Origin of the sequence: Tyzzerella sp. An114 (assembly GCF_002161055.1) — a bacterium.
In the GTDB taxonomy this organism is placed as follows: domain Bacteria; phylum Bacillota; class Clostridia; order Lachnospirales; family Anaerotignaceae; genus Fimicola; species Fimicola cottocaccae.
Genome location: NZ_NFLT01000004.1, coordinates 173015 through 230685, shown reverse-complemented (window position 1 = coordinate 230685; position 57671 = coordinate 173015). Strand labels below are relative to the sequence as shown.

General features: G+C 32.7%; 50 protein-coding genes, 1 tRNA gene, 1 pseudogene and 1 other annotated feature (2 of these 53 running past the window's edge). Of the genes and pseudogenes, 19 read left to right on the top strand and 33 right to left on the bottom strand.

Going from position 1 to position 57671, the window contains the following annotated elements; all coding sequences use genetic code 11:
• Positions 1 to 2041: the 5' portion of a hydratase gene (locus B5E58_RS05640; RefSeq protein ID WP_088108710.1), read on the bottom strand. The gene continues 248 nt to the left of window position 1, outside the view; the window shows 2041 of its 2289 coding nt (coding positions 1-2041); the start codon lies at positions 2039 to 2041; its stop codon lies beyond the left edge, outside the window.
• Positions 2042 to 2242: 201 nt separating this feature from the next.
• On the opposite strand from B5E58_RS05640, the gene B5E58_RS05635 reads away from it, so the two are divergent.
• From B5E58_RS05635 to B5E58_RS05620, 4 genes are read left to right on the top strand one after another with little or no spacing between them, the layout of a single operon-like run.
• Complete coding sequence (locus B5E58_RS05635; protein WP_088108709.1) at positions 2243 to 3115, top strand: radical SAM protein; 873 nt, start codon at positions 2243 to 2245, stop codon at positions 3113 to 3115.
• Between the two features lie 24 nt (positions 3116 to 3139).
• The gene (locus B5E58_RS05630) at positions 3140 to 3925 is read left to right on the top strand and encodes a hypothetical protein (RefSeq protein WP_088108708.1); all 786 of its coding nucleotides are present in this window, start codon (positions 3140 to 3142) and stop codon (positions 3923 to 3925) included.
• A 51-nt stretch (positions 3926 to 3976) separates the two neighbouring features.
• On the top strand, positions 3977 to 4936 hold the full coding sequence (gene spoIID / locus B5E58_RS05625; protein WP_088108707.1) for a stage II sporulation protein D: 960 nt from the start codon (positions 3977 to 3979) through the stop codon (positions 4934 to 4936).
• 53 nt (positions 4937 to 4989) lie between these two features.
• Entirely contained in the window at positions 4990 to 5745 is a 756-nt protein-coding gene (locus B5E58_RS05620; protein ID WP_088108706.1) for a M23 family metallopeptidase, read from the top strand.
• Between the two features lie 54 nt (positions 5746 to 5799).
• Here B5E58_RS05620 and B5E58_RS05615 read toward each other — a convergent pair whose 3' ends face one another.
• The 4 genes from B5E58_RS05615 to rpoN form a co-directional block, all read right to left on the bottom strand.
• Entirely contained in the window at positions 5800 to 6693 is an 894-nt protein-coding gene (locus B5E58_RS05615) for a DMT family transporter (protein ID WP_088108705.1), read from the bottom strand.
• 115 nt (positions 6694 to 6808) lie between these two features.
• Entirely contained in the window at positions 6809 to 9451 is a 2643-nt protein-coding gene (gene alaS, locus B5E58_RS05610) for an alanine--tRNA ligase (protein ID WP_088108704.1), read from the bottom strand.
• A 63-nt stretch (positions 9452 to 9514) separates the two neighbouring features.
• Positions 9515 to 9753 (bottom strand) — a binding site (T-box leader).
• A gap of 83 nt (positions 9754 to 9836) precedes the next feature.
• A complete protein-coding gene (pdxR, locus tag B5E58_RS05605) occupies positions 9837 to 11249 on the bottom strand; it encodes a MocR-like pyridoxine biosynthesis transcription factor PdxR (protein ID WP_088108703.1) in 1413 nt (470 codons plus the stop codon).
• A 113-nt stretch (positions 11250 to 11362) separates the two neighbouring features.
• Entirely contained in the window at positions 11363 to 12733 is a 1371-nt protein-coding gene (gene rpoN, locus B5E58_RS05600) for an RNA polymerase factor sigma-54 (RefSeq protein WP_158097676.1), read from the bottom strand.
• Positions 12734 to 13213: 480 nt separating this feature from the next.
• On the opposite strand from rpoN, the gene rsxC reads away from it, so the two are divergent.
• From rsxC to B5E58_RS05560, 8 genes and pseudogenes are all read left to right on the top strand, one after another.
• Entirely contained in the window at positions 13214 to 14587 is a 1374-nt protein-coding gene (gene rsxC / locus B5E58_RS05595) for an electron transport complex subunit RsxC (protein WP_088108701.1), read from the top strand.
• A 15-nt stretch (positions 14588 to 14602) separates the two neighbouring features.
• Complete coding sequence (locus B5E58_RS05590) at positions 14603 to 15550, top strand: RnfABCDGE type electron transport complex subunit D (RefSeq protein ID WP_088108700.1); 948 nt, start codon at positions 14603 to 14605, stop codon at positions 15548 to 15550.
• The gene (locus B5E58_RS05585) at positions 15547 to 16107 is read left to right on the top strand and encodes an RnfABCDGE type electron transport complex subunit G (protein ID WP_088108699.1); all 561 of its coding nucleotides are present in this window, start codon (positions 15547 to 15549) and stop codon (positions 16105 to 16107) included. The genes B5E58_RS05590 and B5E58_RS05585 overlap by 4 nt, the downstream gene beginning before the upstream one ends.
• Positions 16107 to 16697 (top strand): annotated as a pseudogene (rsxE, locus tag B5E58_RS05580) (electron transport complex subunit RsxE); the annotation flags it as partial. The gene B5E58_RS05585 and the pseudogene rsxE, both read left to right, overlap by 1 nt.
• 28 nt (positions 16698 to 16725) lie before the next feature.
• The gene (gene rsxA, locus B5E58_RS05575) at positions 16726 to 17304 is read left to right on the top strand and encodes an electron transport complex subunit RsxA (protein ID WP_088108697.1); all 579 of its coding nucleotides are present in this window, start codon (positions 16726 to 16728) and stop codon (positions 17302 to 17304) included.
• A 21-nt stretch (positions 17305 to 17325) separates the two neighbouring features.
• Complete coding sequence (locus B5E58_RS05570) at positions 17326 to 18201, top strand: RnfABCDGE type electron transport complex subunit B (protein ID WP_206608553.1); 876 nt, start codon at positions 17326 to 17328, stop codon at positions 18199 to 18201.
• A 114-nt stretch (positions 18202 to 18315) separates the two neighbouring features.
• Positions 18316 to 18573, top strand: coding sequence for a DUF4321 domain-containing protein (locus B5E58_RS05565; RefSeq protein WP_242956608.1), 258 nt, complete (start codon positions 18316 to 18318; stop codon positions 18571 to 18573).
• 15 nt (positions 18574 to 18588) lie between these two features.
• Positions 18589 to 19206, top strand: a complete 618-nt coding sequence (locus B5E58_RS05560) for a Maf family protein (protein WP_088108695.1) — start codon at positions 18589 to 18591, stop codon at positions 19204 to 19206.
• 38 nt (positions 19207 to 19244) lie between these two features.
• On the opposite strand, the gene B5E58_RS05555 is transcribed toward B5E58_RS05560, so the two are convergent.
• The 10 genes from B5E58_RS05555 to B5E58_RS05510 form a co-directional block, all read right to left on the bottom strand.
• Positions 19245 to 20072 (bottom strand): PRD domain-containing protein, encoded by an 828-nt coding sequence (locus B5E58_RS05555; RefSeq protein ID WP_088108694.1) that lies wholly within the window; start codon positions 20070 to 20072, stop codon positions 19245 to 19247.
• A 103-nt stretch (positions 20073 to 20175) separates the two neighbouring features.
• On the bottom strand, positions 20176 to 22335 hold the full coding sequence (locus tag B5E58_RS05550) for a PTS transporter subunit IIABC (protein WP_088108693.1): 2160 nt from the start codon (positions 22333 to 22335) through the stop codon (positions 20176 to 20178).
• Positions 22336 to 22629: 294 nt separating this feature from the next.
• Positions 22630 to 24351, bottom strand: a complete 1722-nt coding sequence (locus B5E58_RS05545) for an oleate hydratase (RefSeq protein ID WP_088108692.1) — start codon at positions 24349 to 24351, stop codon at positions 22630 to 22632.
• Between the two features lie 148 nt (positions 24352 to 24499).
• Positions 24500 to 25549 carry a galactose ABC transporter substrate-binding protein gene (locus tag B5E58_RS05540; RefSeq protein WP_242956607.1) on the bottom strand — a complete coding sequence of 350 codons (1050 nt, stop codon included), beginning with the start codon at positions 25547 to 25549 and terminating at the stop codon, positions 24500 to 24502.
• A gap of 11 nt (positions 25550 to 25560) precedes the next feature.
• Positions 25561 to 26526, bottom strand: coding sequence for a substrate-binding domain-containing protein (locus tag B5E58_RS05535; RefSeq protein WP_088108690.1), 966 nt, complete (start codon positions 26524 to 26526; stop codon positions 25561 to 25563).
• Positions 26526 to 28334 carry a histidine kinase gene (locus B5E58_RS05530; RefSeq protein ID WP_164493544.1) on the bottom strand — a complete coding sequence of 603 codons (1809 nt, stop codon included), beginning with the start codon at positions 28332 to 28334 and terminating at the stop codon, positions 26526 to 26528. Before B5E58_RS05530 ends, B5E58_RS05535 begins: the two co-directional genes overlap by 1 nt.
• Positions 28335 to 28348: 14 nt before the next feature.
• Positions 28349 to 29965 (bottom strand): response regulator, encoded by a 1617-nt coding sequence (locus B5E58_RS05525; RefSeq protein ID WP_088108689.1) that lies wholly within the window; start codon positions 29963 to 29965, stop codon positions 28349 to 28351.
• Between the two features lie 107 nt (positions 29966 to 30072).
• The gene (gene mglC / locus B5E58_RS05520; protein ID WP_088108688.1) at positions 30073 to 31314 is read right to left on the bottom strand and encodes a galactose/methyl galactoside ABC transporter permease MglC; all 1242 of its coding nucleotides are present in this window, start codon (positions 31312 to 31314) and stop codon (positions 30073 to 30075) included.
• 21 nt (positions 31315 to 31335) lie between these two features.
• On the bottom strand, positions 31336 to 32838 hold the full coding sequence (locus tag B5E58_RS05515) for a sugar ABC transporter ATP-binding protein (RefSeq protein ID WP_088108687.1): 1503 nt from the start codon (positions 32836 to 32838) through the stop codon (positions 31336 to 31338).
• 108 nt (positions 32839 to 32946) lie between these two features.
• Positions 32947 to 34020 carry a galactose ABC transporter substrate-binding protein gene (locus B5E58_RS05510; protein ID WP_088108686.1) on the bottom strand — a complete coding sequence of 358 codons (1074 nt, stop codon included), beginning with the start codon at positions 34018 to 34020 and terminating at the stop codon, positions 32947 to 32949.
• A gap of 371 nt (positions 34021 to 34391) precedes the next feature.
• Here B5E58_RS05510 and B5E58_RS05505 point away from each other — a divergent pair, with 371 nt between their 5' ends.
• Together B5E58_RS05505 and B5E58_RS05500 are read left to right on the top strand one after the other, a co-directional pair.
• The gene (locus B5E58_RS05505; RefSeq protein WP_088108685.1) at positions 34392 to 35669 is read left to right on the top strand and encodes a galactokinase; all 1278 of its coding nucleotides are present in this window, start codon (positions 34392 to 34394) and stop codon (positions 35667 to 35669) included.
• A 27-nt stretch (positions 35670 to 35696) separates the two neighbouring features.
• Entirely contained in the window at positions 35697 to 36740 is a 1044-nt protein-coding gene (locus tag B5E58_RS05500) for an aldose epimerase family protein (RefSeq protein WP_088108684.1), read from the top strand.
• A gap of 32 nt (positions 36741 to 36772) precedes the next feature.
• On the opposite strand, the gene B5E58_RS05495 is transcribed toward B5E58_RS05500, so the two are convergent.
• On the bottom strand, positions 36773 to 37588 hold the full coding sequence (locus tag B5E58_RS05495; protein ID WP_143597238.1) for a YihY/virulence factor BrkB family protein: 816 nt from the start codon (positions 37586 to 37588) through the stop codon (positions 36773 to 36775).
• A 325-nt stretch (positions 37589 to 37913) separates the two neighbouring features.
• On the opposite strand from B5E58_RS05495, the gene B5E58_RS05490 reads away from it, so the two are divergent.
• Positions 37914 to 39263: an alanine/glycine:cation symporter family protein gene (locus tag B5E58_RS05490; RefSeq protein WP_088108682.1), complete on the top strand. Its 1350-nt coding sequence runs from the start codon at positions 37914 to 37916 to the stop codon at positions 39261 to 39263.
• A gap of 68 nt (positions 39264 to 39331) precedes the next feature.
• Complete coding sequence (locus tag B5E58_RS05485) at positions 39332 to 39817, top strand: DNA-deoxyinosine glycosylase (protein WP_088108681.1); 486 nt, start codon at positions 39332 to 39334, stop codon at positions 39815 to 39817.
• On the opposite strand, the gene cysK is transcribed toward B5E58_RS05485, so the two are convergent.
• From cysK to B5E58_RS05460, 5 genes are all read right to left on the bottom strand, one after another.
• Positions 39818 to 40747, bottom strand: a complete 930-nt coding sequence (cysK, locus tag B5E58_RS05480) for a cysteine synthase A (protein WP_088108680.1) — start codon at positions 40745 to 40747, stop codon at positions 39818 to 39820.
• Positions 40748 to 40812: 65 nt separating this feature from the next.
• Positions 40813 to 42546 (bottom strand): phospho-sugar mutase, encoded by a 1734-nt coding sequence (locus tag B5E58_RS05475; protein WP_088108679.1) that lies wholly within the window; start codon positions 42544 to 42546, stop codon positions 40813 to 40815.
• A gap of 77 nt (positions 42547 to 42623) precedes the next feature.
• On the bottom strand, positions 42624 to 44207 hold the full coding sequence (locus B5E58_RS05470) for a PEGA domain-containing protein (protein ID WP_158097675.1): 1584 nt from the start codon (positions 44205 to 44207) through the stop codon (positions 42624 to 42626).
• A gap of 147 nt (positions 44208 to 44354) precedes the next feature.
• On the bottom strand, positions 44355 to 45329 hold the full coding sequence (locus tag B5E58_RS05465) for a hypothetical protein (protein WP_088108677.1): 975 nt from the start codon (positions 45327 to 45329) through the stop codon (positions 44355 to 44357).
• An 82-nt stretch (positions 45330 to 45411) separates the two neighbouring features.
• The gene (locus tag B5E58_RS05460; protein ID WP_158097674.1) at positions 45412 to 46617 is read right to left on the bottom strand and encodes a CCA tRNA nucleotidyltransferase; all 1206 of its coding nucleotides are present in this window, start codon (positions 46615 to 46617) and stop codon (positions 45412 to 45414) included.
• 160 nt (positions 46618 to 46777) lie between these two features.
• On the opposite strand from B5E58_RS05460, the gene B5E58_RS05455 reads away from it, so the two are divergent.
• Together B5E58_RS05455 and B5E58_RS05450 are read left to right on the top strand one after the other, a co-directional pair.
• A tRNA-Lys gene (locus B5E58_RS05455) sits at positions 46778 to 46850 on the top strand.
• Positions 46851 to 46938: 88 nt separating this feature from the next.
• Positions 46939 to 47799 (top strand): DMT family transporter, encoded by an 861-nt coding sequence (locus tag B5E58_RS05450; protein WP_088108675.1) that lies wholly within the window; start codon positions 46939 to 46941, stop codon positions 47797 to 47799.
• A 20-nt stretch (positions 47800 to 47819) separates the two neighbouring features.
• Here B5E58_RS05450 and thiI read toward each other — a convergent pair whose 3' ends face one another.
• From thiI to B5E58_RS05395, 11 genes are all read right to left on the bottom strand, one after another.
• Positions 47820 to 48995 (bottom strand): tRNA uracil 4-sulfurtransferase ThiI, encoded by a 1176-nt coding sequence (gene thiI / locus B5E58_RS05445; RefSeq protein WP_088108674.1) that lies wholly within the window; start codon positions 48993 to 48995, stop codon positions 47820 to 47822.
• Between the two features lie 5 nt (positions 48996 to 49000).
• Complete coding sequence (locus B5E58_RS05440) at positions 49001 to 50161, bottom strand: cysteine desulfurase family protein (protein ID WP_088108673.1); 1161 nt, start codon at positions 50159 to 50161, stop codon at positions 49001 to 49003.
• Positions 50162 to 50174: 13 nt separating this feature from the next.
• Positions 50175 to 50906, bottom strand: coding sequence for a 16S rRNA (uracil(1498)-N(3))-methyltransferase (locus B5E58_RS05435; RefSeq protein WP_088108672.1), 732 nt, complete (start codon positions 50904 to 50906; stop codon positions 50175 to 50177).
• Positions 50907 to 50921: 15 nt separating this feature from the next.
• Complete coding sequence (prmA, locus tag B5E58_RS05430) at positions 50922 to 51902, bottom strand: 50S ribosomal protein L11 methyltransferase (RefSeq protein ID WP_088108671.1); 981 nt, start codon at positions 51900 to 51902, stop codon at positions 50922 to 50924.
• Between the two features lie 19 nt (positions 51903 to 51921).
• The gene (locus B5E58_RS05425) at positions 51922 to 52200 is read right to left on the bottom strand and encodes a hypothetical protein (RefSeq protein ID WP_088108670.1); all 279 of its coding nucleotides are present in this window, start codon (positions 52198 to 52200) and stop codon (positions 51922 to 51924) included.
• Positions 52201 to 52320: 120 nt separating this feature from the next.
• Complete coding sequence (rpsR, locus tag B5E58_RS05420; RefSeq protein ID WP_088108669.1) at positions 52321 to 52551, bottom strand: 30S ribosomal protein S18; 231 nt, start codon at positions 52549 to 52551, stop codon at positions 52321 to 52323.
• Positions 52552 to 52587: 36 nt separating this feature from the next.
• Positions 52588 to 53055 carry a single-stranded DNA-binding protein gene (locus B5E58_RS05415; protein WP_088108668.1) on the bottom strand — a complete coding sequence of 156 codons (468 nt, stop codon included), beginning with the start codon at positions 53053 to 53055 and terminating at the stop codon, positions 52588 to 52590.
• A 17-nt stretch (positions 53056 to 53072) separates the two neighbouring features.
• The gene (gene rpsF / locus B5E58_RS05410; protein WP_088108667.1) at positions 53073 to 53360 is read right to left on the bottom strand and encodes a 30S ribosomal protein S6; all 288 of its coding nucleotides are present in this window, start codon (positions 53358 to 53360) and stop codon (positions 53073 to 53075) included.
• Between the two features lie 110 nt (positions 53361 to 53470).
• On the bottom strand, positions 53471 to 54874 hold the full coding sequence (locus B5E58_RS05405; protein WP_088108666.1) for a hypothetical protein: 1404 nt from the start codon (positions 54872 to 54874) through the stop codon (positions 53471 to 53473).
• Positions 54867 to 55397: a sigma-70 family RNA polymerase sigma factor gene (locus B5E58_RS05400; protein ID WP_242956606.1), complete on the bottom strand. Its 531-nt coding sequence runs from the start codon at positions 55395 to 55397 to the stop codon at positions 54867 to 54869. Before B5E58_RS05400 ends, B5E58_RS05405 begins: the two co-directional genes overlap by 8 nt.
• Positions 55398 to 55477: 80 nt before the next feature.
• Complete coding sequence (locus B5E58_RS05395; protein ID WP_088108665.1) at positions 55478 to 55969, bottom strand: dihydrofolate reductase; 492 nt, start codon at positions 55967 to 55969, stop codon at positions 55478 to 55480.
• Positions 55970 to 56077: 108 nt separating this feature from the next.
• On the opposite strand from B5E58_RS05395, the gene B5E58_RS05390 reads away from it, so the two are divergent.
• Positions 56078 to 56731 carry an HAD family hydrolase gene (locus tag B5E58_RS05390; RefSeq protein WP_088108664.1) on the top strand — a complete coding sequence of 218 codons (654 nt, stop codon included), beginning with the start codon at positions 56078 to 56080 and terminating at the stop codon, positions 56729 to 56731.
• 31 nt (positions 56732 to 56762) lie between these two features.
• Here the strand turns inward: B5E58_RS05390 and B5E58_RS05385 are convergent, their stop codons facing one another.
• Positions 56763 to 57671, bottom strand: partial view of a DUF4179 domain-containing protein gene (locus B5E58_RS05385; protein WP_088108663.1) — the 3' portion only. Its footprint extends 213 nt past the window's final position; only the last 909 of its 1122 coding nucleotides appear in the window; the start codon falls outside the window, past its right edge; its stop codon occupies positions 56763 to 56765.

The following is a 57671-nucleotide window of genomic DNA, read 5'->3' as shown; positions in this document are numbered from 1 at the left end:
TCTTTGTAGCATACTCACCAGCAATATTAGCCCAACCACCTAAAACTTTCTGACAGCTTGCAGCCTGTTCTCTAGCAGAACCGTCACCAGGTTTTACAGCGTATATTGTACTTCCGATACCTGTTTTGTTCATATCAGCACTTGGGAATTTTTCATTTATCTTAGCAAAAACATCTTTTATTTCACCGTAAGCCTCAGCAGGATTTTCACCTTTTTCTCTCGCTTTTTCAGCTTTTTGAACCTCTTTAGCACGACCAACATAAGCAGGGTCTTTTCTTGAGAGTGTAAACTCTGCAAGTCCTAAAGGATTTGAACGGTATGAAGATGTCTCACCTGAAGGAATAAGCTCGTCTGTTGTTGTTACAGGGTCTGTAATTACAGATACAACTTTTAATACAATATCATCTGTAAGCTCACTCATAGCAGGCCAATCTGTAATATTAGGACCAAATTTAATATCAACAGAAGGTTCAGGTTTTCCAAAACCATTATAGCATCTGTTTTTGTAAACATCACCATTGAAATGATATTCAGGTTTTGTATATTCAATATCAAGGTCAGTTGCAGGTGTAAGTTTACCTTTATTTACAGCAGTTGCAGCTATTGAACGAGCGTCCATAAGAGCAACAGAAGCAATCTGATTATTTGTAATCTTAGAACCTTCTCTGTTAGGGAAGTTTCTTGTTGAGTGTCTGATACTTAAGCAGTTATTTGCTGGAACATCTCCCGCACCAAAGCAAGGACCACAGAATGCAGAACGAACAGTTGCACCAGAAACCATAATATCAGCAATAGAGCCATTTTCAACAAGACTTACAAATACAGGCTGGCTAGAAGGATATACACTGAGAGCAAACTCATCATCACCTATTGAGTGACCTTTTAATATATCTCTTGCATCACATATATTTTCATATGTACCACCAGCACAACCAGCAATAACACCCTGTTCAACATAGAGATGACCATCTCTAACTTTATCTTTAAGTTTGAATGTTACTTTGCTACTGTCAAGCTGTTCTGCTCCTCTCTTTTCACACTCGTCAAGAATGTCCATAAGATTTGCGTTAAGGTCTTCTATTGTATAAACATTGCTTGGGTGGAAAGGCATAGCAATCATAGGTTTAACCTTTGAAAGGTCTACATATATAAATCCGTCATAGTATGTACAAACACCTGGTTTCTGTTCTTTATATTCTTCAGGTCTACCATGAGTCATATACCAACCTTTAACCTTTTCATCTGTAACCCATACAGAAGAAAGACAAGTTGTCTCTGTTGTCATAACGTCAATACCATTTCTATAATCAACGCTTAAGTTTGCGATACCATCACCAACAAACTCCATAACTTTATTTTTAACATAACCATTTTCAAAAACAGCTCCAATAATAGCAAGAGCAACGTCCTGAGGTCCTACTCCTGGAACTGGTTTTCCTGTAAGGTATACACCTACAACCTGTGGTCTGTCTATATCATAAGTTTTATTTAAAAGCTGTTTTACAAGTTCAGGTCCACCTTCACCAACTGCCATTGTACCTAAAGCACCATAACGAGTATGGCTATCACTACCAAGTATCATTTTACCAACGCCACTCATCATTTCTCTCATGTACTGATGAATAACAGCCTGATGTGCTGGAACATATATACCACCATATTTTTTAGCACAAGAAAGACCAAAAAGGTGGTCGTCTTCATTTATTGTTCCACCAACAGCACAAAGTGAGTTGTGGCAGTTTGTAAGTACATAAGGCATAGGGAATTTTTCAAGTCCACTTGCTCTAGCTGTCTGGATAATACCTACATATGTGATGTCATGGGAAGCCATTCTATCAAATTTAATTTTAAGTTTATCCATATTGCCGGAAGTATTGTGATTTTCTAAAATACCATAAGCCATTGTATTTTTTGATGCCTCATCCTTTGAAGGTACATTTTCACCAATAAGTGATTTTAACTTTTCTAAAGCATATCCATCATCTTCAACAATATCTGTTCCATTTACAAGATACACACCATTTTTATATAACTGAACCATTTATTTACCTCCTCATTTGTTATATATTCATGATTTTTTATTATATAGTCGCAGGATAGATTTGTAAATACCCTGTGGACTTTTGTATTTCTAAGGATAATTTTACAAAATTATTATATTATCAATATTTTATTGATAAAAACCGTATTTTGATTATATAATATTTTAGTAAAAAATAAAATTAAGGAAGGTAGATATATAATGAGATACGAAGGAACAGTTTACAGACCGCCAAGTGAAGCGGGAAGCCTTATAATACAGCTTACAATAGGTTGTGCAAGAAATACTTGTACATTCTGTGCTATGTATAAAGATAAAAATTTCAGAATACGTCCTCTTGAAGATGTTGTTGAAGACCTTCAAATGGCAAGAGAATATTACAGCAGAATAAAAGTAAAAAGAGTATTTTTAGCAGACGGTGACGCTCTTATTGTTAAAACAGCAGACCTTCTCTATATTTTAGGAAAAGTAAAAGAGCTTTTCCCAGAATGTGAGAGAATTTCAATGTATGGTGCACCAAAAGACATTTTAGGAAAAACTCCTGAAGAACTTAAAACTTTAAAAGAAGCCGGTCTTGATATGGTTTACATGGGAATAGAGTCTGGTGATGATGAAGTTTTAAAATTTGTTAAAAAAGGTGCAACACAGGCTGAAATGATAGAAGCTGGAAAGAAAATAAAAGATGCTGGAATGATACTTTCAGTTACTTTAATATCAGGTCTTGGCGGAAGAAAATATCTCAAAGAACACGCAATAAACAGTGCTAAGGTAATAACAGAAATAAAACCTGAATATGTAGGATTTTTGACACTTCTTGTTGAGGAAGGAACACCTATGTACGACCAGCTCAAAAATGGTGAAATCGAACTTTTAAAACCACAGGAAGTTTTAGAAGAAATGAAACTTTTTGTAAGTAATGTAGACTCTGAGGGAACTGTTTTCAGAGCAAACCATGCTTCAAACTATATACCTTTAGGTGGCACATTCAATCGTGACAAAGAAAGTCTTCTTGCTCAGATTACAGAAGCTGAAAAGAGAAACACATTCAAATCTGATTATTTCAGAGCATTGTAATACAAATTCCCTAGAGGTGGGGTAATGAATTATTTAGGTTTATTAACACTTCTAACAGTTTACTTTATAATAGATTGTTTTATAGTAAACAAGAGAAGTCTTTGGATTGTGCCTATATTATGGACAATCCCCATATTTGGTATGGTTTTTAACTATGAAGAAGGTATGGAAATAAACGGACTTTTAGTTTTGATATGTTATTTTATGATATTTATATCAATAAAAAGTCTTTGGGGCATAAAAATGTGGAATACTAAAGACAGAAAATTTCACTATATAACATTCATATTTCTATATATGATTGTTTTTGCCCTTACATACTATGTATTTTATGAAGCATCATCATCAAAGTTTATACCTTCGTTTAGTTTCATAAAATCTGCATCTTTGAAACATTTTGCTGACACGTCCCTTTGGGCTTTAGTTTCAATAATTTTTACGTTCCCAATCTATAACTTTATAGACAAAACATTCGGCAAAAAAAGCGACCTTATTATTATATGTTGCAAGTCTTACAGCTCAAATATATTTTATGGTACACTTTTTTCAAGATATTATATTGAGGGTATTCACAACGGAAGACAACACCCCTTTGAAATTTCAAAGCGTATGTTTTTTATACTCAGAAAAGAAAAAACTCTTGAGCTTAAAATAAAAAAAGGCATACTTGGTGGAATATATGTCTTTGAAAATCCCTGTCCTAATCTTGAGAGAAAAGCCAGACGACGTGACAGAAAAATAGCAAGATTTTCATTATTATTCTTTATAATGACAGTTGTTGCAGGAATATACTTTTTCATACTGTACTAAAATAAAAATGTCTCTCATATATTTATAAAAAATATAGGGGAGGCTTTTTTAATGCGTAAAATTATTATAATTATGGTTATAAATACAATTATAACAGTTTTTATTATACCTTTTTTTACGGTTATGCACTTTTCAAAAGACAGTTCAACAAAAAATTCTAAAAATGAAAATCCAATAAAAATTGAAGTGTACAACCCTGAAACAGAAACAGCAGAAGAAACTCCCTTTGAGGAATATATAAAAGGTGTTGTTGGAGCAGAAATGCCAGCACTTTTTGACATAGAAGCATTAAAAGCACAGGCTGTATGTGCAAGAACTTATGCATTGAGAGAGATAACAGCTATGGGACAAAACACAGATGTTATGCCAAAACCTTCCGATATAGGACAGGCTTACAAAACAAAGGAAGAACTAAAATCACAGTGGGGAGAAAATTTTGATGAGTATTATTCTAAAATAGAAAAGGCTGTAAATGACACAGCTGGAGAAATAATGGTTTACAATGATGAGCCTATTTTAGCTGTTTTTCACTCTACAAGTGCAGGATACACAGAAAACTCAGAAAACATATGGCAAAATCCTTTGCCTTATCTTAAAAGTGTTGAAAGTAGCGGGGATATTTACGCTCCACAATATGAATATGAAAAAGAAATATCCTATAATGATATTAAAAATCTTTTTAAATCAAAATATCCCGATATAGTTTTCACCGATGAACCTTTAATATCTCAAATAAAAATAAACTCAGTAAGCTCTGCAGGATATATAACATCAGCCACAGCGGGAAATGTGACAATGTCAGGACTTGACATAAGAGGTGTTTTAGGACTTCGCTCAGCTTCCTTTACAATGAAAGATACAGGAAACTCAATAATATTTACAACAAAGGGATATGGTCATGGTGCAGGTATGAGCCAATATGGAGCAGAAGCCATGGCAGAGGAAGGCTCTACATATAAAGAAATACTTGAACATTATTATAGCGGAATAGATTTTAAAAATATGAATTAAAATAGTATAAATACACTCCCTTTAAGGCAATACTATAAGCGGAGGTGTTTATAATGAAAAAAAGCAGATTATATGGAGGAATAGTGTCATTCTGCCTTGTTGTTCTTGCAGCAGCAGGAATTTCAACAATAGGCTTTAAAAAAGATGCAGAAAATCAAAATAATACAGGTGAGATTGTAAGGGATGAACCTCATAAAGAGGTAGTTGTAAACAATACACCACCTTTTTACACAACCAATGTTGAGAACGTTGAAAATGTTGGTGATATTGAAGACACTGTTGAAAACAATGAAGTTTCAACAGAAAATCAATCCACAGAAACTGAGGTAACAGAACCTGAAAAAGAAGTTTTTCTTGAGTCAGAAGATTACACAGAAACAAGTGTTGTAAACACAGAAGACCCTCTTTTCAAATATCCTGCTGCCGGTGAAATAGTAATGGATTACAGTATAGACAAAGCAATATTTGATATAACATTAGAACAATATCGCACAAATGATAGTATATCCATAGGAGCGGCAAAGGGAAGCGATGTGACAGCTTCTGCTGACGGAACTGTATCAAAAATATACACAGATATTGAAAACGGTACAACTGTTGTAATTGACCACAAAAACGGCTGGCAAACTACATACAGCCAGCTTGAAAAAGATACGGCTGTATCTGAAGGTGACACTGTAACATCTGGACAAAAAATAGGAGTTGTAGCTACTCCTTCATCATACAGTGTACTTTTAGGAGACCATATTGATTTTAGTGTTGCCCAAAACGGAGAAAGCGTTGACCCTAAACTTGTTTTAGCAGAATAATAAAAGTCCCTTATTTTATAGGAAAAATTCTATTAAAATAAGGGATTTTTTATATTATTTTTTTGAAAGTATAAAAACAGTTGTCATTATAAAAACAAAACCTATAAAATCTATAAACATAAAACTACTTTTAAGCCATAACACAGAAAAAAGTGCGGCAGAAACAGGCTCAACACTGGCAATCATACTTCCCTTTACAGGTCCTATAAGACTTATACCATGAAGATAAAGAGAAAAAGCTATTATTGTTCCAACAACAGTTATAAGTGAAACCATTATAAAACCAACAAAATCCAAAGATACATCTATACTCCAAACTTTAGATATTAAACCTAAAAACACACCACCTATAAGCATACCATATCCTATTATTTTTATTGTGCCATATTTAGGTATTATTCTTGAAGGTAAGAGAGTATATAAAAACATTGTAACAGCAGAAGCTATTCCCCAAAAAAGACCTTCTTTAGATATTACAAGAGAATTTATATTGCCATGGGTAGCAAGTATAAAAGTACCTGATACAGCCATTACTATTGCAAGTATCTCTCTTTTTGTGGGAAGTCTCAAAGACATAATACATACATAAATCATTATAAATACAGGACCTGTATACTGTAATACTGTGGCTGTACCTGCATTTGTATAGCTTATAGCTGTAAGATATGTGTATTGACATAACATAAGACCTATAATGCTAAAAAGTAAAAGTTGTATAGAGTCCCTTTTATTTTTCCATATATTAAAAAACTCTTTTTTTTCTTTAATAATCATAAGAGTACACATTATAATGCCTGAAAAAACCATTCTCATAACAGTAAGCCATTTTGAATTTAAACCGTAATTCTGAAAAAGAAACTGTCCACAAGCACCAGAAAAACCCCAACAAACAGCACCACTTATGGTACATATAACACCCTTTATAGTCTTATTTCCATTGTTGCCCATATATTAAAATCCCCCTAATAATATAAAGTATGTTTTTAATAATATATCAAATAAATACATTATTCAACAAAAAAAGGTACACTTTAAAAGTGTACCTTTTTTATATAGAAACAAATTATTTAATCTGTTCTTTTATTACTTCCTCAGCTTTAACAAGAGCTTCACCAATCTTAGAAGCATCTTTACCGCCAGCCTGAGCCATGTTTGGACGACCACCGCCGCCGCCGCCACATACAGCAGCTGCTGCTTTTATGATGTTTCCGGCATGAACACCTTTTTTAACAACGTCATCAGTAGCCATAACAACAAGACTTACTTTTCCGTCTTTACCACTTCCAAGTACAATTACACCGCTTCCAAGTTTTTCTTTAAGCTGGTCACCCATTGTACGGAGAGCGTTTCCATCAGCTTCTTTAACTTTTGCAAGAACAGCATTTACTCCATTTATTTCTTTCTTTCCATTAAGAATTTCAGAAACAGCACCACCTGCCATTTTTGTTTTGAGTTTTTCAAGCTCTTTTGAAAGCTCTTTCTGCTCAGCAACAAGAGTTTCAATACGTTTTACCATATTATCTGGTGTAGCTTTAACTATTCCGCAAACAGTTTTAAGCTGTTCTTCCTGAACCTGGAAATGTTTAAGAGCTTCTGTTCCTGTTAAAGCTTCAATTCTTCTTACACCGGCAGCAACACCGTTTTCAGAAATTATCTTAAATGTTCCAACCTGTGCTGTATTTTTAAGGTGAGCACCACCACAAAGTTCAACGCTATATCCACCCATATTTACAACACGAACAACATTTCCGTATTTTTCACCAAAAAGTGCCATAGCACCCATTTTTCTTGCATCTTCAATATTTTCCTGTGTTATTGTAATATCAAGGTTTTCAAATATTTTCTCATTTACAAGTCTTTCAACTTCTTTAATCTCATCTGGTGTCATAGCTGAGAAATGTGTGAAGTCAAAACGAAGTCTTTCAGCATCAACATAAGAACCTGCCTGTTCAACATGAGTACCTAAAACAGTTCTTAATGCTTTCTGTAAAAGGTGAGTTGCAGAGTGATTTCTTGATGTAGCTAATCTCTTAGCATAGTCAATTGTAGCTTTAGCTGTATCACCAACAGAAATACTACCGTCTTCAACTTTACCTATATGAGCAATTTTTCCACCTACAACTTTTATACAGTCTGTAACTTTAACAGTTCCTGTTTCTGTTGTGATAACACCATGGTCTCCAACCTGTCCACCGCTTTCAGCATAGAAAGGTGTTCTGTCGATAAATACAGATACTTCATCTCCAGCAACAGCACTATCACTTACTTCATTGTTTGCAATTATAGCAATAATTTTTGCGTCAGAAACTTCTTTAACATCATATCCAGCAAACTCTGTCACCATATCAACATCAAGTTTGTGATATACTGTTTCATCAGCACCCATATAAGTGCTCTTTCCTCTTGCCTCTCTTGCTCTTTCTTTCTGTATTTTCATTTCCTGATTGAAGGCTTCTTCATCTATTTCAAAGCCTTCTTCCTCAAGAATTTCTTTTGTAAGGTCAATAGGGAAACCGTATGTGTCATAAAGTCTGAATGATTTTTCACCACTCATAACTTTTTCACCTTTAGATTTCATTTCTTCAATGTCATCTTTAAGTATTTCCATACCTTTATCTATTGTTTTATAGAAAGCACTTTCCTCAACATTGAGTATTTTATAGATATAATCTTTCTTTTCAACAAGCTGTGGATACGCTTCCCCTGAATTAGCTATAACAACTTCACATATATCTGTCATAAACATTCTGTTTATTCCAAGAAGTCTACCATGACGAGCAGCACGTCTTAAAAGTCTTCTTAAAACATATCCTCTACCTTCATTTGAAGGAAGAACACCGTCAGCAGTCATAAATGTTACGGAACGGATATGGTCTGTTATAACACGAACGCTAACGTCTGTTTTATGGTCTTTTCCATACTCAACGCCTGCAATCTTACAAACTTTATCACGGATAGCTTTTACAGTGTCAACGTCAAATATTGAGTCTACATTCTGCATAATTGTAGCCATACGCTCAAGTCCCATACCAGTATCAATATTTTTCTGTTCAAGTTCAGAATATGTTCCGTCTTCTTCAGCATTAAACTGTGTGAATACAAGGTTCCAGAATTCCATATATCTGTCACAGTCACAACCTACTGTACAGCCTTCTTTGCCACAGCCGTATTCTTCCCCTCTGTCGTAGTAAATTTCTGAACATGGACCACAAGGGCCTGTTCCATGTTCCCAGAAGTTATCTTCTTTACCCATGTAGAATATTCTATCTTTAGGAACTCCAACAACTTCATGCCATATTTTAGCAGCTTCATCGTCATCTTTATAAACTGTAACATAGAGTTTATCTTCAGGGATTTCCATAACTTTTGTTACAAACTCCCAGCTCCATGGAATGATTTCTTTTTTAAAGTAGTCTCCGAAAGAGAAGTCTCCAAGCATTTCAAAGAATGTACCGTGACGAGCTGTCTTACCAACATTCTCAATGTCACCTGTACGAATACATTTCTGACAAGTTGTAACTCTTCTTCTTGGAGGAACTTCCTGACCTGTAAAGTATGGTTTTAAAGGAGCCATACCAGAATTGATAAGAAGAAGACTGTTGTCATTGTGAGGTACTAAAGAAGCACTCTCAAGTCTTAAATGGTCCTTGCTCTCAAAGAATGCAAGGAATTTTTCTCTTATTTCATTTAAACCCATTTCTCTCATAATTAAAAAAATCCTTTCTCTTTATTTTTCAAGTAAATAAAAAAGCTCCGTTCCTGAAAAAATATCAGGGACGAAGCATTATCCGCGGTACCACCCTATTTGTGTTTTTAAAAAACACCGGCTTAATTTTTCTTTAACGCAGAAAGTACGTTTTCGCCTTACACTAAAGGTTTTTAGCGAAACGGTTTGAGATAAATCTCAAAAAGACTGCTTCTGCAAATGCCTTTCCAAAAATCTTTCAGCCTAGGATTTTCTCTCTTTAGGACGCTTTTTTGCATACTCCTTCTTTTTATAACCTTTATATTTATTCTGTTTATGATTATATTAGAGCAAACCTCATTTTGTCAACAATATTTTTACATTATTGAAAAATGTAAAAACAATTTCAAAATTTTTCAATAACCTTTCCTATTATATGTATTCCCTTTTCAATGTCATCATCTGACACATTTACAAAACAAAGTCTTATATGACTACCCTTTCCACTATTAATAAACTGGCTTTCCGGAGATACAGCCACACCATTTTTTAAAAGCTCACTACATATCACATCAATATCAATATTTATTTTTATATCTATCCATAAACTTATACCACCTTGTGATTTTAAAACATAAAATTTGTTTTTATCAAGGTATTTATTACAAGCATAAACAGCTTTTTTATATTTCATTTCACCATATTTCCTTATAGTTTCAATATGACCTTTCCAATCATATTCATCAATATAAACAGACAATGCCTTTTGTATAAAACCTGATGTAGATATATCAGAAGTATATTTTGCCTTTATAACAGAGTCCATAATTCGTGGTGGAATTACCATAAATCCAGTTCTAACTCCCGGCATAAGTATTTTTGAAAAACTTTTTATATATATAACTCTATTTTTGTAATCGAGAGCTTTCAAAGGAACAATGTTAAAATCAGTATAATTAAAATCATACATATTATCGTCTTCTATTATATAAAGGTCATATTTTTCTGCAAGTTCAATAAGTTTTCTTTTTTTCTCTGTGGAATATGAAATCCCTGAAGGTGTTTGAAAATATGCCATAGTATATATTAATTTAGGCTTATACATTCTCACAGTATTTTCTAAAATATCAATATTCATTCCATCTTTTTCAATAGGTATTTCAATAATATTTCCACCTCTTGATATAAAAGAAGCTGCCGCACCATAAAAAGCTGGTTTTTCAACAATAACACTATCTCCATATCTCATAATAGCCTTTGCAACTATATCTATACCCTGTTGAGCTCCTGAAACAATCTGTATATTATCTTTTCCACATCTTATTCCTAAATTTTCACAAAATTTTGAAAGAGATTTCCTAAGAGGTTCATATCCCTGTCCACCTTCCTCTCTGAAAGCTACTCCTTTTTCCTTTTCAAGTAAATCATTAAATATTTTTTTAAAGTCTTCCACAGGGAAAAGTTCTTCTGGCAGTGAAGATTTTGTAAAATTAATAATATTTTTAATATTTTCAAAATTATTATTTGATATATTCATTTTTTCCACAGGTTTTGGAATTTCATTAACAGGTATAGGTGAAACATAAGTACCACTTCCCGTTATTGAATACACAGTTTTACAGTTTTCAAGATATTTATAAGCTGTAACAACAGTTACTGTATTTACTTTTAATTTTTCAGCCATTTTTCTTATGGCGGGAAGTCTTGTATCGGGAGGAATGACACCTTCCTCTATAAGTTTTCTAAGACCGTCTCCCAACTGTTTATACATAGGTTTTTCAGAATTTCTGTCTATTATAATTGAATAAAAATCATTCATGCAATCACCTCTATTACTTAATACAATTATACTTTAAAACACTATATTTTATAAATAAAAAAGGTGTCGTAAAACGACACCTATATTTATAAAAATATATAAATAAAATAATATCAATATTGCTTTCTTCCGGAAGCTCCAGCTATTCCCATACTCTCTCTGTATTTTGCAACAGTTCTTCTTGATATTGCAACACCCTCATCGTTGAGCATTTCGGTTATAACTCTATCACTCAAAGGAGATTTTTTATCTTCACCCTCTATTATTTTTGTAATTCTTGATTTTATAGCATCGGCAGTTGTCATATCATCTTTACTGTTACTATTTTTTGAAGCTATACCATTACAAAAAAATCTACTTAAAGGATAAACACCATGACTACATTGAACATATTTGTCTTTTATAGCACGACTTACAGTAGACTCATGAACTTCTATTTTTTCAGCCACATCTATAAGTCTCATAGGTTTAAGTTCCCCTGAGTTTTTACTAAAAAATTCTTTTTGTGTATCAACAATTACTTCCATAGTTTTCATAAGGGTTTCATGTCTCTTTGAAACACATTTTATAATCCATTCTGCTTGTTTAACTTTTTTACAAACATATTCTTTTGCCTCATCTGGAACATTTGTTAATAATATATCTTTATATTGTCTCCCTATTCTTATATTAGGAAAATATGTATCATCAATTATTATATTAAAATCTCCATCACTTGTTTCTTCAACAATGACATCAGGCACTATATAATTAAGATTTCTATCACTCATAAAGCTGTTTCCCGGCTTTGGATTTAAACTTTTTATAACAGAAACAGCACTTATAACATCTTCCACAGAAACTTTAAGATTTTTTGCTATTATAGGTATTTTATTTTTACCTAAATTTTCAAGCTCTTTTTCAACAATAGCTTCTGCAATAGGATTTCTGTTTTCTCTTGCTTTAAGCTGTATAAGGAGACATTCGGAAAGATTTGAAGCCCCAACACCTAAAGGCTCAAAACTTTGTATAATTGAAAAAGCATCTGTTATACACTTTTTATCAATATTAAAAGGTTTAAATATGCTATATAAATCATCAGCACTTTCCCTTACATATCCATTATTGTCCATATTTTGTATGATATACTTTGCAAGAACATATACTTCCCTTTGAAGATTGAGAACATTTAATTGTGATAAAAGATACTCCTCAAGGCTTTCTCCCGGTATTTCTTTATAATTCCAATCCTCTCTGTCTTTTTCATCATCATTATAATAAACATTGTTCTGAAAATCAGAGGACTCCAACCATTCAAGTTTCTCTTTTACATTTTCAAACTTATCATCGTTTTTCTGTTCATCACACTCCACAACAGGATTTTCAACAGAAAGTTCTTTTAAGTACTCTACAAGCTCAGCATTGCTCATCTGAAGAATTTGGGCTGAAAGAACCATATTCTGAGACAAAGCTAATTTCTGAGAAAGTTCAAGTTTTAAATCCATAAACACCTCACCCCTCATGCTTTTTCTACTGTATTTTTTAATTATATATAAAATTGCACCAAAAAACAACATAACTTGTCATATCTCTGTACAAAGTAAACATCTATCAAAAAACCAAACAATTCCAAAATTTTGTATGCAAAATATTTATTTTCCTTTATTTTTCAAGGAAATTTAAGTATATGCATTTACAAATCACTCTAAAGATAGTATATTGTTATTTAGAGAATAAAATTTTTAACAGTAAAATATTCAATAAAAATTTAATTGATTTTGTCAATAAATTTATATGTATTATTTATCAAAAATATTTGAAATTTTTGTTTTTTAAATAAATTTGTTGAGAATTAACTATTTTTGTATTAAAATAATAGCTGTTGATTATTTCACGCAGTTATTTTTTTATATTTTATGTCTTGTACAGACAACACCACCACCAATTTATATTGTCTGTACAAAAAATGAACAGAGGGGGATAATATGCAAGCTTTAACGTTTAAACGTGGAGTCCATCCACCAGATGGAAAAGCCCTTTCAGCAGAACAGCCAATAAAGGTTATTATGCCGAAAGTAGGTTCAGAACTGTTTTTCCCTATGTCACAGCACATAGGCGCACCTTGTGAACCACTTGTACAGGTTGGAGACTATGTAAAAGTAGGTCAGAAAATCGGTGAGTCACAAGCATTTATGTCTTCTCCAATATTCTCAAGTATTTCTGGTACTGTAAAAGATATCAGACCTATGCTTGTTCCTGGAGGAGCCACAGTAAAATCCATCGTTATTGAAAATGATGGAAAAATGGAGGAAATAGAAGGTCTCAACCAGCCAAAGGATTATACTAAAATGACAAATGAAGAAATCCTTGCAACAATAAAAGAAGCTGGAGTTGTAGGTCTCGGTGGTGCAGGCTTCCCTACACACATCAAACTTAACCCTCCAAAAGACCAGCCTATTGACCATATCATAGTTAATGCAGCTGAGTGTGAACCTTACCTTACAACAGACTATCGTCTTATGCTTGAAGAAAGTGACAAGATTGTTAGAGGTTTACAGGTAATGCTCAAACTTCACCCTAATGCAAAAGGTGTTATAGGTATTGAAAACAACAAACCAAAAGCAATCGAAGCTATGAAGAAGGCTTGTGAAGGTATTTCAAACATCACAGTACAGCCTCTTGTAACAAAATTCCCACAGGGTTCTGAAAAACATCTTATATATGCTGTAACAGGCAGAGAAGTTCTTTCAGGTGCACTTCCAGCTTCAGCAGGCTGTATTATTGACAACGTTGACACAGTTATAGCTGTTGAGAGAGCTCTTTTCAGAGGTAGACCTCTTATGAGACGTGTTGTTACTCTTACAGGCGGTGCTGTTAAAAACCCTGGAAACTACAAAATACGTATCGGTATGACATTTACTGATATAGTTGAAGCAGCAGGCGGATTTAAAGAAAATGACCCACCTGTAAAAATCATAGCTGGAGGCCCTATGATGGGACCTGCAATGTTTACAACAGATGTTGCAACAGTAAAAACATCTTCAGCTCTTCTCTGCTTCACAGAGAAAGAAGCTTTTATTCCTGAAGAAAGAAACTGTATAAGATGCGGAAAATGTGTAGAACACTGTCCAATGGGACTTGAACCTCTTGTACTTAACCAGTGTGCTATATTAGGCGACGGTGACGGTTTCGTTAAAAATCACGGACTTGACTGTATCGAATGCGGAAGCTGTTCTTATGAGTGTCCTGCAAAACGCCAGTTAGCTCAGTCAATCAGAGCAACAAAGAAGATTGAAATGGGTAAAAAGGCCGCTGCAGCCGCTGCTGCAAGAGCCAAAGCCGCAGCAGAGAAAAAATAAAGGGGGATAACCATAATGAGTAACTTTGTAGTATCAGCTACCCCTCACGTCCGTTCAAAGGATTCCATACAGGGAATTATGCGTGATGTAATAATCGCACTTGTTCCTGCAACTGTGATGGGTATTGTATACTTTGGATTAAGAGCACTTGTACTTGTGGCTATATCTATTGCTTCAGCAGTGTTCTTTGAATTTTTATATCAGAAACTTACAAAACAGAGAGTTACAATAGACGACCTTAGTGCTGTTGTAACAGGTCTTTTACTTGCACTCAATATGCCGGCATCAGCTCCTTTCTGGATGCCAATTGTAGGTAGTGCATTTGCTATTATAATAGCAAAACAGCTTTTTGGTGGTCTTGGACAGAACTTCATTAACCCTGCCCTTGCAGCCAGAGCATTTTTACTTGCTTCATATCCAACAGCAATGACAACATGGACACTTGACGGTGTAACAACTGCTACACCTCTTGCTCTCTTAAAATCTGGAGATATAGTTAGTCCTACTATGAACGATTATATGGCAGCTCTTACAGGTCATATAGGCGGTTGTATCGGTGAGACTTGTGCAATAGCCCTTATAATCGGTGGACTTTACCTTCTTTACAGAAAAGTTATATCTTGGAGAATTCCAGTTGTTTACATAGTAACAGTAGTAATTTTAACAGGTGCTATTGGAAGAAATGGTGTAAGAGTTCCTCTTTACGAAGTTCTTGTAGGTGGTCTCTTACTTGGTGCATTCTTCATGGCAACAGACTATGCTTCATCACCAGTTACTGCTAAAGGTCAGATTATAATGGGTATCGGATGTGGTCTTCTTACATCACTTATAAGAATATATGGTGGTTATCCAGAAGGTGTTTCATACTCAATACTTATTATGAACCTTTGTGTACCTCTTATTGATAGATTTACAAAAGGCAGAATCTTTGGAGCAAGACCAAAGGAGGCGAAAAAGGCATGAATGGAATAGCAAAACCAGCAGGTATATTATTAATAATAACAGCAGTAGCTGCTATGCTTCTTGGTGTTGTTTCTGAGGTAACAAAAGAACCTATTGCATTACAGAACGCAAAAACAGAAGCTGCTGCAATGGCTGAAGTTTTCCCTGTTGATGGTGTTGAGTTTGAAACAATTGCTGATACATCAGTAGGTGACACTATATCAGGTACAATATCAAAAGTAAGCGAAGCTAAAGTTAACGGAGAAACAGCAGGATACGTAGTAACAACAAATCCTAGCGGTTTCGGTGGTGCTGTAAGCACTATGGTTGGTGTTGATACTGAAGGTGTTATAACAGGTCTTCGTGTACTTTCACACTCTGAAACACCTGGTCTTGGTGCTTTATCAACAGACCCAAGTTTTTATGAACAGTTTGCCGGAATGTCTGGAGAAATTAAAGTTACAAAAGACGGCGGTAATGTTCAGGCAATAACAAGTGCAACTATTACTTCAAGAGCTGTATCTGACGGTGCACAGGAAGCTCTTAATTGGGTTAACGAAAACGGAGGTGCAAACTAATGGGTAATCCAGTAAAAATAATTAAAAATGGTATTATTGATGAAAACCCAACCTTCGTACAGGTTATCGGTATGTGTCCTACACTTGCTGTAACAAGCTCTGCTATAAACGGTATTGGTATGGGACTTTCAACAGCAGCCGTTTTAATATGTTCAAATATATTTATTTCTTTAATTAGAAAAATAATTCCAGATGAAGTAAGAATTCCTTCTTTCATCGTTGTTATAGCAACATTCGTTACAATAGTACAGTTACTTTTACAGGCATATTTACCATCACTCAATGCCTCATTAGGACTTTACATTCCTCTTATTGTTGTTAACTGTATTATTCTTGGTAGAGCTGAAGCTTTTGCTTCAAAGAACTCTCCAATAGACTCAGCATTTGACGGTATTGGTATGGGTCTTGGTTTCACAATAGCTCTTACAGTAATTGGTCTTGTACGTGAGTTCATTGGTTCAGGTACACTTTTCAATATAAGTGTACTTCCAGAAGCTTTCCCTAAGACACTTCTCTTTGTAATGGCTCCAGGAGCTTTCTTCACATTAGGTTGTCTTATGGCACTTCTTAACCATTTTAAAAACAAAAAGAAATCTGCTTAAAAGGAGGGGAAAATAGATGAATTTAATATTATTGGTTTTAGCCGGTATTTTTGTTAACAACTATGTATTATCACAGTTCTTAGGCATCTGTCCTTTCCTTGGTGTTTCTAAAAAAGTTGAAACATCAGCAGGTATGGGTGTTGCCGTTATATTCGTTATAACACTTGCTTGTGCTGCGTCATGGCTTGTTTATAACCTTATATTATTACCACTTAATATTCAATATCTTTACAACATAGCTTTCATTCTCGTTATTGCGGCTTTAGTTCAGTTTGTTGAGATGTTCTTAAAGAAAAGTTCACCATCACTCTATCAGGCCCTTGGTGTTTATCTTCCACTTATAACAACAAACTGTGCCGTTTTAGGTGTTGCTGTTGTTAATATGCAGAAAGAATACAACTTTATAGAGTCTGTATTAAATGGTATTGGTGGTGCTGTTGGTTTCGCTCTTGCAATCGTACTTTTTGCAGGTATCCGTGAAAGAATACAGCATAACAACATTCCTAAGGCTTTTGAAGGTTTCCCTATTGCTCTTGTAACAGCGGGACTTATGTCAATTGCATTCTTAGGTTTCCAGGGCTTAATTAAAATTTGATAAAAACAAGGAGTGAGACAAATGGATATAATGAACATTGTAAACCCAATACTCAGTATTGGCGGCTTAGGTCTTGTTTTTGGTGCGGGCCTTGGTTTTGCGGGAAAAGTTTTCGCAGTTGAAGAAGACCCAAAACTTGGAGAAGTAACTGAAGCTCTTCCTGGTGCTAACTGTGGTGGTTGTGGTTTCCCTGGCTGTGGCGGTTGTGCTGCTGCCATTGTTGCAGGAAAAGCTCCTGTAAATGCTTGTCCTGTTGGTGGCTCTGCTGTTGCTGCTAAAATAGCTGAAATTATGGGTGTTGTAGCAGAGGAAAAAGAACCTACTGCAGCATTTGTAAAATGTGGCGGTAACTGTGACACAGCTAAAAATAAATATGAATACTTTGGAATGGATGACTGTGTATTTGCTTCACAGCTTGCCGGAGGCGGTGCAAAAGGCTGTTCTTATGGCTGTCTTGGACTTGGAAGCTGTGTAAAAGCTTGTCCATTCGATGCAATAAAAATTGAAAACGGAGTTGCTGTTGTTGATTCTGAAAAATGTACATCATGTGGAAAATGTGTTGCTACATGTCCAAAACATATCATCGAAATACTTCCTGTAAACAAAAAAGTTAAAGTACAGTGTTCTTCAAAAGATGCTGGAAAAGCTGTTTTACAGAACTGTACAGTAGGTTGTATAGCTTGTAAGATATGTGAAAAAACATGTAAATTTGACGCTATCCACGTAATAGACAATATAGCAGTAATAGATTACAGCAAATGTAAAAACTGCGGTATGTGTGCAAATAAATGTCCTAAAGGAGTTATAACAGGAAAGAGACCAACACCTCCTCCTGCACCAGCTCCAAAGGCTGATATTGCAAAACCTGAAGTTTCAGAAGCTAACAAAGCTGAATAAATTATTATAAAAAACGGTGTATTTTACACCGTTTTTTTGTTATAAATATCATTTTATTTTTTATAAAAGTCTGCTAAAATATTTTATAAAAATATATTAATGGGGGGTATTTTTTTGAGAAATGGAAGGGGCAATATATGTCTTTTTTTGCTTGTAATATTTGCCGGAATAATATTAGGTGGATTTATAGGAGAATACCTTGGAAAATTACCCTTTCTCACCTGGCTTAAATTTGGACGCGAATTAGGTTTAACACAGCCTCTTATACTTGATATAGGCTTTTTAAAGCTGACATTCGCTCTTACAATAAAGTTCACACTAGGTGGAATAATAGGACTTATAATAGCAATATTTGCATACAGGAAATTATAAAAGAGGTGTTTTTTAATGAAAAAATTTATACTTGCTTCTGCATCTTCCAGAAGAAAAAGTCTTCTTGAAAAGATAGGAGTTCCTTTCACAGCAATAGAAAGCAATCTTGACGAACAGGCAGAAGTTGACAACGATTATTCACCATATGAATGGGTAAAAGCTGTTGCTGCTAAAAAAGGACATGCTGTATTTGATAAAACAGATGTTGAGCCTGATACAGTAATAATATCTGCTGACACAATAGTAACTGATATGGGTAAAATATTACACAGACCAAAAACAAAAGAAGAGGCAAGAAAAATGCTCTCATCAATATCAGGTAGAAAACATACAGTATATACAGGTCTTACACTTATATTTGTAGGTGCTGACGGAAAAATAGAAAATGAGGAAAGTTTTGTTGATGCAACAGACGTTTATATGCATAAACTCACAGATGACGAAATAGAAGCCTATATAAGCACAGACGAGCCTTATGATAAAGCTGGAGGATATGGAATACAAGGTAAAGGAGCACTTCTTATAGAGTCAATTTACGGTGATTATTACACTGTTGTAGGACTTCCTTTAGCAATACTTTATAGAGGACTTAAAAGAAATGGTGTAGACATTCTTGATTTTTGGAAAAATTAATTAAAAATAAAAAACCGGTTTTTAAAAACCGGTTTTTTTTATTCAATACCTTTTACTCTCTCTATATGTATAGCAAGATAACTTTTTTCAATATCTGTGATTTCTTTCTTTATTTTCTTTGAAATAAAATCACATACAATGCAGGCGGTGTCATATGACTCAGGGAATTTCTCTCTAACATACTCTGTCATATCTATATTAGGCTTCTCCCCTGTTTTCATTCTTGCAAGCATATATTTTAAATGTGTAACAAGTCTTGCATATGAAAGGGACTCTACATGAAGTTTTTTACCTATAAGTTTCTCAAGCATATCCATTGAATCTTTCACAACAAGAGCTGTATCCATTCCCTCGGTAATATCTGAGCTTGTAACAGCAGAATGTACATGAAGTGTTATATATCCAACCTCGTCATCACTTATATCAATACCAAGTTTAGATTTTATTATTTCCCTACCCTTTAAAGCCACACAATACTCTTTTTCAAAAAGAACTCTAAGCTCTCTAGAAAAGGGATTTCTTATTTCCATATTTTCATTTATACGCTTTACAGCAAATGCAATATGGTCTGCCAACGGAATAAGTATATTATTATCCACACTATCAAAAACTTTTTCCGCTTCCTCAATGATACCTCCTGCAATCTCAATGTATACACCATCAAGACTTTTTATCATTTGTATAGAATTTCCTCTTGAATTTTCTCTTTCAAAGAAATAGGCTTTAGAGTCTTTAAACTCACTAACATTTTCATTTATTTTTCTTCCAAAACCTATACCCTTTCCAATAAATATTACTTCTTGTTTTGTATCAAGATTCATTACAAGCACACCGCTGTTATTTAAAACTTTTAGAATTTTATACACTTATACCCCTGCTTCCGTATAAAATATTTGAAAAAGTTATACTTTAAAATAAAAGCCTTATAAAACCCCTTAAATTTTATAAGGCTTTATAAACAGCTGTATATTATTTTAATGTAATAACGTCCTCATTAGCATTATATATATTACCAGCAGTCTTTGTCCACTCTAATTTCTGATTTTCTGACATATTTGTTATTACAACAGGTGTAGCAGTCTGAAGACCTTTTGATTTTATAAACTCTGCATCAAATTCAAGTATCTTCTGACCTTTTTTAACTTTATCTCCAACTTCAACAAATGTAGTAAATCCTTCACCATTAAGACTTACTGTATCAAGACCAACATGAATAAGAAGTTCAACACCTTTTTCACTCTTAAGTCCGATAGCATGTTTTGATGGGAATACAACTTCAACAGAAGCATCACAAGGAGCATATACAACATTGTCTTCTGGGAATACAACAAAACCGTCACCCATAATTTTTCCTGCGAAAGCTGGGTCTGGAGATTCTGATATATCACAAACTTTACCTGTTATAGGTGTTGAAAAAGTCTCCTCAATAGTATTTTCTTTTGTTTCTTCTTGTTTCTCCTCTGCTTTTGGAGCTTCAACAGTTTCAGGAACAAATTCTTTATCACTTTCAGGACTTGCAAGGAAATCTTCAAGGTTTGAACGTATAACAGCAACTCTAGGACCGTATATAACCTGAACGCCCTGTCCTTTTTTGATTACGCCAGCAGCACCTGACTGTTTTAATATACCTTCATCAACTTTATCTGAATTTACAACTGTACAACGAAGTCTTGTAGCACAGCAATCAACATCAGAAATATTATGTTTTCCACCAAGACCTGCACATATAAGTTTTGAAACCATGTCGTTTTCTGAACCATTATTTTCAGAACCTTTTGCAGCTCTTGCAGCATTTACATCAGCTTTTGTATAAAGTTTTGTTTCTTCTGAGTCATCTTCACGACCAGGTGTTTTAAGGTCAAATTTCTTTATAAGGAATTTGAATATAAAGTAATATAAGAAGAAGTAAATTATACCAACAGGTATTATAAGCATCCAGCTTGTCTTTGCATTGCCCTGAAGAATACCAAACATAAAGAGGTCAATAAAACCACCTGAGAATGTAAGACCAACAGCAATATTAAGAATATGAGCTATCATATATGCAGCACCAGCAAGAATAACCTGTACAGCAAAAAGCATTGGTGCAACAAAAAGGAATGAGAATTCAATAGGCTCTGTAATACCTGTAAAGAAACTTGTTAAAGCAGCTGAAAGTAAAAGACCTCCTGCAACTTTTTTCTTTTCTGGTTTTGCACACTGATACATAGCAAGAGCAGCACCAGGAAGACCAAACATCATGAATATAAATTCACCTGAGAAATAACGTGTAGCATCAGCACTGAAATGTGTTACAGTTGGGTCTGCAAGCTGTGCAAAGAATATGTTCTGTCCACCTTCAACAAGTCTTCCTGCAACTTCCATTGTTCCACCAACACCTGTCTGCCAGAATGGAAGATAGAAAACATGATGAAGACCAAAAGGAATAAGAGCACGTTTAATAATACCAAATACAAGTGTTCCAAAATATCCTGTACCTGTTACAAGACTTCCAAGAGCATAAATACCGCTCTGAACAACAGGCCATACAAAATACATTAATATACCTACAAAAAGATATGTTATTGTTGAAATAATAGGAACGAAACGTGAACCACCAAAGAATGATAAAGCATTTGGAAGTTCAATTTTATAAAATCTGTTATGTAATGCGGCAACACCAAGACCTACTATAATACCGCCAAAAACACCCATCTGAAGTGTGTTTATACCACACATTGATGATACAGTACCACTTAAAACTGCGTCTGAAATTGTTCCGTCTGGAAGTATTTTACCATTGATAACAAGCATAGCATTTATAGCTGTATGCATTACAAAGAAAGCTATGAGAGCTGATAATACAGCAACCTCTTTTTCTTTCTTAGCCATGCCCAGTGCAACACCACCGGCAAATATAATTGGAAGGTTATCAAATATAGCACTTCCTGTTTTACTCATGATTGTTAAAAGTGCATTAAGCACTGTACCCTCTCCAAGGATACCCTCTAATCCATAAGCTGCAATAGTTGTTGTGTTTGTAAATGAACTTCCAAGTCCAAGAAGAAGACCAGCAACAGGAAGAACGGCAATAGGAAGCATAAAAGAACGTCCTACTCTTTGCAAAACACCAAATATTTTGTCTTTCATAATAAATTACTCCTTTCAAAATAATAATTAATAAGAACATTATGGTATTAAAGCTTTTTTCGGGCCCGTAACATAAAAAAAAAGACATTAATACCCAAAAATGTGTATAAAGATACACTCTTTTGAATAGTTAATGCCTGCATTCCAGTAACACACTATATATTAGTATATTACCAACAAAACTATTTTATGTCAAGTACATTTTTACATTTTTTTAACACTTATAAATACAATAAAATATTTTTTATGTCAAAAAATATTAAAAACCTTGACGAAAACGTCAAGGTTTTATATTTATCTGAATGATGTTTTTAAGGCTTTAGCAAGGACTTTTGGATTTTTATTGTAAGGAGTAACAGGTATCACCTTTTTATCTGTAATTCCCATAAGTTCATAAACAGCAATTCTTGCAGCTCTCACAGAATACTCCTCTGTAAATACCATATCTTCTGGTATCTCTACAAACTGACTTATCATAGCAAAATTTACGGAATTATCCATAACAACTTTAGGTCTATCACTCATTTTTCTTGGTTGGAACTGGGAGTCTATATAAGGCATCATACAAGGTATAACATCAACAACATCTTCCATAATCTCATCAATTTTATCTTCCCAATGGAAATGATGTATAAGCTCTATCAAAATTTCACGACCTGTACATTCCATCATAGGTTTATCAACATAATCACCTTTATTTCCTGTATATAAACCATAACCCCAGAATATTGTTGTGTCGCTTTCTTGAGCTTTAAAATGTGGCTGAGCAGCTACAACAATACTCATAAGCCAGCTAGAGTCTTTGAAAGTCATAAGAGCACCACTGCCCGGTATATTGCCGGAGAAATTTTCAATCATTTTAAGTAACTTATTTCCTCTCATTGTTACAGTGAAACTTTCCCAATTTGTTTCTTTAGGATTTCCAAAGAAAGGTTCTGGATTTCCAAGTTCACTTCTTTTTTCAGAAACTTTTTTCCAAAGTTCTCCTGATATAGGTTTTTTACTGTTAAATTCAGGTGCAGTGTCAATATTTCCCAAAGTTGCACAATCTGTCATACAACCATTTGTCATGATACATATATCATCTTCAAGAACATCAATAATAGTTTTTCCTTCCGGTGTATTAATATAAAGTTTTTCTGCAATTATATTTTCACCATCAGCAAAATCAATATCTGTCACTGTATAATCAGTATGGAAATTTACACCTCTATTTTCAAGATATGATTTTAAAGGCAATATAAGAGACTCATACTGATTATATGGTGTTCTTGTAACACCCTCAAGAGTTTCTATTCTTGAAAATTCAAATATCATTCTGTTCATATAGCGTTTAAATTCAAAAAGTGATGACCATTTTTGGAATGCAAATGTTGTCTGCCACATATACCAGAAATTTGTTTCAAAGAAATGAGGTGACTCCTTAAACCAATCTTCTATTGTCATATCATCAAGATTTTCTTCCGGTGTTTTCATAAGTTTTGCCAAAAGAAGTCTATCTTTGTTATCAAATCCCATAGAAGTTACATCAAGTATATTACCATCTTTATCAATAAGTCTTGCCTGTGCATGAGTTGGGTGAAGGTGGTCAAAGTTTAATATTTCTTCTGTAACACTCTTACCTTCAAATTCAAGAGAAGGAATTGAAGAAAAGAGTTCCCAGAAATTTTCATAGGTTTCCTCATTTAACATTCTTCCACCTCTACAAACAAAACCTTGTCTGTCTCCGGCTCCGTCATTACTTCCTCCAAGTATATTCATACCTTCATAAATGTGTATATGATTTCCCGGCATACCACAATCACGTATTAAATAGGCAGCACCTGCCATTGAAGCAAGTCCTCCTCCAACAAAATAAGCATTTCCCATGCTTTCAATTTCTTGAGCATCTATATCTGAAAGTCTATTTGTTATTTTTTTCTCTACCTTTTCATTTTTTATTTTAGATAATTTTAAAGCAGTAGCAAAAGCTCCTACACCTGCAAGAGTAACTATTAAGGCTTTTTTCTTATTCATAATATAAAATCCTCCTTTCGGAATTAAAATACTAATACATTTCATGTTATTTTATCCAAATATACGTAAGTATTTAATTAAATGTTTAAATTAATTTCAATAAAAAAATATACAGCATTTTCATGCTGTATATTATTTCTACAAATATTTATTTTAATTCCAATTTATAAAGGTTATCCATTGTTACGGCAATATATGGGTGCATAACATACCTACCATCTTCCAAATCCACATAATTTTCAGGATTTCTTCCAAGAGCCAAAGCACAACTTAAGTCAATTATAGACTGTGCTTGACCTTTAAAATCACCAAAAACCGTTCCAGCAAGATTTCCACTTCTCAATTCTTCCACAGCTGGTTCTGTACAATCAACACCAACTATAACAGGAAGTTTTTCTATACCTTCAGCTTTGTAAGCATCTATTGCACCTAAAGCCATATCATCATTATTACTGAGTATAACCTCTATATCATCACCAAAAGTATTTATACACTGAGAAATTTTACTGGCAGCTTGACTTCTCTGCCAATTAGCACTTTCATTTGCCAATTTATCAAGCTGTATTCCCTCATTTGTTATTGTCTTTATGGCATACTCTGTACGGAGAAGTGAATCTTGATGTCCCTGTTCACCTTCAAGCATAACATACTGTAATTTACCATCACCGTTTTTATCAATGTTATATTTTCCGCTATTATACATATCAACTATTATGCTACCTTGCATTTCTCCCGACTCACTGGCAGGAGCTCCAACATAATAAACTCTATCCCAACGTTCAAGGTCTTCTTTTACAGGCTCTCTATTAAAAAATACTATTGGTGTATTATTTATTTTTGCTTTATCTATTATAGGAGCAGCAACAGTTCTATCAACAAGATTTATACATAACACATCATAATCCTGTTCAAGACATTTATAAATTTGCTCATTCTGTGCTGTTTGACTACCTTTTCCGTCAAAGGAATTTATAACTATTTTAATCCCATCAGAAATTTCTTTATTTCTTGCAGCCTTTTCAAGATTACTCTGTAATGTACTTATAAAAGTATCATCTTTAGTATACAAAAACACACCTATTTTTATTTCTGTAACAGTACTGTTATTATTTGGGGCATTGTTATTTACACAACCTGTGAAAATTACAGCTATAAATGCCAGAATAATAATCCTATATAAAACAAACAACTTTTTCAAAAGAAAACCTCCTATCTTATAAAAGGAAATATAAGTTTCTGACATTCTGTTGTATACATATTTTCACTGTCTACAACTTTATAATCTATTTCCGCATTTTTTATTTTATCGTTTTTTATTGATGAAACAGCCGCTTGAACACCAAGGTATCCTATATTAAACTCATTCTGAACAACTATTGCAGATATCAATTCTTTTTCAAGATATGAAGCTATTCTTCCTGTAATACCTACTCCATATATACGACCATTCCAACCATTTACACCTTGAAAATATGTTGCAGTTTTTTCTAAAACTTCTGTCTCTGTGGCAATTATAACATCTGGTTTATATTCAAAAACAAGATTATCGAAAAAATATGGCTTTGATGTGTTCATATCCTTTACAGGAACAGTAATTGTATTAATTCCATTTTTATTTAAAACATCAATTATGCCTTTCTCTCTATCAGATATACTTGTACTTTTTGCCGTTCCTTGGAGTATTACAATATTTTTATCATTTTCTCCTATTTCATCAGCAACTCTTTCTCCCAAAACTTTTCCCATATTATAATTATCAGCAGAATAAAAAGCTTTTACATTCTTTGTATTTACATTACTTTCTATTGATATAACAGGTATTCTTGTTGAAACACTATTTACAGTAGGCACAATATAATCACTGTCAGCAGCAGATATTATTATTGCATCAGCTCCATTATTAAACTCTCTTTTCAAAAGTTCGTCTTGTTCTTCACAACTGTTATATTCTGCAAGGGAAATATAAGTCATTTCAGCTCTCATATCAATTGCAGCCTGTTCCATTCCCTGCCTTATTATTTCAAAACTTTCACTGTCTGTAAATCTTGTTATAACAGAAATATTATAATATTCTTTTTCTTTTCTCTCTGCCGTAAGATTATAGTTAAAGAGATATAAAAAAGCAAAGGTAACTGTTATTGAAAATATTATTATGTATGATTTTCCTTTTTTCATCACTTAGTACCCTCCCCAGAATATATCTCATTAATGTTTATACAAGGAAGATGTATTCTTATTAAAGTTCCCTCGTCAGGTTCACTTATTATACTGAGACCATACTCTTTTCCAAAATAAATCTGTATTCTCTCTTGTACATTTTTAAGACCTACACCGCTTCCTTTTCCTTTTGCCCTGCTTCCCTTTGTCAGAAGTTGTTCTGCAATTTCAGGAGGTATTCCCATACCATTATCTATTACATCTATATAAAGCTCATTGTCTTTTTTATAGGCGTTCACTATAATTTCCCCGTCTCCGTCCATAAACTCCATACCATGATAGACAGCATTTTCTATAAGAGGCTGTATAACAAGTTTTATTGTGACAAAATCCATAACTTCTTCATCAGCATTTATTTTAAATGTAAATTTATCTTTAAATCGCATATGCTGTATTGTTATATAATTTTCAGCGTGTTTAAGTTCATCTTTAACAGTTATTATATTTTTACCTTTACTGAGACTTATTCTAAAAAATCCCGCAAGAGATGTTACCATTGTAATTGCTTCTTGATATCTTTCATTTTCAACCATCCAAACAATGGAGTCCAAAGTATTATAAAGAAAATGAGGATTTATTTGAGCTTGTAATGCGTCAAGTTCCGTTTGTCTTTTAAGTTCTTGTTCAAAAACTATATCCCCCATAAGTTTATGCATTTGCTCAACCATTGATTTAATAGTTTTTCCAAGATGTTGTATTTCATAGGAACCACCTATGGCTATATTCACATTTTCAGCTCCCTTTTCCAATTCCTTCACAGAATTTTCAAGAGCTTTTATAGGGTCAGCTATTTTTGCCGATATAAATGTATTTGCAAAAACAAGAAGTATTATTGCCAAAAATACAACAAAAAGTATAAATATTGTTATCTGTGACGAGTCAGCAAAAGTCTCATTTATAGGAGTTACACCTATAATTTTCCAACCTGTATATCCTAAAGTTTTTACTGTTGTAAGTCTTTTTTGACCGTCAAGAATGTCCACATAATTACCATCTTCCACATCTGAAAACTCTGAATTATTTTCACTTAAAAGATTTGAATATATAAGTTGTTGACGTGGGTGATATATTATTTCTCCATCTCTGCCAATAAGATATATATAACCTGTCTGACCTAAATTTACATTTTTGCAAATCTGTTCTATACCACTAAAATTCATATCTACAAGCAAAACTCCGCTTTCAATCTCTCCTCCAGTTGTAAGCTCAACAGCTCTACTTAAAGATACTACCCATTTATATTTATAATCCACATCATCAAAAAGCTTTTGAACATGAGGTGTTGAGAAGTGAAGATTTTCTATCTGACCTGTGGCATTTTGAAACCAATCTTCATTCTGTGGCTGTGCTGTTTTTTTCAATTTAGATAAAGGAGTGGCTGTAACAAGCTGTCCATCCTCTTTAAAAACTGCAATACTCACAATATGCTCACGATTTGCTTCATAAAGAAGGTTCATTTTTTCATCAAGAGACTCCTCTGCAAGGTCAGTATTTTTTATAACACTATAATACATAGAATTTGAAACTTGCATAAGATTTCTTATATAGGAGTCAAGACTATAATTGACTTGGTCAACAATTCTTTTATTATAGTCCTCTGTAATTTTTCTGTTAGCTGTTGAAAAACGTATCATCAATGAAGTTCCTATAAAAACAAATCCCACAACTGCAATTATAGTAAAAGACAGTGACAACATATATTGAATACTCTTTTTTCTATAAAATCCTGAAATTTTTTCAATAAAATCTCTGAATTTATTTCCCAATAAAATCACCGCCTTTATTTTGATGTACTTCTATATTTTGAAGGTGAAACACCAAAATGTTTTTTAAACACATAACTGAAATAGTTAGGCTCTGTATATCCAACTTTAGATGATATTATATATGTTTTATCATCAGTAGTATTTAAAAGTTTTATAGCTTCCTCCATTCTCAAATCTGTAAGATATGTTATAAAACTTACACCTGTTTCTTTTTTAAATATTGTTGAAAAATAAGCTGGACTTACATGGAGATAATTACATAAAGTTTCAACAGAAATGTCACTTTCCATATAATGTTCTTTTATAAATTCTTTTGTTCTGTCTGCAAGAAGTTTTGCAGAGTCCATTCTTTCACGTTTTATCATAAGACTTATTTTATAACAGGCTTCAAATATCCAACCGCCCAAATCATCAAGGGACTCAAAATCTCCAAGGTCAAAATATCCTTTAAAATCTTTTCCAAAAATCTCTTTAGAGTCAAGATTATAGCTTCTAACAATTTTAAAAAGCTCAGATAAAAGCTCTGTCAAATATATTTGATACTGGCTTTTTGTAACTCTATAATCTTTAAATTTATTTATTATAGACATTACAGCATTTTTAATACTTTCACTGCCTTCAAGTTTTATTGCATTCAAAAGTATTCTTGCATCATCTTCATCAAACTGTAACTGTTTAGAGAAATCCGGTTCAATATCACTTATATAAAGAGCTTTATCACCCATTATAACTCTATAATCAAGGGCTGTTTTTGCCCCATTATATGAATTTTTTATGCCGGTTATTGTATTACAAACAACGCCTATACCAGCAGAAACAGACATTTCAAGGAAATGTTTTGATGTTCTACATATCTTTTGCATTTCATCAATAAAATCCATTATCTGATTTTCTCTATCGAATTTTGCAATAATAACAACTTCCTCATTATATAAAAAACTTTTGAAATCGCAAAAATTTTTGAGATTTTCATCAACAATAGTTTGTAAAGATAAAGGAACAAGCTCCATATCATTTTTAAATGTTATAACCTCTCCTGTGCTTGTATCAGAGTTAAACTCTGCATGTACAACGGATACACACCAAAAATTAGACCACAACTCTAATTCATATTGTATAGCTAAATCCATAACTTTATCTTTATCAACTCTACCTTCTATCAAACGAGTTAAAAACTGTTGCTGAAGAATAGGAAGACTTTTTTTATAGCTTTCACGCAAAAGCTCTATATTTCTTTTTTCAAAAAACTCATTATCAAGTTGTTCTTTTATTTTTTTGAGAAGTTCTGTAAGTTTAACAGAGTCCACAGGTTTTAACATATATTCATAGGCACTTATTTTTATGGCTCTTTGAGCATATTCAAAGTCATCAAAGCCTGAAAATATTACAACCTTTGTATGAGGCATTTTATTGTAAAGTTTCTCTCCCAGTTCAAGCCCTGTCATAAAAGGCATTTTTATGTCTGTAATAACCAAATCAGGACGGTATTTTTCACAAAGTTCATAGGCCTCTTGACCATTTTCCGCTGAACCTACAACCTCAAAACCATTTCCAAACCAATCTATTTTTCTTATTATACCGTTTCTCAATTCTTCTTCATCGTCTGCAATTATAACTTTATAAAGACTCATTTTTGCCTCCCAAAAATCCTTTTAAATTTACTGTAAAAACATTATATCATAAACCATAAAACAACAAAAAGAGTATCCCGAAGGATACTCTTAAAATTGCATTATAATCATTTTCCACGGTATTTTGAAAGGTCGATAGCAACAGCAACAGCTATAATAACACCTTTTATAACCTGCTGCCACATAGCATTTACACCAATGAACTGCAATCCGTACTGAATAATAGTGAATATAAGAACACCGATTATAATACCAGAAACCTTACCAACACCACCATTAAGAGAAACACCACCAACAACGCAGGCTGCGATAGCGTCCAACTCGTATCCAACACCATAGTTATTTGTAGCACCGGCTGTTCTCGCTGCTTCAAGAACACCACCAACACCATAAAGAGCTGATGCAAGAACGAAAATACCTACTATTGTCATAGGAACGTTTATACCTGATACAACAGCGGCTTCTCTGTTACCACCGATAGCATATACGTTTTTACCGAATACTGTTTTATTAAGTACAAACCATATTACAATTATAAATAAAAGAGCAATAGGAATAAGTATTGGAATACCACCTATATTTGAAGGAAGTTTATCCTTCCATAATAATGTCTGTCCAATAGCTGAGAAATCACTTCTGATACCACCGATAGGCTGTGAGTTGTTTGGAGGCATATCGAAGTATAATGAACAAGCACCATAAATAATAACCTGTGTAGCAAGTGTTGCTATGAATGGATGCATATCAAAACGAGCAACTAAGAAACCATTTAAAAGACCAAATATCATACAAGCAAGTATTGCAAGTATAATAGGAACTATAACTGGAAGATGTGGAAGGTCTGGGAAAAATCTATTTGCATAATCTGGGTTCTGCATCATTGAAGCTGATATAACAGCTGCAAGACCAACCATACGACAAGCTGAAAGGTCTGTACCTGCAATTAAAAGTGTGAAACAAATACCAAGAGCAATAATCATTCTTGGAGAAGCCTGAGCAAGAATATCTCTTAAAACTTTAAGTTTCATAAAGTTAGGCTCTATAATCATAATTATGATAACCATAATACCAAGAGCTATTTTAATACCATTATTCAAAAAGAACATTTTTATAGCTCTGCTGGACATATCAACAACAGCATCTTCATTTTTGTTTGTTAAATTTTTAAATATGGAATATCCTGCTATAAATACACCTATTATAACTATAAACCAAGGAAGGTCATATAATTTCTTCCAACCATTAGATGTCTGTAAAAAGTGAAAAATAACACCAAATATAGCAATAACAGCACCTATTATAGTAAAGGAAGTATAAAACTTTTTAAAAGACATTGATTTTTCTTCCATTGTTTACCCCTCTCTTTCTTTTTAACTCTCCAAATATTTCGTAGCAAGACGCATAACTTCTACCTGGTCAGCATCTTCTTTATTAAGTATTCCGGCATTTCTTCCGGCACTCATAACCATAACCCTATCACTCATACCAAGAAGCTCTGGCATTTCTGATGAAATCATAATAATAGCTTTGCCCTGAGCTGCAAGAGATTGCATAATTGTATATATTTCATACTTAGCACCAACATCGATACCACGAGTAGGCTCATCAAGTATAAGTATATCAGGGTCTGTGAGAAGCCATCTTGCAAGAAGCACTTTCTGCTGGTTACCACCTGAAAGGTTCTTTATAAGAGTTTCCATAGAAGCTGTTTTTGTGTTGAGCTTTTTGTTTGATGTAACAGCAGCCTCACGTCTTTTTGCTCCCTGTAAAACTCCCATATGTGCATAGTTTTTCTGGCTTGCAATAACTGTATTGTCAAGAACAGAAAGAACACCAAATATACCTGTTGCACGTCTTTCCTCTGTAAGAAGGGCTATTTTATGTTTTTTAGCATCTGCAACTGATTTTGCTTTATAATCTTCACCATGAACTTTTATTGTTCCGGACTCTATTCCTCTAAGACCGAATATAGCCTCAACAAGCTCTGTTCTCTGAGCTCCAACAAGTCCACCAATTCCTAATATTTCGCCTTTTCTAAGTGTAAATGTTACATCTTTAAAGCTCTTAGGATTTGTAGCTGTAAGATTATTAACTTCCATTATAGGTTCATCACTTGTTTTATATGTTTTTGGTGGAAATCTGTTTGTAAGGTCACGACCAACCATACGATTTATAATAAGGTCTGTTGTAAGTTCTGCTGAAGGCCAAGTTCCTACATATGTACCGTCTCGCATGATTGTAACTTCGTCAGATATTTTAAGAATTTCTTCCATTTTATGAGATATGTATATTATAGAACGACCTTCTGACCTTAACTGATTTATGATTTTAAATAAGTGCTCAACCTCATTTTCTGTAAGAGAAGATGTAGGTTCGTCCATAATAATAACTTTTGAATTATAACTTACTGCTTTTGCTATTTCAACGAGCTGCAACTGTGAAGCTGAAAGTGTTCCAGCAAGTGCAGCAGGGTCAATGTCGAGTTCAATTTTCTTAAAAAGTTCTTTTGTCTGTTTATACATTTTTTTATGGTCTACGGCAATACCTTTCATAGGAAATCTGCCAAGCCATATATTTTCCATAACCGGTCTGTATGCTATTGGGTGTAACTCCTGATGTATCATTGATACACCAAGCTCAAGAGCTTGTTTTGAAGTGTTTATATTTTCTTTTTTGCCGTCTAATATAATTTCTCCGCCATCTTCATGATAAATACCGAAAAGACATTTCATAAGAGTTGATTTTCCAGCACCATTCTCTCCCATGAGAGCATGTACTGTTCCTGGTCTTACTTTAAGTGTTACTCCATCTAAGGCTTTAACACCGGGGAAAACCTTAACGATATTATTCATTTCCAGGACATATTCGCCCATATGCTTAACCCCCTTCTTCCAAAAATATGGAACGGTTAAAAATTTAACCGTTCCATTAAAATTTAACCTATATTAAGCAACCGCCAAAAGGTCTTTAATTATAATTTATTACTGGAAATCCTGATAGTTGTCAGCTGTAACTTTTACGTATGGAATCCAAACGTATTTTCCATCTGTTACATCATATCCAATAGTATCTTTGCTTATTTCTTTACCCTGTGATGCAGCAACAGCTATATTTGTAGCAGCAATACCCTGGTTCTCACCGTCATTGAGAACTGTTCCAAGGAGTGAACCATTAGCCATAGCTTCAAGAGCAGGAGCAGTAGCGTCAACACCTACAACAGGGATATATTTTGTAGCATCGCCAGTGTTATAACCTTCAGCTTTAAGAGCTTCGATAGCACCTAATGCCATATCATCATTATTACAAATTATAGCTTCAATAGAATCTATACCTTTTGATGAAATAAGAGCTTTTGTAAGGTCAGTAGCCTGAACTTTATCCCATTTAGCTGTATCGTTAGCGATTTCTTCAACTTTGATACCAGCATCTGTAATAGCTTTTACAGAGTATTCTGTTCTTAATGTAGCGTCCTGATGTCCAGGTTCACCTGTAATCATAATATACTGAAGAACGCCGTCTCCGTTTTTGTCAGCTTCTGGATGAGCATTCCAGTACTCAGCAATGATTTCACCAGACATTGTTCCTGATTCTTCAGCTTTAGCACCAACGTACCAAACTTTGTCATAGCTCTGCATTACTTCAGCTTCTGGCTCTCTGTTAATGAATACAACAGGAAGGTCTTCAGCTTTAGCTTTTTCTACGATTGGGCCAGCAGCTGTACGGTCAACAGGGTTAACTGCAAGAGCTGTAACACCTTTTGTAATAAATCCGTCAACCTGCTCATTCTGTGTAGGCTGTTTGTTCTGAGAGTCCATTATAGAGATTTCAGCACCAAGCTCTTTAGCTTTAGCTTCCATGTTATTACGAACACCTGTCATGAATGTATCGTCAAATTTGTAAATACATGTACCAATTGAAACATCAACAGCTTCTTCGCCCTCAGTAGTTGTCTGAGCATTTCCACCGTCAGCTGAATTATCTGAAGAACCACAGCCAGCAAATACACCAGCAACCATGAGAGCGGCCATTGAAATTGCGAGTAATCTTCTTTTCATAATAAAAAACCTCCCTAGAAATAAATAAGTATTTTAAACACAGAATGTGTTTGGGAACAGGAACTTTAGTCTGTCCCGTCGTTTCTTGATGAATATATTATATATTATGAACCACTCTAAAATCCATATAATATTCTTTTCTTTTATATTAAAATTCTATACACTTTTTATATTTTTGAAGAATTTTAATGTTTTTATTTGTTTAATTTTGATTTATTTCATAATACAACAATATTTTACTATAATATTATATACAACAGATATTATAATTCTTTCAAAATAATATAAAATTCTTCAATACCATTGACATATAGACAAATGTTGTTCAATAATAAAAATAGTATATTAAATTAAGGAAAGGAAGGTTAATTATGGATAAAAATTTATTCTTTTCTGAGAGCTTCTTAAAACAGCTTTCATATATATATTGTACAGACAATGAGGGAAGTAAATTTTATGCCGAAAGATTTTATAAAGCTGTTGAAGATTTTGAAAAAACATTTGGAGAGAACAGAGAAATAAGACTTTTTTCTGCACCAGGAAGAACAGAGATAGGTGGAAATCATACAGACCATCAGCATGGTCGTGTCCTTGCTGGAAGTGTTAACCTTGATATAATAGCTGTTGTATCACCTAATGACAGCAATATAATAAAAGTAAAAAGTGAAGGCTACAAACTAAACATTGTAAATCTTGAAGACCTTAGTGTAAACAAAAAAGAGTACAATACAACTCTTTCACTTATAAGAGGAATAAGTGCATCTTTCAAAAATATGGGTTATAATATAAAAGGTTTTGACGCTTATATGACATCAAATGTTTTGAAAGGCTCAGGGTTATCATCATCAGCTGCTTTTGAAGTTATGATTGGAACAATATTAAATGAAATGTTCTGTGAAGGTAAAGAAACAGCTGTAAAAATAGCTCAAATAGGACAGTATGCAGAAAATGTTTACTTTGGAAAGCCTTGTGGTCTTATGGACCAAACAGCATCATCTGTGGGAGGTTTTGTAACAATAGATTTTAAAGATAATGAAAATCCTATTGTAGAAAAAATAGATTTTGATTTTGCTTCCTGTGGATACTCTCTTTGTATAATAGACACAGGCGGAAATCATGCAGATTTAACTCCTGATTATGCTTCTGTTCCTAAAGAAATGAAATCTGTTGCAAAGTTTTTCAATAAAAATGTTTTGAGAGAAGTTCCTAAAGAAGTTTTTTATAAAAATATAGGAAAACTTCGTGAAGTCTATGGAGATAGAGCAATTCTTCGTGCCGCTCATTTTTATGATGATGATGAGAGAGTTCCTAAAGAAGTTTTAGCTCTTAAAAATAATAATTTTGAAGAATTTAAAAATTTAATAATAGAGTCGGGACATTCTTCATATATGTATTTACAGAACGTATTTTCATGTATAAACCCTAGTGAGCAGGGAATATCTCTTGCCCTTATGTTATGCGAAAAACTTTTAAAGGGAAAAGGAGCTTATCGTGTTCATGGAGGAGGATTTGCAGGAACAATACAGGCTTTTGTTCCAAACGATATGCTTTCAGAGTTTAAAAAATCTATGGAAGAAGTTTTTGGTAAAGATAAATGCTATGTTCTCTCTATAAGACCTGTTGGCGGAATAGAGCTTAAATTACAATAATTATAATAATTAAAAGAGGTAATAATAATGATTACAAAAGAATTTTTTGGTAAAACTATAAAAGGTGAAGATGTTTTTTGTTTTAAAATATCAAATAGTAAAAAGGAATACGTAAAAATACTAAATTATGGGGGTATAATACAGTCCCTTGTAGTAAAAAACAAAAATAATGATTTTATTGATGTTGTTTTAGGATATGACACAGTAAAAGACTATGAAGACCATGACAAATATATGGGAGCTGTTGTTGGACGAGTTGCCAACAGAATTGCTAAAGGTAAATTTACATTAAACAATAAAGAATATTCATTATATATAAATAACGGAGAAAATCATCTTCATGGTGGAAAAGAAGGTTTTGACAGACGTGTATTTGACTATGAGTTAAAAGATGAAAATACAGTTATTTTATATTTAACAAGTCCTGATGGAGACGAAAACTATCCAGGAGAATTAAAACTTACTGTTACATATACTTTTGACGACAATGGCATAAAAATAGTTTATGATGCCATATCAAGTGATGATACTCCAATAAATATAACAAACCACAGTTATTTCAATCTTTCAGGATACAAAGCCGGAAGTATGGTTGACACAAAACTTAAACTTTACTGTGATTACTACACACCAAACGATATAAACTCTATACCAACAGGAGAAATTTTACCTGTAAACAATACTCCTATGGATTTCAGAGAGTTTAAAGCAATAGGAAAAGACATTGATGCTGATTTTGACCAGACTAAATTCGGAAAAGGCTATGATACAAACTGGGTTATAAAGGGAAATTATGGAGAACTTAGACTTTTTGCTGAAGCTATTGATGAAAAAAGCGGTATACTTATGAAAGCATACACAACACAGCCAGGAGTACAGTTCTATACAGGAAACTATATTGATGATGTTGTAAAGGGAAAAGATAATACACCATTTAATGAGAGAGATGGTTTCTGTCTTGAAACTCAAAATTTCCCTGACGCTGTAAATAAAGAAAATTTCCCTAGCGGAATACTTAAAAAAGGTGAAAAATATCATCAAGAAACAGTATATACTTTTGAGACAATATAATAAAAAAGAGGTATCTTTAAGATACCTCTTTTTTAATCCTCAAAATCTCCAAAATATTCATCAGCAATCATAAGAGCATGAGCAAACTCTGCACCCATTATTATTGTCAAGGAACTGAAATACAGCCACATAAGAAGAACTATTATTGTTCCAATAGAGCCATATATAAGAGAATAGTTAGCAATATTTTCAACATAGAAAGAAAAACCAACAGATATTACAAGCCATGAAAAAAGAGAAAAAATTGTACCTACAAATACATATTTTCTAGGAAATCTTTTTATAGGTGTTATATAGTAAAGTATAAACAATATAAAAAACAAAAGTCCCGCCAATATTATAAATCTCATAACATTCCATGTATTTATATATGGGTTTGAAAAATGAAATGTTTCAGATATAAATGTCAATACATTTTCACCTAAAATTAATAGCAGTAAAGATATAACTATTGATATTATAAATACTATTGTAAATAAAAAAACAATAATTCCATGTAAAATAGGATTTCTTCCCTTACTCATTCCATAGGCTCTGTTTATACAATCCATTATCACATTAACAGCCCTCATAGGAAAGTATATTGAAAAGAAAGCACCAAAAAACAATATTTGAGAATTTCTAACTTCTGTAACATAGCTTATAAAGGTTGTTATAATTTTTATTACATCTTCAGGAATAAATCTTGCCAAACCCTCTGTAAGATATGCTGGTTCAATATTCATATAACCTATAAGGGTACTTATAAATATAATAAAAGGAAATACAGAGAATATGAAATAATAAGCAAGAGCTGCTGCCGATTTACCTACTCCATGAGCAAAATATCTTCTTATAAATTCTCTCATAAAAAATATTCCCTTGTGTCTCTTAGCATGTTCATTTATGTTTAATACCAAATATCTCACCTTACTTTCAGTTTGAATATATATGATACAAAAATATTAACATAATCAAAATATAATTTATTTTAAAACCATTACTATTATGCACAAAATAAAAGTCTCTATATTTTTATTATAGTATAATAGCAATAAAAATAAAAATAAAATGTATAATCATGACAATATACACTTGCAATATTTGTTGTTTTTTGCTATACTGCTTTACATGACGTACAAATGTCCGTCATATAAAGAAGATGTTTTAAAAAAAGAACAGGGGTGTTTTATTTTGGACGTTATACAGTCAATTGTCACATCAGTAAACAGTGTACTTTGGGATTATCTTCTTATAATCCTTCTTTGCGGTACAGGTATCTATTTTTCTATCAGACTTAAATTTGTACAGATAAGAAAATTTAAAGCAGGTATGAAATCAGTTTTCGGTGGTTTCTCACTTCATGGTGCGAAAGCCAACAAAGATGGTATGAGTTCTTTCCAATCACTGACAACTGCTGTTGCTGCACAGGTTGGTACAGGTAATATTGCCGGTGCTGCTAGTGCTATTGCTTCCGGTGGTCCTGGTGCAATATTTTGGATGTGGATGAGTGCATTCTTTGGAATGTCCACAATATATGCAGAGGCTACATTAGCACAGAAGTATAAAACAAGAGTAAATGGCGAAATAACAGGAGGCCCTGTTTATTACATAAGAGAAGCATATAAAGGCGGTTTTGGAAAATTCCTTGCCACATTCTTCTCAATAACAATAATTCTTGCCCTTGGATTTATGGGTAATATGGTTCAGTCAAACTCTATTGGCGAGTCATTCAAAACAGCATTTGGAATAAATCCTGTAATAATAGGTGTTATTGTTGCAATAGTAGCAGCATTTATATTTATAGGTGGTGCAAACAGAATTGCATCTGTAACAGAGAAAATAGTTCCTATAATGGCATTTTTATATGTTATAGGAAGTCTTGTAATACTTGGTATGAATTTTGGCAATCTTGGAAACTCATTCAAACAGATTTTTGTACTTGCCTTTGACCCACAGGCCATGGCTGGTGGTGTTATTGGTGCAACAGTAAAAGATGCTGTTCGTTATGGTGTTGCAAGAGGTCTTTTCTCAAATGAAGCTGGTATGGGTTCAACACCTCATGCCCACGCTAGAGCAAAAGTTGACCACCCATGTGACCAGGGTATAGTTGCCATGATTGGTGTATTTATAGATACATTTATTGTACTTACAATGACAGCTTTAGTTATTATATCAACTAACTCAGTATCAACAGGACTTACAGCTGCACCTTTAGCACAGCATGCATTTAACACAGCTTTCGGTTCTTTTGGTAACATATTCATAGCAATATGTATGTTATTCTTTGCCTTCTCAACAATAGTAGGCTGGTATTTCTTCGGAGAGATAAACGTAAAATATCTCTTTGGACATGGTGCTGTTAAAATATACGCAGCATTAGTTGTAGTGTTTATTATAATAGGCTCAACACTTAAAGTAGACCTTGTATGGAGCCTTTCAGATATGTTTAACGGTCTTATGGTTATACCTAACCTTTTTGGTGTTCTTGCCCTTAGCGGAATTGTAGTAAAACTTTCAAAAGAACATGAAAAGAAAAAATAAAAAGTATATAATAAAAGATGTACCATTAATGGTACATCTTTTTTATTATTCTTAAGGAGATTTTTATTATGAAAATTATACACCAAATTCCCCCTATATATGACCAAAATTCCAAAATACTAATACTCGGAACAATGCCTTCACCAAAGTCAAGAGAAAACCAAATATATTATGGTCACCCTCAAAATCGCTTTTGGACTATAATGGCTGAAATTTTAAATTCACCTTTTCCAGAGAATAATACTGATAAAATAAATCTCTTAAAATCAAAAAATATAGCTCTCTGGGACGTTTTATATTCCTGTGATATAGAGGGAGCTTCTGACAGTTCAATAAAAAATCCTGTCCCAAACAATATTAAATCTATAATAGAAAAATCACAGATTAAATATATATTTACAACAGGAAAAAAAGCTTTTGAACTTTATAATAAATATTGTTTAGAGGATACAGGAATAGAAGCTATATCACTTCCATCAACAAGCCCTGCAAATTTTAGATATTCTTTAAAAAAACTTTGTGATGAATACAGTCAAATACTTAAATATATATAATTATTCAAACATAGGAGTTGAAAGGTATCTATCCCCTGTATCTGGAAGTATAACAACAATATTTTTATTTTTGTTTTCAGAACGTTTAGCCACTTCAACAGCACCAAAAAGAGCTGCACCTGATGAAATTCCAACAAGTATTCCCTCTTTTATGGCAATTTCACGTCCCATTTCATAGGCTTCCTCATCTTTTACAGCCATAACCTCATCATAAATATTTGTATCAAGTATATCTGGTATAAATCCAGCTCCCAAACCTTGAAGACCATGAGGGCCTGCTGTTCCCTTTGTTATAAAAGGTGAACCGTAAGGCTCTACTCCTATAATTTTTATATTAGGATTTTTTTCTTTAAGATATTTTCCTATACCGGATATAGTTCCACCTGTACCAATTCCTGCAACAAGTATATCAACATTTCCATCAGTATCATTCCATATTTCCGGACCTGTTGTGTTTTCATGGGCTTTAGGGTTAGAAGGATTTACAAACTGTCCTGGTATAAATGAATTTTCATACTCTTTTGAAAGTTCTTCAGCTTTTTCAATAGCTCCCTTCATACCCTTTGAACCTTCTGTCAAAACAAGCTCCGCACCATAAGCAGATAATATTTTTCTTCTCTCAATACTCATAGTGTCAGGCATTGTTATTATAACTCTATATCCCTTTGAAACACCTATGGCAGCAATACCTATTCCAGTATTACCACTTGTAGGTTCTATTATAACAGAGCCTTCTTTTAAAATACCTGACTTTTCCGCATCATCAATCATTTGCTTTGCAACTCTATCTTTAATACTACCTGCCGGATTAAGATATTCAAGTTTTGCAAATATATTTGCCTCTACATTTTGAGATTTTGAAAAATTTGAAATTTCAAGTAAAGGAGTTTTTCCAACAAGTTCTGATATGTTTTTATATATTTTTGCCATACTATCGCCTTCTTTTAATATATTTTAAAAAACTCCGTTCAAAGAACGGAGTTTAAATTTATAAATTACATTTTTTCAAGTTTTGCATCAACATCAGCATCAAGAGCTTTAACTTTTGCTTCAGCAGCTTCAATGCTTTCAGCTTTTACACCATAGTAGAATTTAAGTTTAGGCTCTGTTCCAGAAGGTCTTGCACAAATCCAAGTTCCGTCCTCAAGTGTATAGTGGAGAACATTTGAAAGTGGAAGTGTGTCTTCCTCTGTTTCACCTGTTAAAAGATTTTTAAATTCTTTTGTCTGATAGTCTCTTGCCCATTCAACTTTAATTCCAGCAAATTCAGAAGGTGTGTTGTTTCTTAATGTATCCATGATATATTTAATTCTTTCAACACCTTCAATTCCTTTAAGTGTGAGAGATTTGATACCTTCTTTGAAGAAGCCGTATTTTTTGTAAACTTCCATAAGACCTTCATATAATGTAAGACCTTTTGTTTTGTAGTAAGCAGCCATTTCACAAACAAGCATTGTTGCAACAACAGCGTCTTTATCTCTTGCATATGTTCCTGCAAGACAACCATAGCTTTCTTCAAAACCAAATACGTATGTATAATCACCTGATGCTTCAAATTCTTTTATTTTTTCACCAATGTACTTAAATCCTGTTAAAACGTCAAATAATTTAACGCCGTATTCTTCACACATAGGTCTAATCATTTCTGTTGTAACGATTGTTTTTATAACAGCACCGTTTGAAGGAAGTGTTCCATTAGCCTTTTTCTGTGAAAGTATATACTCTGTAAGGAGAGCACCTGTCATGTTACCTGTGAGAACAACATATTCTCCTTCGCTGTTTTTAACAACAACACCAACACGGTCACAGTCAGGGTCTGTTCCAACGATTACATCAGCATTTTCTTTCTTAGCAAGTTCAATTGCAAGATTAAATACTTTAGGGTCTTCTGGGTTAGGATATCCTACTGTTGTAAAGTTTCCGTCTGGAAGTTCCTGTTCTTTTACAACAAATACATTTTTAAATCCTATTTCACTTAATGCACGTCTTACAGGGATATTTCCTGAACCATGAATAGGTGTATAAACGATTTTGAAATCATCAGCAACAGCTTTTATAACTTCTGGGTTCATTGACTGTGCTTTTACATTTTTAATGAATTCATCGTCAACTGATTTATCCATTACATTGAAAAGACCAGCTTTTACAGCTTCATCTTTATCCATAAATTTAATATCTGAATATTTTTCAACTTTATTTACTTCTGTAATAATTTCTTCATCTCTTGGGTATGGAACCTGTCCACCATCTGCCCAGTATACTTTATATCCGTTGTATTCTGGTGGATTGTGGCTTGCTGTAACAACAATACCAGCTGTACATCCAAGATGTCTAACAGCAAATGAAAGCATTGGAGTAGGTCTTAAAGCATCATAGATGTATGCTTTTATTCCATTTCCCGCCATAACAAGACCTGCTGTTTCAGCAAATTCTTTTGACATATTTCTTGAGTCATAAGCAAGAGCAACGCCTTTTTTAACAGTTTCTTCACCCTGTTTTTTGATATAGTTTGCAAGTCCCTGTGTAGCCTTTCCTACTGTATATCTGTTCATACGGTTTGTTCCAGCACCCATAATACCACGGAGACCACCTGTACCAAATTCAAGGTCTTTATAAAATCTTTCCTGAATTTCTTTGTCATCATCAGCTATTGCTTTAAGCTCATTTCTTGTAGCCTCATCAAAATATTCATCATTTACCCACTGATTGTACTTCTCTTTGTAATCCATTGTAAAAATCCCCTCTCTCGTGTAATTTATAGTAAATACGTTTTTAAAACGCAAAGTACCCAACTTTTAAATTTTAATTACTGAAAACTGAAATCTATACTCTGTGTAGTTTCATCAACGGTAATTTGTCTATCAATATCACTATATCCTGAAAGTTTTGCTACAAATCTATAACTTCCCTTTTCAAGTGAAATATTCATAGGACTTTTTCCAACATATTCATCATCAATGTAAATATCTGCATCAGCCGGATATGTTGTTATAACAAAAGAAATTTTTTCTTCTGGAAGTTTCTCAAGACTTGCATTTACTTCCTTAGAACTTCCTGAAAGATTTACAGTCTCCTCCCAAGGACTGTAACCTTCTTTTTCAATTCTTATTGTATACTGTCCCTCATCAAGAACCTGTGGACTTTCAATGTCACTTACACCTATACCGTCTATATAAAGATTGTAATCATCAACATTTGCTTTCACAATAAGAACACATTTTTTACCTTGAAAGTCTGAAAGGTCTATTTCAAAACTTTCACAGGAAACAATAAATATTTCCGCTGTATAATCATTTATATTGCTACCCTTTATAACTATATTATGAGACCCCTCCAAAACAGGTATAGTCTCTATTCCACTAAGTTCTAAGGGTTCATTTTCATCAATTATAATTTGACCGTTTTCCACTTTATCAATATTTTTAATATTTATACTGCCATGAAGTTCAAATATCTCAATGTAATAAACTGTATCATCATAACCCTTTATTTTAAGGGCATCAACCTCAGCTATATCAGTAACAGACTTATGCTGTCCCTTATAAAAAACATCTACTTTATCAGAAACCTTATATGTCTTATCATCAGAGGAAATACTATCTCCTTTTTCGGAAGGTTTAAAACCATAAACAGGTTCTTCTTTTGAATTTCCCAATACAAAAAAATCTTCTGGATATGTAATTTTAGTTACTTTCTCATTATCTTTATCAAACTCAACATTAATAACATCGCCGGGCAAAATATTTTTTAGAGAAGACTTTGTTCCCTCACTGTCAAAAATCTCTGTATCACTATCAATATTTACAGAATAGTTTTTTTCGTTTTTTATATCCCAAACAAGTATATCTGAATTTCCATTAATACTCTTTACTACAAGAGGCGAATTTTCAGTTGAAATATCAGTAGTTAAAATATTTTCTTTTTCTGTATCTGTTTTGTTTTCATTAAAAGACATAAAAGTATATATAAAAACTGCTAAAAAAACAACAATCCCAACTATAAGGGTTATCCCCATAAAAATTTTATATTGTCCCTTTTTCTTTTTTGGTGGTTTAGGATTTTTGTTTTTGTTTTCAAAAAGCTCTCCTTTAAGAACAACAGTATCGCCGAATTTATCAGAGTCATAATCTTTTGAAAAATCATTTTGTGATGACACAATAGTTTTATCACTAAATTCTTCTTTAGGATTTTCATTTTTAGGTATTTTTTCTGAATTTATAGAATTAAGGTAATTATTTTTATCTCCAAGTTTTCTTTCTATTTCACTGTTGTCATTTGTGATACTGCTATTTTCATTAAAATGATATTTTTTAATTTCTTCATTTATGGAATCAAGTCTTTGTGTTTTGCCATACTTGTCCTCATCATCTTCAAAATTGTATTTGGACATAATATCACTCCTTAAAGGCTTAATCTTCACATATAATATTTTAATTCCATATGATAAAAAATTCAAGAATAAGTTCATCAATTTAATGTTTATTTAAAACAGAATAACGGAAAACTGCCATATTTTCCCGTTATTCTTAAATATTTTTCATAAAATTTCCGAAAATCCACTGTTTTTTTTAATAAGCATTGCTGATTTGCTAAATCTTTCCATCATGGCATCAGATATGCATACAGAACGTTTATTATAATACTCATTACATATACTTAAAAACTTCTGTGGAAACATCAAAAAGGCTTTTAAAATATTCATATCATTATTATCAATATTTCTAACATTTTTATATGAATTAATAATCTCTAAAAGTTGATTGTCATCAAAAACTTCTGTTTTTATAAGTCTTCTTATAAAGTCCGCCAAATCCCAAACAGTAAAATTTTTAGAACATTTATCAAGATTTGTAACTGTGGTACAGCCATTTTCAAGAATTTTTACATTATCACCCTTAAAAGCATTATGACATACAGTGTTTAAACTATATTTTTTATTATTCAAAATACTCTCTTCAAAATTCTCAATAATATTTATTGATTTTTCCGCCATATTAGATACAATATCAAAATTCTCAATCACAATCATATCAATTCCACTATATCTTCTCTTTTCTTTAATTCTTTTTCTTATTCTCTTTAATTCTGTATATCTCTTTACAAAAATATCATGTATTCTGTCCATGTCGTTAGGCATATCATCACTTTCAAAACCTTCACTGCAATTATGGAAATGGCCTAAAATCTCTGCTCCCCTCATAGCTTGACAAAAATTAGAAAAATCCAGCTCCTCACCTTCCATACAATCTTCAAGAACATATTTATTACCATTTATTTCATAAAAAAAATCACCATTATCACATATTTCAAATTCAGATATTTTAAAACCTTTGTCTTTCATATAGTGTCTAAGGTCACATTCTGCCTTAAGTCTTAATAAGTCATTTCCACCTTTTCTTATCTCTTTAAGTCCCTTATCAGTTTGGCAAACAAAACCTGTTCTTGTTCGTTTCCCTCCATAAAATTTTAGACTATATCCTTCCTTAAGTATTTTTAAATATATGTCGTCCATATATACTCCCCCCGTTTATTATAAATTTTAAAAAAACAAAATGCCTGTTTTACATACTATGCTGTAAACAGGCATTTTATTATTAAATACACTCTTTTGCTTTTTTTATAAGTATTTCACTTTCATTCATATTAGGGTTTTTATGGACAAAATCTAAAAGTTTAGAAAGTATATCACCTATTTTTTTACCTTTCTCAAAGCCATTATTTATAAGGTCATTTCCTGTTATAGCAAGGTCTTTTTGATATATACACTCTTTTTTATCAATTATATTTCTATAATCATTTAAACCTTTTTCGCCTTTTTCAAAATCTCTTATAAGTGAATACAATTTAAACCACATTTCTATATTTTCAGCCCCCATAATACAGGCTTGTGTTTTTATTTCATAATCATTTTTTGGAAAATCATCATCTATATGCTCAATAAGTTTTGATACAGTTTTTATTGTATTGACATCAAATTTTAAAAATCTAAGTATTTTCTTTGCACCTTCACCGTCAAAACCTTTTAAAAATACACTCCAATATAAAATATCATTATAAGGTTTCATAGAGAGAGCCTTAATTATACTATCTTTTTCACCTACAATTTTTTCATACAATACAGGTGATATTTCAAATAAAAGTCCACTTTCCCACAAAAGTGGTATTTTTTCAATATATTTTCCCTTTATAAGTTTTGATATTTCTTCCCTTATTCTCTCAACACTTATTTTCTTTATAAGGGACACATTATCTTTAAGAGCTTTTAATGTTTCCTCCTCTATTTTAAAACCTATCTGAGCAGAAAATCTCACAGCTCTGAGCATACGCAAAGCATCTTCATTAAATCTTTCAGAAGGATTTCCAACACCTTTTATAATTTTTCTTGATATATCACCAATACCGTCAAATGGGTCTTTGAAACCTTCATCAGGGTGATAAGCTATTGCATTCATTGTAAAATCACGTCTTAAAAGGTCATCTGTAAGTTTTTCAGTAAAAAACACCTGACTTGGGTGACGACAATCTTCATACTCTCCTTCAATTCTGTATGTTGTAATCTCATAATTATTTTTGTTTATAACAGCTGTAACAGTTCCATGTTTTATTCCTGTGTCAAAGGTCTTTTCAAAACACATTTTAACTTCTTCTGGTTTTGCTGATGTTGTCACGTCCCAATCCTCAGGAATTCTCCCTAATATAGCATCTCTTACACAGCCTCCAACAATATAAGCCTCATGACCTTTTTTATTAAGACTTTCAAGTATATATAAAACATCACTTGGAATATCAATTTTTTTCATTCTTATACCTCCCAACGGAAAGAGTATATCATAAAATATCATTATATTTAAAACAAAATATTTTCTTAAATTTTTTTAAGATTTTTTTAAAAATACTGTTGACAAAAATATTAAAATGATGTAATATATCTTTTGCATTCAGCAATAATAAATTAAATATGCACCTTTAGCTCAGTTGGTAGAGCAACTGACTCTTAATCAGTGGGTCCAGGGTTCGAGCCCCTGAAGGTGCAGTAGAAAGGCGACATTTTGGAAAACTTGGAGTTTCCGGGGTGTCGTTTTTATTTTGTTTAAAAATAAATCAGAAGGAAGTTTATAAAAATGTCACAGAAAAAAATAGGAATATTTATAATGATACTATCTGCTTTTATATTTTCTCTTATGCAGATATTTGTAAATCTTACAAGCGGTGAGATACCTCTTATGGAGCAAGTTTTTATAAGAAATACAGTAAGCTTTTTTGTAGCTTTATTTGTCTGTATTCGTGCAAAACAGCCTCTTTTAGGGCCTAAAAAATATCAGCCTGCACTTTTTGCTCGTTCATTTTTCGGTTATTTGGGAGTAATAACACTTTTTTATGCTTCATCAAATGCTTTTCAAGCAGACGTTACAGTTATAAACAAGACATCTCCTTTTATAATAACTGTTTTAGCTTTAATATTTTTTAAAGAGAAAATTTCAAAGGCTCAAGTTATAGCACTTATAACAGCTTTTGCGGGAGTTTTTATATCAGCAGGTCCTAAATTTCATTCATCAGCTTTGGCTATGTCAGCTGCTCTTTTATCAGCAATATTTTCAGCAATAGCCTACACTTGTCTTTCATACTTTAGAGGAAAAGTTGACGGTATGACTGTAATACTCCATTTTTCAGCATTCAGTATAATTTGCAGTATACCATTTTTAATAAATAATTTTGTCATACCTTCACCACAAAATATGCTATTTACATTATGTATAGGTATATGTGGTTCACTGGGACAAATTTGTATTACATACGCTTATAGATTTGCACCTGCTGGAGAGATAAGCATATACAACTATACAGGAATAATATTCTCAATGCTTTTAGGATATTTTGTTTTGGGAGAAAATTTAAGCTCTACAACACTTTTAGGAAGTATATTTGTAGTAGTAGGCTCTTTAATTGTATATTTTAGTAAGAATAAAAAAAATCAGGCATAAGCCTGATTTTTTATTTTAAATCAATATTCAACAACCTCTGTATCCTCAATAGCTTTTTCTATAAATCCATCAAGTTCTGAAAGTTTTGCTTCTATTCTATCAATAACACTTGTTTTAGGTTTTGTTTCTGGGTGTTTTGCAACAAATATTGTACAGCAATCTTCATAAGGTCTTATTGAAATGTCAAAAGTACCTATCTTCTTTGCAATGTCAACAATCTCTTGTTTATCCATACCGGAAAGAGGTCTTAAAACAGGCATATTACAAACAGCATTTATGGCATTAAGTCCCTGCAAAGTCTGACTTGCTACCTGACCAACACTCTCACCAGTAATTAAAGCTAAAGCATTTTCTCTCTCTGCTATAATTTCAGCTGTTTTCATCATTGCCCTTTTTAAGAATATTGTTAATTTATCATGGGGAACATTGTCCAAAAGATAAAGTTGTAAATCTGTAAAAGGCACAATATGAAGTTTTATTCCACCTGTAAAACAAGCTATTCTCTCGGCAAGGTCACAAACTTTCTGTTTTGCCCACTCACTTGTATAAGGTGGGCTATGGAAGTATACAGCCTCAATCTCAACACCTCTTTTAGCTATTGTCCAAGCAGCAACAGGGCTATCTATACCACCTGAAAGCAAAGCAACAGCTTTTCCAGAAGAACCAACAGGAAGACCACCAAAAGTTTTTATAAGTTTTGAATATATATAAGCGTCTGTTCTAAGTTCAACATTCAAAACTATTTCTGGATTATGAACATCAACTGTAAGATTATCTGTATTTTCAAGAACATATCCCCCTATATCAGCTGCAATCTCTTTTGATGAGAGAGGATATCTTTTATCAGCACGTTTAGCTTTAACTTTAAAAGTATAGTTTTTATCACTACACTGTTCTCTCATCTGCTCAAGGGCAAGTTTTCTTAAATTTTCCATACTTTGGTCTTGTGTCTTTATACCGGGACAAACTGCAATTATACCAAATATAGGTGTAACTTTAGGTATAATTCTATCAAAGTCAATCTCTGTTCCTCTTGACTCAATTATAAGACGACCTTGTTCTTTTACAACGTAAAAATCACCTTCATCATCAATATTTTTTCTTATTGCAGACACAAGTCTTGATATAAAAAGATATCTATTATTTCCACGCATGGCAATTTCACCATACTTTAAAATAAGAACTTTTTCCGCCATTATTTTTATCTCCTCATTCTCTGTACTCTTCTAAGCATAGGAACTATTTTGGTAAGCTCCTCAACGCATTTTTCAGCTTCCAAAACTGTATTAAATCTTGAAAAACTAAATCTTATTGAGCCTTCTATCAAGTCAGGCTCAATATTCATAGCCAAAAGAACATGACTTAAAGCTTTCTTTTTACTATCACAGGCAGAACCTGCTGATACATATATATCTTTCTCCTCAAGGGCATGAAGAAGAACTTCACTTCTTATGTCTTTAAAGGCAACATTTAAAACATAAGGATTTGAATTTTCAACAGTATCACCGTTTATATAAACCTCCGGAATATTACTTGAAATACCCTCCCAGAGAGCTTTTTTAATCTGTCTTACATATTCTGTATGTTCATCAATGTTTTTATAGCTGTCTGTGGCAGAATTGGCAATAGCTGCTGCTCCAGCTGCATTTTCTGTCCCTGCCCTTTGACCTCTCTGATGACCACCGCCGTATATAAGAGGTTTAACTTTTAAACCTTTTTTAATATAGTTAAATCCTGTACCCTTTGGAGCATGGAATTTATGACCACTTACAGTAAGTATATCTATATTCATTTTTTTAACGTTTATAGTACATTTTCCAAAGGCTTGGACAGCGTCTGTATGAAAAATAGTTTCAGGATTTTTTTCTTTTATTACTTTTCCTATTTTCTCAATATCTTGAACTGTTCCTGTCTCATTGTTGGCAAATATTATTGTGACAAGTATTGTGTCATCTCTTATCATATCTTTTAATTTGTCAACATCTACATAACCCATATTATCCACAGGAACGAAAGAAATTTCATATCCTCTTTGTTCAAGAATTTTTAAAGGTTCTAAAACAGCAGGGTGCTCTGTTTCAGTTGTTATAATATGTTTTCCACTTCTCACATAACCTTCAGCAGTTCCAAAAATAGCCCAGTTGTCACCCTCAGAGCCGCCAGAAGTAAAATATATCTCATCTTCATTGGCATTTATAATATTAACTATTGTTTTTGATGAGTTTCTTATTATTTTTTCAACCTCAAGACCTTTTCTGCTCATTGATGCCGGATTGGCATACTGATTAAGCATAATATCCCTCATAATATCAGCTGAGGAGTCAAGTATTCTTGTTGTTGCAGAATTGTCAAAATATATCATTATGTATCACCTCTCAGCCAAGTTCATAAAGGAGTATTGAAAGAGCAGAAAGACCTGCTGTTTCAGTTCTCAAAATTCTTTTACCTAAAGTCACAGGCAAAACACCTTTTTCAACAGAAAGATTTATTTCATCTGTTGAAAATCCACCTTCCGGACCTATAAACATAGCCACAGTTTTTCCGTGAAAATCTTTTACAAACTCACGTATTCCCCTATCTTTTTCATTTTCATAAGGAATAATTGCACCATCAAAATTTTTAGATATTTCCACAGCCTCTTTAAAATTGATAACAGGTTTTATGGTTGGTATTTTACCTCTGCCAGACTGTTTTGCAGCTGACTCAGAAATTTTCTGCCATCTCTCAATTTTTTTAGCTTCTTTATCCTTTTTATCAAGTTTTACAATACATCTTTCTGTATAAACAGGAACAATTTCATCAATTCCAAGTTCAACACATTTCTGTATTATAAGTTCCATTTTATCAGCCTTTGGCAAGCCCTGAAAAAGTGTTATTTTTGTTTCAGGTTCAGACACAGAATTGGACTTCGAAACAATATCAAGTAAAATTTCTTTATCAACAAATGAATTTATACTACATTCATAATCCATTCCACAGCCGTCACAGACAGTTAAACTTTCTCCTTCTCTCATTCTGAGAACGGTTTTTATATGTTTTGCGTCCTCTCCTGACACAATTATATTTTCATTTTTTATATTTTGTGGAGATACAAAAAATCTAGGCATTTTTTATATACCTCCTTATTTGCCTGTATATCTTGAAACAATAGCAGCCCAGTCTTTTTTAGTTTTTGTCTCAAGAACAGTAAATCCGTTTTCATCAAGGGCATTATACACATCATCAAGTCTGTCTGTTATTATACCACTTGATATAAATATTCCATTATCTTTTATGAAAGCAGGAACCATTTTTGAAAGAGCAACTATAATATCAGCAACTATATTTGCTTCAACAACATCATAAGATTTTGTTGCAAATTTCTCATAAAGCTCTTTATCTCCAAGAATATTTCCAGCCATTACATTATATTTTTCTCTTGGAATATCGTTCATGTCAGAGTTTTCATAGGCAATCTCTATTGCATTAGGGTCAATATCTACAGCATCAGCATAGGAAGCACCTACAAGAAGGGAAGCTATTGAAAGAATACCACTTCCACAACCTATATCAAGTATTTTGTCTCCCTCTTTAACATAGTTTTCAATATGTTCAATACAAAGCTGTGTTGTCTCATGAGTACCTGTACCAAAAATATGTCCTGGGTCAATTTTAAGTATAATTTTGTCTGTCTCCTCTTTGAGTTCTTCCCATGAAGGTTTAATCATAATTTTGTCACCTATTGGGAAAGGTTTGAAATATTTTTTCCAATTATTAGCCCAATCTTCTTCTTTTATGTTTTTAAATTTAACATTTAAAGTTCCAAGGTCAAATTCTTTTTCATTCTCTTTTAATGAAGCAAGACCGCTTTTTATCTGTGAAAGCATTTCATTTCCAGAAGCATTATCAGTAACAAAAAATGTTATTCCAACTCCTGCTTCTCTTTTTATCTCCACAAGTTCCTCATCTATATAATCCCAGTTGCTGTTTGGATTTTCCATAAATTCTTTAAAATCGTTTTCATCTTCTATCATAAGCCCTGTTATACCACACTGATATAAAAGACCACTTACAATTTCGATACCCTCTCTAGTTGTCTCAACAAAAATTTCAAGCCAGTCCATAACTTCCTCCTAAAAAATTTTATCCAAAAATAGTGTTATAATTTTTATTTAAAATATAATCAGCTCTTTCAAAATCGTCTTTTTTTACATATATAATATACTCTCTGCTAAGTTCAAGATTTTCACCTAAAGTGGCTGTGTGTGCTCTTGAACCTGAAGAAAAAGGTGAAGGGCTTTTCTGGTCTACTATTTTTATATTGTAATCAATACCTTCATTTCTTAAAAGTTCTCTTATAACTCCTTGTTGTTTCATATTAAAAACTGTAACAAGCTCTTTTCGATTTAAAATAGTAATCATAAAACCACCTCTTTTTAATTTTAAATATTATAGTATTATAAGTATAACTAATTATATCATAAACTTTCTTTGTAAACAAAAAGAGTGCAGAAAAGTTCTGCACCCTTTATTATATGCTTATTAATCCTGTGTATAAGGCATAAGGCTGATGTGTCTAGCTCTCTTAATAGCTGTTGTTAAAGCTCTCTGATGTTTAGCACAGTTGCCTGTAATTCTTCTTGGAAGAATTTTACCTCTTTCAGAAACATATCTTCTTAATTTGCTGATATCTTTGTAATCTATTGTTGTTAATTTGTCAGCACAAGCTGCACAAACTCTTTTTTTTCTACGACCACGTTTTTTCTGAATCATGTCTGCTACCTCCTTATTAGATTTTACATTTTTATATTAGAAAGGTAAATCGTCATCCTCTATACTTTCGTCTATTGGATAGAAACCATCATTTACAGGAGCACTTTTTGGTGCTTGCTGTTGTGGCTGGTATGAATTAGAAGACATAGGACTTTCAGAAAGCCCACCTCTCTGCTCGTAATTTGATTTACTTTCAGCAAAGTACTGTTCTTCTATAACAACATCAGTAGACCATCTTTTCTGCCCGTTCTGGTCATCCCAAGAACGCACCTGAAGTCTTCCGATAACACTTACCATCTGACCTTTTCTAAAATATTTCTCTGCAAACTCACCTGCTTTGCCAAAAGCCACGCAGCCAATAAAGTCTGCGTCAGGCTCTCCCTGGCGTTTAAAACGGCGGTTTACTGCCAATGTATATCTTGCGACAGCCATCGGCTCTGCTCCTTGTGAGTATCTCACTTCAGGCTCTTTTACGAGTCTTCCCATCAAAATGACCTTATTCATGTCATTACCCCCTTAGCTTACGCTTCTTTACGAACAATGAGGTAACGAAGTACGTCTTCCATGATACGTACACGGCTTTCGATTTCAGCTGGTGCTGTTGCTGGAGCTTCAAATGTTATAAAGCTGAAGAATCCTTCGTTTACTTTTTTGATTTCATAAGCAAGTCTTCTTTTACCCCAGTCATCAACTTTCTCGATTTTGCCTCCAAATCTTTCGATGAGTGCCTGAACTTTAGCAGCAACCTCTGTTCTTGCTTCTTCCTCGATAGCTGGACTGATAACTAACGCTAATTCGTATTTGTTCATTACATTACACCTCCTCTTGGACTTATGGCCCTCCAACATTGTAGAGAGCAAGGATTTTTAACTTACAGTCACATATTTTATCATAAAAACCTCATTGTTGCAAGCTATTTTTAATTTTTTTCAAGAATTATTTCATTAGCTCCCATTATTATTTTTTCTGCATTAGAAACATCTATTGGTTCAACAAAATTATATTTAAGAGCATAATTCTCTTCCATATCTCCAGTCTCATCAAGACTCCATTCTGAGCTTGAAGAACCATAAACATCAATTTCTTTTCCATTTATAACTACTTTAGGGTCTATATCATAAAGTCTCATATTGCCTTTTTCAGAATATCCCCTAAATGTTATTCCAATAGGTGAAAGGGCATAACTTGTTATACGTCCGTCACCCATTTTAAAATCACAATTGCCAGTAAAAACATTTTCAAGTTTATCAACTTTAAATGATATATTCCAAGAACCTTTTATTACATTTCTATAATACTCATATTCTGGAAAAACACTTATATTTCTAAGATTTTTCATTGAATTTGAAAATTCATCAACAGCAAAAACAGTTTCACAATAATACCAACCATTACGACTTTCTTCATCGTCAGTTTTTACTACTCCTTTCTCTGATGTTGAAAACTCTCTATAAACAATAGGCATTTCAAAAAAATCTTTTTCACCATCATTAAATCTGAAAAACATCCTAGCCTGTTGTGAAACTTCTCCTTTATATTTAAACTGTAAATGTATATTATTATTTATAATTCCACAGTTTGATATTAAAATACTTCCATCATCATTTATAGGTATACTTGTTTCGTCAGGTTTAAGCATATATTGTGGAAATTTTTCTCCGTCTGTATCATATACAACTTTATCGGCTGATATAACTGTGGCATCTTTATTTATTATGCCAAACATATTAAACCCTTTTCCTTTACCATCACTCTTTTCAAGATTTGACATAATATCATTAGCATTAAGTGTAATATCTTTATTTTCAAGATTTTTACCGTCAATACTGATTTTCATTATAACACTTTCACCATTGTTATCATAGCCCACAGAGTCAACAGAATATCCCATAGAGTCATTACCTTCAACAAGGTTTAAATAAAGCTCTCTTATTTCTGCTGTATCGTCAATTCTTCCTTCTTTTAATTTATCTTCCATAACAATATATGCCACAGCAGAATTACCATCTGTCATTGCAGCAGCAACATCAACTTTTATACCACTTACCTCTGTATTTTCAAGAGAAGGAAAAGCTTTAAGTATACCTGTTTCATAGGTATCACCAAGTTTATCTTTTACTCTGTCAAATATTGATGTTGCACCTATAACACAGGCAGATATGGCAAATACAGCACATATACATACAGCCACTTTAAATATATTAGGTCTTATTGCAGACTTTTTTTCACAATAAACTTCTCTCTCTATTCTCTTTTTCAAATCATCGGTAAAGCGGACATCTTCAAGAATATTATCTATTTCATCTTTAAATATTCTACTCATAATACCAGTCCTCCAACGCATTTTTAAGTTTATCTCTACCTCTTTTAAGTCTTACAGACACAGTACCTTCAGGAATTCCCAAGACTTTCGAGATTTCAGGGATTTTAAGCTCACTGTAATAATATAACAATATAACTTCCCTATATCTTGGTTGTAGCTTCATAACTTCACCAAGTATCCCTTCATGCTCAATATTTTTATTAAAATTATCATGATATGGGCTGTCAGGCATTGTATCACTTGGAAAAATTCTTTTAAACCAAGCTCGTCTCATATAACTTTTACATACATTAACAGCAATTTTTGTTATCCAAGTTTTCTCACTACATTCATTCCTAAAATTGCCCATATTTTTATAAACACTGACAAAAGTATCCTGAACAGCATCTTCCGCAAGACTATAATCCTTAAGATACATATAACATAACCTTAAAAGGCTGGTTCCATAACAATCCATAAGCTCATCAAGTTCCATTTGACCTTTATCATCAGCCTCTTGGTCTATAATGTCAGCACCTGTCATAAGGATTACCTCCTTTATATAATAGACTTTTATAACTCAAAAATTCTTTCATTTTTTATAAAAATTTATTTTATTAAACGTTATTTTCTTTTATATGTAATGTATCTGAAAGGAATATTTTGTTGATAAAATATATCACTCATCTCAGATATATACCAATCTTCACTCTCATCAAAGTTCATAATAAAAGTATCAGCATTTTCAAAATCATAATCTATTTTTGTAACAATAGCAGTATCACACATATCAATCATCTGATTATATATCTGACCTCCACCAACAACAAAAGTATCTTTATCAACATATTTTTTACTTTCTTCAACAGCTTCTTCAATACTTTTACACACAACAGCTTTTTCATTTTTATACACAGAATTTCTTGTAACTATAATATTAATTCTATCAACAAGTGGTTTTTTATTTGGAAAAGTCTCAAGGGTTTTTCTACCTAATATAATTACATTTCCTATTGTAATCTCTCTAAATCTTTTTAAATCTTCATCTATTCTTAAAAGTAAATCTCCATTTTTACCTATTGCCCAATTTTTATCAACAGCAACTATAATTTTCATTTCATTCTCCTATCAAAATCTTTAATGAATTAATATTAATTTAATTGTAATAATAGCTAATATAGTATATCATAAAACTAAAAATCATTGAAATAGGAGGAGATACTTTTGGTTTTAAAAGCTGATTATTTTATATTTGATATGGACGGACTTATGATAGACTCCGAAATGGTTGCATATAAAATTTGGAAAGAAGAATTAGAAAGTAATGGTTATAAATTAGACTTAGATTTTTATAAACAATTTATAGGTGTTCCTGATGAAGATATGGCAAAGGGATTTTTTGAAGAATACGGAAAGGATTTTCCATATTATGAATTTATGGAAAAATATCTTAAAAAAAGAAGTGAAATTTATAAAACTGAAGGTGTCCCTTTAAAATATGGTCTTGTAGAACTTCTTGACAAATTAAAAAACAAAAATAAAACTCTTGCTGTTGCTACATCAAGTAAAAGAGATGTTGTTGAAATGATATTAAAAAAACAAAATGTATTTCATTACTTTGACCATTTTATAACTTGTGATGATGTAGTAAAACACAAACCAGAACCAGAAGTATTTTTAAAGGCTCTTGAAATTGGAGGATTTAAAGCTGAAAACTCCTTTGTATTGGAAGACTCTGAAAATGGCTTAAAAGCTGCTCATGGTGCTGGAATAAGAAGTATATTTATAAAAGATATGGTTGAACCTAAAAAAGAAGTTCTTGATACTGTTTATTACAGGGGAGAAAATCTTTTTGAGATTTCAAAGATAGTTGAATAAAAAAAATCGGGCATATGCCCGATTTTTCTATTTAATTTATATAATATTTTTTACCACAAACTTCTATATAATCGATATTTTCTAAATCTATAATTTCATCAGATTTTAATATTCTTTCCATATATGCCATATCTTTTTCTGTTTCACAATTTGCCTTTTGACTTCTAAAATCAACAGAATTTCCGTCTTTCATAACAACATTTATAGTCAAATCATAGTCACAAAAATCATTATATTCAAGTCCTTCAAGTTTTTTATCATTAATCCATTCAGAAGGCAAATGAGAATAAGTCTCTCTATGACTTACAGGTCTATAATGATGATTTTCACAGCTACCACCTTCAACTCTAACAATAACAGAAATAGGAGAAACTGAAATTTCTGTCAAAGTAGCTTTACCTCCATATATATCGACTTCATCATTAGGAGTCATTATTATAGCTGTACTTTCAAAATTTAAAGGAATATTATCAAAAACCCACTTATGCTTATTTACATCTTTAAAATCCTCTGTAATCTCATATCTTTTATAATCTTTCGTTCCAGCATTTTCAACAATAACATCGTACAATCCTTTGAATGTTATTTTTGCTGTCTTACCTTCAAAATCTTCACCTTTTTCAGCCCAAAAATCATTTACAGCTATCATGCCAGTAAGGGTATGTTCATCAACAACATCAAAATTATCTCCATTAGAACCCCAACCAATAAGACTATTATCTCCAATAGAAACATCTATACTATCAAAACAATAATATCTATCTTTATAAAACTTTATATTTTCAGGAGATTTAATTTCAAAACCTATCATTATATTTTTATTGTCCCCTGCAATATCTGTAATAGTAACTGTCCAACCATTCCAAGTTTTTGAAATTCCAACTTTTGAAACCTTTTCACTAAATTCTGAAATAGCATTTTCAGAGCCTTTAAGTTTAGT

Coding starts and splice junctions, on each gene's coding strand:
- B5E58_RS05635 (WP_088108709.1), top strand. CDS start 2,243: ATGAGATACGAAGGAACAGTTTACAGACCGCCAAGTGAAGCGGGAAGC.
- B5E58_RS05630 (WP_088108708.1), top strand. CDS start 3,140: ATGAATTATTTAGGTTTATTAACACTTCTAACAGTTTACTTTATAATA.
- spoIID (WP_088108707.1), top strand. CDS start 3,977: ATGCGTAAAATTATTATAATTATGGTTATAAATACAATTATAACAGTT.
- B5E58_RS05620 (WP_088108706.1), top strand. CDS start 4,990: ATGAAAAAAAGCAGATTATATGGAGGAATAGTGTCATTCTGCCTTGTT.
- B5E58_RS05615 (WP_088108705.1), bottom strand. CDS start 6,693: ATGGGCAACAATGGAAATAAGACTATAAAGGGTGTTATATGTACCATA.
- alaS (WP_088108704.1), bottom strand. CDS start 9,451: ATGAGAGAAATGGGTTTAAATGAAATAAGAGAAAAATTCCTTGCATTC.
- pdxR (WP_088108703.1), bottom strand. CDS start 11,249: ATGAATGATTTTTATTCAATTATAATAGACAGAAATTCTGAAAAACCT.
- rpoN (WP_158097676.1), bottom strand. CDS start 12,733: ATGGATTTAAAACTTGAACTTTCTCAGAAATTAGCTTTGTCTCAGAAT.
- rsxC (WP_088108701.1), top strand. CDS start 13,214: ATGCAAGCTTTAACGTTTAAACGTGGAGTCCATCCACCAGATGGAAAA.
- B5E58_RS05590 (WP_088108700.1), top strand. CDS start 14,603: ATGAGTAACTTTGTAGTATCAGCTACCCCTCACGTCCGTTCAAAGGAT.
- B5E58_RS05585 (WP_088108699.1), top strand. CDS start 15,547: ATGAATGGAATAGCAAAACCAGCAGGTATATTATTAATAATAACAGCA.
- rsxA (WP_088108697.1), top strand. CDS start 16,726: ATGAATTTAATATTATTGGTTTTAGCCGGTATTTTTGTTAACAACTAT.
- B5E58_RS05570 (WP_206608553.1), top strand. CDS start 17,326: ATGGATATAATGAACATTGTAAACCCAATACTCAGTATTGGCGGCTTA.
- B5E58_RS05560 (WP_088108695.1), top strand. CDS start 18,589: ATGAAAAAATTTATACTTGCTTCTGCATCTTCCAGAAGAAAAAGTCTT.
- B5E58_RS05550 (WP_088108693.1), bottom strand. CDS start 22,335: ATGAAAGACAAAATATTTGGTGTTTTGCAAAGAGTAGGACGTTCTTTT.
- B5E58_RS05545 (WP_088108692.1), bottom strand. CDS start 24,351: ATGAATAAGAAAAAAGCCTTAATAGTTACTCTTGCAGGTGTAGGAGCT.
- B5E58_RS05535 (WP_088108690.1), bottom strand. CDS start 26,526: ATGAAAAAAGGAAAATCATACATAATAATATTTTCAATAACAGTTACC.
- B5E58_RS05525 (WP_088108689.1), bottom strand. CDS start 29,965: ATGAGTCTTTATAAAGTTATAATTGCAGACGATGAAGAAGAATTGAGA.
- mglC (WP_088108688.1), bottom strand. CDS start 31,314: ATGGAAGAAAAATCAATGTCTTTTAAAAAGTTTTATACTTCCTTTACT.
- B5E58_RS05515 (WP_088108687.1), bottom strand. CDS start 32,838: ATGGGCGAATATGTCCTGGAAATGAATAATATCGTTAAGGTTTTCCCC.
- B5E58_RS05510 (WP_088108686.1), bottom strand. CDS start 34,020: ATGAAAAGAAGATTACTCGCAATTTCAATGGCCGCTCTCATGGTTGCT.
- B5E58_RS05505 (WP_088108685.1), top strand. CDS start 34,392: ATGGATAAAAATTTATTCTTTTCTGAGAGCTTCTTAAAACAGCTTTCA.
- B5E58_RS05500 (WP_088108684.1), top strand. CDS start 35,697: ATGATTACAAAAGAATTTTTTGGTAAAACTATAAAAGGTGAAGATGTT.
- B5E58_RS05495 (WP_143597238.1), bottom strand. CDS start 37,588: ATGAGAGAATTTATAAGAAGATATTTTGCTCATGGAGTAGGTAAATCG.
- B5E58_RS05485 (WP_088108681.1), top strand. CDS start 39,332: ATGAAAATTATACACCAAATTCCCCCTATATATGACCAAAATTCCAAA.
- cysK (WP_088108680.1), bottom strand. CDS start 40,747: ATGGCAAAAATATATAAAAACATATCAGAACTTGTTGGAAAAACTCCT.
- B5E58_RS05475 (WP_088108679.1), bottom strand. CDS start 42,546: ATGGATTACAAAGAGAAGTACAATCAGTGGGTAAATGATGAATATTTT.
- B5E58_RS05470 (WP_158097675.1), bottom strand. CDS start 44,207: ATGTCCAAATACAATTTTGAAGATGATGAGGACAAGTATGGCAAAACA.
- B5E58_RS05465 (WP_088108677.1), bottom strand. CDS start 45,329: ATGGACGACATATATTTAAAAATACTTAAGGAAGGATATAGTCTAAAA.
- B5E58_RS05460 (WP_158097674.1), bottom strand. CDS start 46,617: ATGAAAAAAATTGATATTCCAAGTGATGTTTTATATATACTTGAAAGT.
- B5E58_RS05450 (WP_088108675.1), top strand. CDS start 46,939: ATGTCACAGAAAAAAATAGGAATATTTATAATGATACTATCTGCTTTT.
- thiI (WP_088108674.1), bottom strand. CDS start 48,995: ATGGCGGAAAAAGTTCTTATTTTAAAGTATGGTGAAATTGCCATGCGT.
- B5E58_RS05440 (WP_088108673.1), bottom strand. CDS start 50,161: ATGATATATTTTGACAATTCTGCAACAACAAGAATACTTGACTCCTCA.
- B5E58_RS05435 (WP_088108672.1), bottom strand. CDS start 50,906: ATGCCTAGATTTTTTGTATCTCCACAAAATATAAAAAATGAAAATATA.
- prmA (WP_088108671.1), bottom strand. CDS start 51,902: ATGGACTGGCTTGAAATTTTTGTTGAGACAACTAGAGAGGGTATCGAA.
- B5E58_RS05425 (WP_088108670.1), bottom strand. CDS start 52,200: ATGATTACTATTTTAAATCGAAAAGAGCTTGTTACAGTTTTTAATATG.
- rpsR (WP_088108669.1), bottom strand. CDS start 52,551: ATGATTCAGAAAAAACGTGGTCGTAGAAAAAAAAGAGTTTGTGCAGCT.
- B5E58_RS05415 (WP_088108668.1), bottom strand. CDS start 53,055: ATGAATAAGGTCATTTTGATGGGAAGACTCGTAAAAGAGCCTGAAGTG.
- rpsF (WP_088108667.1), bottom strand. CDS start 53,360: ATGAACAAATACGAATTAGCGTTAGTTATCAGTCCAGCTATCGAGGAA.
- B5E58_RS05405 (WP_088108666.1), bottom strand. CDS start 54,874: ATGAGTAGAATATTTAAAGATGAAATAGATAATATTCTTGAAGATGTC.
- B5E58_RS05400 (WP_242956606.1), bottom strand. CDS start 55,397: ATGACAGGTGCTGACATTATAGACCAAGAGGCTGATGATAAAGGTCAA.
- B5E58_RS05395 (WP_088108665.1), bottom strand. CDS start 55,969: ATGAAAATTATAGTTGCTGTTGATAAAAATTGGGCAATAGGTAAAAAT.